Origin of the sequence: Pseudomonas sp. WS 5021 (genome assembly GCF_012985535.1) — a bacterium.
In the GTDB taxonomy this organism is placed as follows: domain Bacteria; phylum Pseudomonadota; class Gammaproteobacteria; order Pseudomonadales; family Pseudomonadaceae; genus Aquipseudomonas.
This window is the reverse complement of record NZ_JAAQWP010000004.1, coordinates 286073-342365: the sequence shown is the minus strand read 5'-3', so window position 1 is coordinate 342365 and position 56293 is coordinate 286073. Positions and strand designations below refer to the sequence as shown.

52 protein-coding genes, 1 tRNA gene and 1 pseudogene (2 of these 54 cut by a window edge) are annotated in these 56293 nt (G+C 61.1%); 29 read left to right on the top strand and 25 right to left on the bottom strand.

Translation table 11 applies throughout. The features are described from left to right. The 3 genes in view from HBO19_RS15035 to HBO19_RS15025 are tightly spaced (at most 4 nt apart) and all read right to left on the bottom strand, a layout consistent with a single transcriptional unit that may run on beyond the window. Nucleotides 1-535: the 5' end (the start) of an extracellular solute-binding protein gene (locus HBO19_RS15035; RefSeq protein ID WP_169953363.1), read on the bottom strand. The gene continues 551 nt to the left of window position 1, outside the view; 535 of the gene's 1086 nt are visible here — the first part of the coding sequence; it begins with the start codon at nucleotides 533-535; its stop codon lies beyond the left edge, outside the window. Nucleotide 536: 1 nt separating this feature from the next. Next, nucleotides 537-1445 (bottom strand): N-carbamoylputrescine amidase, encoded by a 909-nt coding sequence (gene aguB, locus HBO19_RS15030; protein ID WP_170057775.1) that lies wholly within the window; start codon nucleotides 1443-1445, stop codon nucleotides 537-539. 4 nt (nucleotides 1446-1449) lie between these two features. After that, nucleotides 1450-2502 (bottom strand): agmatine deiminase family protein, encoded by a 1053-nt coding sequence (locus tag HBO19_RS15025; protein ID WP_170057774.1) that lies wholly within the window; start codon nucleotides 2500-2502, stop codon nucleotides 1450-1452. Nucleotides 2503-2637: 135 nt separating this feature from the next. Here HBO19_RS15025 and HBO19_RS15020 point away from each other — a divergent pair, with 135 nt between their 5' ends. Then, on the top strand, nucleotides 2638-3507 hold the full coding sequence (locus HBO19_RS15020) for a LysR substrate-binding domain-containing protein (protein ID WP_169953357.1): 870 nt from the start codon (nucleotides 2638-2640) through the stop codon (nucleotides 3505-3507). Continuing rightward, nucleotides 3504-4025 (top strand): G/U mismatch-specific DNA glycosylase, encoded by a 522-nt coding sequence (gene mug, locus HBO19_RS15015; protein WP_170057773.1) that lies wholly within the window; start codon nucleotides 3504-3506, stop codon nucleotides 4023-4025. Before HBO19_RS15020 ends, mug begins: the two co-directional genes overlap by 4 nt. A 59-nt stretch (nucleotides 4026-4084) precedes the next feature. Here mug and HBO19_RS15010 read toward each other — a convergent pair. Next, nucleotides 4085-4160, bottom strand: a tRNA-Asn gene (locus tag HBO19_RS15010). A gap of 260 nt (nucleotides 4161-4420) precedes the next feature. Here HBO19_RS15010 and HBO19_RS15005 point away from each other — a divergent pair. Continuing rightward, a complete protein-coding gene (locus tag HBO19_RS15005; RefSeq protein ID WP_170057772.1) occupies nucleotides 4421-5041 on the top strand; it encodes a hypothetical protein in 621 nt (206 codons plus the stop codon). A gap of 18 nt (nucleotides 5042-5059) precedes the next feature. Here HBO19_RS15005 and HBO19_RS15000 read toward each other — a convergent pair whose 3' ends face one another. From HBO19_RS15000 to HBO19_RS14990, 3 genes are read right to left on the bottom strand one after another with little or no spacing between them, the layout of a single operon-like run. Then, a complete protein-coding gene (locus HBO19_RS15000; RefSeq protein ID WP_170057771.1) occupies nucleotides 5060-6292 on the bottom strand; it encodes a CaiB/BaiF CoA-transferase family protein in 1233 nt (410 codons plus the stop codon). A gap of 24 nt (nucleotides 6293-6316) precedes the next feature. Continuing rightward, complete coding sequence (locus HBO19_RS14995; RefSeq protein WP_170057770.1) at nucleotides 6317-7846, bottom strand: 3-hydroxyacyl-CoA dehydrogenase; 1530 nt, start codon at nucleotides 7844-7846, stop codon at nucleotides 6317-6319. A 2-nt stretch (nucleotides 7847-7848) separates the two neighbouring features. After that, on the bottom strand, nucleotides 7849-8634 hold the full coding sequence (locus tag HBO19_RS14990; protein ID WP_170057769.1) for an enoyl-CoA hydratase: 786 nt from the start codon (nucleotides 8632-8634) through the stop codon (nucleotides 7849-7851). 262 nt (nucleotides 8635-8896) lie between these two features. Between HBO19_RS14990 and HBO19_RS14985 the strand changes: the two genes are divergently transcribed. The 4 genes from HBO19_RS14985 to HBO19_RS14970 all read left to right on the top strand — a co-directional run bounded on the left by HBO19_RS14985 (nucleotide 8897) and on the right by HBO19_RS14970 (nucleotide 13256). Next, on the top strand, nucleotides 8897-9736 hold the full coding sequence (locus tag HBO19_RS14985) for an IclR family transcriptional regulator (protein WP_169953341.1): 840 nt from the start codon (nucleotides 8897-8899) through the stop codon (nucleotides 9734-9736). A 67-nt stretch (nucleotides 9737-9803) separates the two neighbouring features. Continuing rightward, a complete protein-coding gene (locus HBO19_RS14980) occupies nucleotides 9804-10958 on the top strand; it encodes an acyl-CoA dehydrogenase family protein (RefSeq protein WP_170057768.1) in 1155 nt (384 codons plus the stop codon). An 83-nt stretch (nucleotides 10959-11041) separates the two neighbouring features. Next, nucleotides 11042-12316 carry an MFS transporter gene (locus HBO19_RS14975; protein WP_170043403.1) on the top strand — a complete coding sequence of 425 codons (1275 nt, stop codon included), beginning with the start codon at nucleotides 11042-11044 and terminating at the stop codon, nucleotides 12314-12316. 187 nt (nucleotides 12317-12503) lie between these two features. Continuing rightward, complete coding sequence (locus HBO19_RS14970; protein WP_169953333.1) at nucleotides 12504-13256, top strand: alpha/beta fold hydrolase; 753 nt, start codon at nucleotides 12504-12506, stop codon at nucleotides 13254-13256. Nucleotides 13257-13326: 70 nt separating this feature from the next. Here the strand turns inward: HBO19_RS14970 and HBO19_RS14965 are convergent, their stop codons facing one another. Next, the gene (locus tag HBO19_RS14965) at nucleotides 13327-14838 is read right to left on the bottom strand and encodes a nucleobase:cation symporter-2 family protein (protein WP_169953331.1); all 1512 of its coding nucleotides are present in this window, start codon (nucleotides 14836-14838) and stop codon (nucleotides 13327-13329) included. A 172-nt stretch (nucleotides 14839-15010) separates the two neighbouring features. On the opposite strand from HBO19_RS14965, the gene HBO19_RS14960 reads away from it, so the two are divergent. Both HBO19_RS14960 and HBO19_RS14955 read left to right on the top strand, forming a co-directional pair. Further along, nucleotides 15011-15961: a LysR family transcriptional regulator gene (locus HBO19_RS14960; protein WP_076961310.1), complete on the top strand. Its 951-nt coding sequence runs from the start codon at nucleotides 15011-15013 to the stop codon at nucleotides 15959-15961. Between the two features lie 143 nt (nucleotides 15962-16104). Continuing rightward, entirely contained in the window at nucleotides 16105-16938 is an 834-nt protein-coding gene (locus HBO19_RS14955; protein ID WP_170043402.1) for a nucleoside-binding protein, read from the top strand. Here the strand turns inward: HBO19_RS14955 and punC are convergent. After that, nucleotides 16935-18119, bottom strand: a complete 1185-nt coding sequence (gene punC / locus HBO19_RS14950; protein WP_169953329.1) for a purine nucleoside transporter PunC — start codon at nucleotides 18117-18119, stop codon at nucleotides 16935-16937. The genes HBO19_RS14955 and punC overlap by 4 nt on opposite strands. Nucleotides 18120-18241: 122 nt before the next feature. Between punC and punR the strand changes: the two genes are divergently transcribed. Beyond that, nucleotides 18242-19159, top strand: a complete 918-nt coding sequence (punR, locus tag HBO19_RS14945) for a DNA-binding transcriptional activator PunR (protein ID WP_169953328.1) — start codon at nucleotides 18242-18244, stop codon at nucleotides 19157-19159. Here the strand turns inward: punR and HBO19_RS14940 are convergent. Continuing rightward, nucleotides 19151-20317, bottom strand: coding sequence for an aspartate aminotransferase family protein (locus HBO19_RS14940; RefSeq protein WP_170057767.1), 1167 nt, complete (start codon nucleotides 20315-20317; stop codon nucleotides 19151-19153). The genes punR and HBO19_RS14940 overlap by 9 nt on opposite strands. 98 nt (nucleotides 20318-20415) lie before the next feature. Here HBO19_RS14940 and HBO19_RS14935 point away from each other — a divergent pair, with 98 nt between their 5' ends. Next, nucleotides 20416-21321: a LysR family transcriptional regulator gene (locus HBO19_RS14935; RefSeq protein ID WP_170057872.1), complete on the top strand. Its 906-nt coding sequence runs from the start codon at nucleotides 20416-20418 to the stop codon at nucleotides 21319-21321. Here HBO19_RS14935 and HBO19_RS14930 read toward each other — a convergent pair. Together HBO19_RS14930 and fabV are read right to left on the bottom strand one after the other, a co-directional pair. Further along, nucleotides 21318-21941 carry an HAD family phosphatase gene (locus HBO19_RS14930; protein ID WP_169953326.1) on the bottom strand — a complete coding sequence of 208 codons (624 nt, stop codon included), beginning with the start codon at nucleotides 21939-21941 and terminating at the stop codon, nucleotides 21318-21320. The two genes, HBO19_RS14935 and HBO19_RS14930, sit on opposite strands and share 4 nt — an antisense overlap. A gap of 209 nt (nucleotides 21942-22150) precedes the next feature. Continuing rightward, nucleotides 22151-23344 (bottom strand): enoyl-ACP reductase FabV, encoded by a 1194-nt coding sequence (gene fabV / locus HBO19_RS14925; protein WP_169954153.1) that lies wholly within the window; start codon nucleotides 23342-23344, stop codon nucleotides 22151-22153. Nucleotides 23345-23672: 328 nt separating this feature from the next. Here fabV and ppnN point away from each other — a divergent pair, with 328 nt between their 5' ends. The 3 genes and pseudogenes from ppnN to HBO19_RS14915 all read left to right on the top strand — a co-directional run bounded on the left by ppnN (nucleotide 23673) and on the right by HBO19_RS14915 (nucleotide 25715). Beyond that, nucleotides 23673-25046 (top strand): nucleotide 5'-monophosphate nucleosidase PpnN, encoded by a 1374-nt coding sequence (ppnN, locus tag HBO19_RS14920; protein WP_169954154.1) that lies wholly within the window; start codon nucleotides 23673-23675, stop codon nucleotides 25044-25046. Nucleotides 25047-25157: 111 nt separating this feature from the next. Further along, nucleotides 25158-25256, top strand: a pseudogene (locus tag HBO19_RS28500) (AbrB family transcriptional regulator); the annotation flags it as partial. Between the two features lie 84 nt (nucleotides 25257-25340). Continuing rightward, entirely contained in the window at nucleotides 25341-25715 is a 375-nt protein-coding gene (locus HBO19_RS14915) for a hypothetical protein (RefSeq protein WP_170057766.1), read from the top strand. Nucleotides 25716-25830: 115 nt separating this feature from the next. Here HBO19_RS14915 and mqo read toward each other — a convergent pair whose 3' ends face one another. After that, nucleotides 25831-27477, bottom strand: a complete 1647-nt coding sequence (gene mqo / locus HBO19_RS14910) for a malate dehydrogenase (quinone) (protein ID WP_170057765.1) — start codon at nucleotides 27475-27477, stop codon at nucleotides 25831-25833. A 275-nt stretch (nucleotides 27478-27752) separates the two neighbouring features. Further along, entirely contained in the window at nucleotides 27753-28379 is a 627-nt protein-coding gene (locus tag HBO19_RS14905) for a TetR/AcrR family transcriptional regulator (protein ID WP_170057764.1), read from the bottom strand. A 108-nt stretch (nucleotides 28380-28487) separates the two neighbouring features. On the opposite strand from HBO19_RS14905, the gene HBO19_RS14900 reads away from it, so the two are divergent. The 5 genes from HBO19_RS14900 to tal all read left to right on the top strand — a co-directional run bounded on the left by HBO19_RS14900 (nucleotide 28488) and on the right by tal (nucleotide 33389). Beyond that, nucleotides 28488-29558: a sugar phosphate isomerase/epimerase family protein gene (locus HBO19_RS14900; protein WP_170057763.1), complete on the top strand. Its 1071-nt coding sequence runs from the start codon at nucleotides 28488-28490 to the stop codon at nucleotides 29556-29558. After that, a complete protein-coding gene (locus tag HBO19_RS14895) occupies nucleotides 29555-30445 on the top strand; it encodes an alpha/beta hydrolase (RefSeq protein ID WP_170057762.1) in 891 nt (296 codons plus the stop codon). The genes HBO19_RS14900 and HBO19_RS14895 overlap by 4 nt, the downstream gene beginning before the upstream one ends. A 142-nt stretch (nucleotides 30446-30587) precedes the next feature. Then, nucleotides 30588-31136 (top strand): cytochrome b, encoded by a 549-nt coding sequence (locus HBO19_RS14890; RefSeq protein ID WP_170057761.1) that lies wholly within the window; start codon nucleotides 30588-30590, stop codon nucleotides 31134-31136. A gap of 90 nt (nucleotides 31137-31226) precedes the next feature. Beyond that, nucleotides 31227-32219 carry a tRNA dihydrouridine(20/20a) synthase DusA gene (dusA, locus tag HBO19_RS14885; RefSeq protein ID WP_169954161.1) on the top strand — a complete coding sequence of 331 codons (993 nt, stop codon included), beginning with the start codon at nucleotides 31227-31229 and terminating at the stop codon, nucleotides 32217-32219. Between the two features lie 243 nt (nucleotides 32220-32462). Beyond that, nucleotides 32463-33389: a transaldolase gene (gene tal / locus HBO19_RS14880; protein ID WP_169954162.1), complete on the top strand. Its 927-nt coding sequence runs from the start codon at nucleotides 32463-32465 to the stop codon at nucleotides 33387-33389. 132 nt (nucleotides 33390-33521) lie between these two features. Here the strand turns inward: tal and rssC are convergent, their stop codons facing one another. Further along, nucleotides 33522-34004, bottom strand: coding sequence for an anti-sigma factor antagonist RssC (gene rssC, locus HBO19_RS14875; RefSeq protein ID WP_029293846.1), 483 nt, complete (start codon nucleotides 34002-34004; stop codon nucleotides 33522-33524). After that, the gene (rssB, locus tag HBO19_RS14870) at nucleotides 34004-35185 is read right to left on the bottom strand and encodes a two-component system response regulator RssB (protein ID WP_032863287.1); all 1182 of its coding nucleotides are present in this window, start codon (nucleotides 35183-35185) and stop codon (nucleotides 34004-34006) included. Before rssB ends, rssC begins: the two co-directional genes overlap by 1 nt. 277 nt (nucleotides 35186-35462) lie before the next feature. Here rssB and HBO19_RS14865 point away from each other — a divergent pair, with 277 nt between their 5' ends. Beyond that, complete coding sequence (locus HBO19_RS14865; RefSeq protein ID WP_170057760.1) at nucleotides 35463-35759, top strand: PilZ domain-containing protein; 297 nt, start codon at nucleotides 35463-35465, stop codon at nucleotides 35757-35759. A 59-nt stretch (nucleotides 35760-35818) separates the two neighbouring features. On the opposite strand, the gene HBO19_RS14860 is transcribed toward HBO19_RS14865, so the two are convergent. After that, nucleotides 35819-36505: a VacJ family lipoprotein gene (locus HBO19_RS14860; RefSeq protein ID WP_169954164.1), complete on the bottom strand. Its 687-nt coding sequence runs from the start codon at nucleotides 36503-36505 to the stop codon at nucleotides 35819-35821. A gap of 195 nt (nucleotides 36506-36700) precedes the next feature. On the opposite strand from HBO19_RS14860, the gene HBO19_RS14855 reads away from it, so the two are divergent. Together HBO19_RS14855 and HBO19_RS14850 are read left to right on the top strand one after the other, a co-directional pair. Further along, nucleotides 36701-37312 (top strand): HAD family phosphatase, encoded by a 612-nt coding sequence (locus tag HBO19_RS14855; RefSeq protein ID WP_170057759.1) that lies wholly within the window; start codon nucleotides 36701-36703, stop codon nucleotides 37310-37312. A gap of 110 nt (nucleotides 37313-37422) precedes the next feature. Beyond that, entirely contained in the window at nucleotides 37423-37689 is a 267-nt protein-coding gene (locus HBO19_RS14850) for a DUF4404 family protein (protein ID WP_076961288.1), read from the top strand. A gap of 139 nt (nucleotides 37690-37828) precedes the next feature. On the opposite strand, the gene queF is transcribed toward HBO19_RS14850, so the two are convergent. Together queF and HBO19_RS14840 are read right to left on the bottom strand one after the other, a co-directional pair. Further along, nucleotides 37829-38659: an NADPH-dependent 7-cyano-7-deazaguanine reductase QueF gene (gene queF / locus HBO19_RS14845; protein WP_169954166.1), complete on the bottom strand. Its 831-nt coding sequence runs from the start codon at nucleotides 38657-38659 to the stop codon at nucleotides 37829-37831. A gap of 66 nt (nucleotides 38660-38725) precedes the next feature. Continuing rightward, entirely contained in the window at nucleotides 38726-39250 is a 525-nt protein-coding gene (locus tag HBO19_RS14840; RefSeq protein ID WP_169954167.1) for a cupredoxin family protein, read from the bottom strand. 154 nt (nucleotides 39251-39404) lie between these two features. Between HBO19_RS14840 and HBO19_RS14835 the strand changes: the two genes are divergently transcribed. Continuing rightward, on the top strand, nucleotides 39405-40085 hold the full coding sequence (locus HBO19_RS14835; RefSeq protein ID WP_169954168.1) for a heavy metal response regulator transcription factor: 681 nt from the start codon (nucleotides 39405-39407) through the stop codon (nucleotides 40083-40085). Then, the gene (locus HBO19_RS14830) at nucleotides 40085-41446 is read left to right on the top strand and encodes a heavy metal sensor histidine kinase (RefSeq protein WP_170057758.1); all 1362 of its coding nucleotides are present in this window, start codon (nucleotides 40085-40087) and stop codon (nucleotides 41444-41446) included. The genes HBO19_RS14835 and HBO19_RS14830 overlap by 1 nt, the downstream gene beginning before the upstream one ends. Before the next feature lie 105 nt (nucleotides 41447-41551). On the opposite strand, the gene HBO19_RS14825 is transcribed toward HBO19_RS14830, so the two are convergent. The 3 genes from HBO19_RS14825 to HBO19_RS14815 are packed head-to-tail and all read right to left on the bottom strand — an operon-like array spanning nucleotide 41552 to nucleotide 44798. Next, nucleotides 41552-42796, bottom strand: coding sequence for a lipoprotein-releasing ABC transporter permease subunit (locus HBO19_RS14825; protein ID WP_170057757.1), 1245 nt, complete (start codon nucleotides 42794-42796; stop codon nucleotides 41552-41554). 60 nt (nucleotides 42797-42856) lie between these two features. Beyond that, a complete protein-coding gene (gene lolD, locus HBO19_RS14820) occupies nucleotides 42857-43540 on the bottom strand; it encodes a lipoprotein-releasing ABC transporter ATP-binding protein LolD (protein WP_169954171.1) in 684 nt (227 codons plus the stop codon). Between the two features lie 7 nt (nucleotides 43541-43547). Continuing rightward, nucleotides 43548-44798, bottom strand: coding sequence for a lipoprotein-releasing ABC transporter permease subunit (locus HBO19_RS14815; protein ID WP_169954172.1), 1251 nt, complete (start codon nucleotides 44796-44798; stop codon nucleotides 43548-43550). Between the two features lie 94 nt (nucleotides 44799-44892). Here HBO19_RS14815 and HBO19_RS14810 point away from each other — a divergent pair, with 94 nt between their 5' ends. Both HBO19_RS14810 and HBO19_RS14805 read left to right on the top strand, forming a co-directional pair. After that, nucleotides 44893-45477 carry a PilZ domain-containing protein gene (locus tag HBO19_RS14810; RefSeq protein WP_170057756.1) on the top strand — a complete coding sequence of 195 codons (585 nt, stop codon included), beginning with the start codon at nucleotides 44893-44895 and terminating at the stop codon, nucleotides 45475-45477. Between the two features lie 43 nt (nucleotides 45478-45520). Beyond that, on the top strand, nucleotides 45521-46243 hold the full coding sequence (locus HBO19_RS14805; protein ID WP_169954174.1) for a glycerophosphodiester phosphodiesterase: 723 nt from the start codon (nucleotides 45521-45523) through the stop codon (nucleotides 46241-46243). A gap of 42 nt (nucleotides 46244-46285) precedes the next feature. Here HBO19_RS14805 and sthA read toward each other — a convergent pair whose 3' ends face one another. Together sthA and HBO19_RS14795 are read right to left on the bottom strand one after the other, a co-directional pair. Then, on the bottom strand, nucleotides 46286-47680 hold the full coding sequence (sthA, locus tag HBO19_RS14800; protein WP_024074093.1) for a Si-specific NAD(P)(+) transhydrogenase: 1395 nt from the start codon (nucleotides 47678-47680) through the stop codon (nucleotides 46286-46288). A gap of 190 nt (nucleotides 47681-47870) precedes the next feature. Further along, entirely contained in the window at nucleotides 47871-48884 is a 1014-nt protein-coding gene (locus HBO19_RS14795; RefSeq protein WP_169954175.1) for an FAD:protein FMN transferase, read from the bottom strand. Nucleotides 48885-49147: 263 nt separating this feature from the next. On the opposite strand from HBO19_RS14795, the gene HBO19_RS14790 reads away from it, so the two are divergent. After that, nucleotides 49148-50446: an MFS transporter gene (locus HBO19_RS14790; protein ID WP_170057755.1), complete on the top strand. Its 1299-nt coding sequence runs from the start codon at nucleotides 49148-49150 to the stop codon at nucleotides 50444-50446. A 176-nt stretch (nucleotides 50447-50622) separates the two neighbouring features. On the opposite strand, the gene HBO19_RS14785 is transcribed toward HBO19_RS14790, so the two are convergent. After that, nucleotides 50623-52086, bottom strand: coding sequence for a glyceraldehyde-3-phosphate dehydrogenase (locus HBO19_RS14785; protein ID WP_076961276.1), 1464 nt, complete (start codon nucleotides 52084-52086; stop codon nucleotides 50623-50625). 338 nt (nucleotides 52087-52424) lie between these two features. Between HBO19_RS14785 and mfd the strand changes: the two genes are divergently transcribed. Continuing rightward, nucleotides 52425-55874 carry a transcription-repair coupling factor gene (gene mfd, locus HBO19_RS14780; protein ID WP_169954178.1) on the top strand — a complete coding sequence of 1150 codons (3450 nt, stop codon included), beginning with the start codon at nucleotides 52425-52427 and terminating at the stop codon, nucleotides 55872-55874. A 10-nt stretch (nucleotides 55875-55884) separates the two neighbouring features. Continuing rightward, nucleotides 55885-56293: the 5' portion of a CsiV family protein gene (locus HBO19_RS14775; RefSeq protein ID WP_170043341.1), read on the top strand. It continues 161 nt past the right edge of the window; only the first 409 of its 570 coding nucleotides appear in the window; the start codon lies at nucleotides 55885-55887; the stop codon falls past the right edge of the window.

Genomic DNA, 56293 nt, shown 5'->3' with positions numbered 1-56293 from the left:
CCAGTACTTCGTCGGGCGAGTCGATCAGCGAGATGCCGCAATCGGCAAATTGGCGCGCCAGTTCCGGCTTGAACAACAGGTCCAGGCTATTGACCGGCGCATTCGGCATGCGTTGTAGGATTTGCTCGGCGTTATAGGTCAGGCCAATCGTGCCCCAGGTGTAGGGCACTGTGGCCTGATTGGACGCGCGGTAATGACTGCGCAGTTGTTGCAGGCCTGGTTCGATATCCTCCAGCGCCGCAAGTTTCGCCGGATCCAGCGGTTGCAGGCTGCCGGCGCGCATCAAGCGCTCGCCCACCGTATCGCCGGGGAAGATCAGGTCATAGCCACTGCCACCGGCCATCAGCTTGGCCTCCAGGGTCTCGCTGCCATCCATCACGTCGTAGATCACCTGGATCCCGGTTTCGGCAGTAAAGCGAGCCAGGGTGTCTTCGGCAAAATAGTCGGCCCAGTTGTACAGGCGCAGGATCTTTTCGTCGGCCTGTACCGTCGGGATGACGATGCTCAGGGCCAGGGTGCAGTGGATCAGCTTCATGTCATACCCCTTGGGTCTGCCAGCGTGGGTGCAGATGGCGACCGTCCTGGGTCAGCAAGCCGCCATACATGTCCGGGCGGCGGTCGCGGTAGATGCCCCAGGTCAGGCGCTCTTCGGCCATGGCCGCCAGGTCCAGGCACTGGAGCAGCACGCCGCTGCTGGCGCGGTCGGCCTCGGCCAGCAGTGCGCCTTTGTGGTTGCAGATAAACGACGAGCCGTAGAACGCCATCTGCAAGGCCGGGTCGCTGGTCGCCACTTCCCGGCCGACACGATTGGCCGCCACCACCGGCAACAGATTGGCGGCGGCGTGCCCGCGCATGGTCATCTGCCAGTGATCACGGGAGTCCAGGCTGGCACAACCCGGCTCGGAGCCGATGGCGGTGGGAAACAGCAACACCTCGGCGCCCAGCAACGCCAGGCAACGCGCGGTCTCGGGGAACCACTGGTCCCAGCAGATACCCACGCCGAGGCGGCCGAACGCGGTGTCCCAGGCCTTGAAGCCGGTGTCGCCGGGGCTGAAGTATTCCTTCTCTTGATAGCCAATGGCGTTGGGGATATGGGTCTTGCGATACACCCCCAGCAGTTTCCCGTCAGCATCGGCCACGCTCAGAGAATTGAAGTAGGCGTTACCGGCCTTTTCGAACCAGCTCAACGGCAGCACCACGCCCAGCTCCCCGGCCAGCGCGGCGAAGCGCTTGAGCACCGCGCTATGGCGGTACTCCTCAGCCAAGGCCAGGTGTTTGTGTTGCTGTTCGATGCAGAAATACGGCGTGGCAAACAGTTCTTGCAGCAGGATGACCTGGGCGCCCTGGCTGGCCGCTTCACGCACCAGCCGTTCGGCTTGATCAAGGTTGTGCGGCAAATCCCAGGTGCAGGGCATCTGGGTGGTGGCGATGGTTAGCAAGGTCATGGCATCAGCCCTCCACCGGCCAGGCCGGCTGCTGCTGGGTGATGCAATGCACGCCGCCGCCGCCATGGGCCAGGTGGTTGATACGCACCGGTACCACCACGCGATCCGGGAATGCCTGGGCCAGTACCTCGGCGGCCACCTGGTCGGCCGCAATGCCATAGGCCGGCATGATGATCGCGCCGTTGGCGATGTAAAAGTTGGTGTAGGACGCGCAAAACACCTCGGCGTCGGCATCTACCGCCTCGCTGGCCTCAAAGAGCTCGATCAACTCGAACCGGCGGCCCTTGGCATCGGTCGCCAGCTCCAGGGCGCGGCGGTTTTCCCGTGCCACCTCGGCGTACACCGAACCCTGGTCGTGGGTGGCGTCCACCAGCAACACGCCGGGGCGGGCAAAGGCGCACACACCATCGACATGGCCGTCGGTCATATCCCCGGTGACGTAATCCGGATCGCCCGGCAGCCAGATGGTTTTTGTCACCCCCAGCCAGCGCGCAAAGAACGCCTCCATCTCGGCCTTGCCCATGCCCGGGTTGCGATTGGGGTTGAGCAACACCGACTCGGTGGTAATCAACGTGCCCTCACCGTCCACATGAATCGCCCCGCCTTCATTGCTCAACGGTGTGCCAAAGCATGGCAGGCCCAAGTGGTTGAGGGTGCGCCGGGCCAGGCTTTCGTCCAGGTCGTGGGCCGACTTGCCGCCCCACGCGTTAAAACGCCAGCTCACACCGGCCAGGCCCAATTGCGGGTGGCCAATAAAGCTGGGGCCGGAGTCGCGGCACCAACTGTCGTTGACCGCCAGCGCGATCAGTTCGATGTTGGGGCCGCACAGGGCTTTGGCCGTGTCGAGTGCACAAGGGTCAACCACCAGCTTCACCGGCTCGAACCGCGCGATGGCATTGGCGACCCGCGCAAAATCCGCCTGCACCTGGGCCAGGGTCACGCGCCATCCCGCCTCCCAGAGTGCCTGGTTATGGGGCCAGACCATCCAGGTCGCAGCGTGCCTGGCCCATTCCGCCGGCATCCTCCAGCCGCTGTGTGGCATCTCGTTCTGCAGCATGACAACCCCCTTCTGAGTTAAGCCTTTGTGTTCACCGAAAACGACGTACACGCTATGGGGATCCATGCTACGTTTGGCCAAACCGCCAAACAAACGATGGATTTTGCAGGTAAATGATTAGAGAAACTTATCAGCATGCTTAAACACTGGCCGCCCCTGGGGGCACTGCGCGGCTTCGAAGCGGCGGCGCGGTTGGGCAGTTTTCACAAGGCTGCCAACGAACTGCACCTGACCCAATCGGCCATCAGCCAACAGATCCGCAGTCTCGAAGCGTACCTGGAACAGCCGCTGTTCTTTCGCAACGGGCGCAGCGTCGCCCTGACCGATGCCGGCCATGATTTCCTCAGCACCACCCAGGCCCTGTTGCAACAGTTGTCAGTGGGCGTACGTCGGCTGGGGCAGTACCGCAAGGCCAATCAACTGGTACTCAACACCACGCCCGCCTTTGCCCGCCACTGGCTGTTGCCGCGCCTGGCCGACTTCCGCCGACACCACCCGGACGTGGATTTATGGCTGTTCAGCACCGACGAAGTACCCGACATGGCCACCCAGACCATCGACCTCGCCGTGCGCGACGACATCAGCGCCCAGGCCGAGTGCAGCTTCAAAGTGCTGCACACCGACCGCCTGTATCCCGCCGCGCACCCCAGCGTACTGGCCCTGCCCCACGAGCAACGCACCACCCTGCATGGCGAGCGGGAAATGGACTGGAGCCATTGGGCGGTGGAAGCCGGGATCGACGTGGGCCAGCAGGACCAGGGCCTGAACTTCTCCGACCCCGGCCTGCTGCTGGACGCAGCCTGCGGTGGCCTGGGCATCGCACTGGTCAGCCAGTTACTGAGCCAGCACGCGCGGGACAACGGCCTGCTGCAACCTTTGGTCGACGCGACCATTCGCGGCCCCAACTGGGCCTTGCTGACCCACCGCGACAGCGAAAACGACCCACTGGCGCGCAGCTTCAGCCAGTGGTTGCTGGACAACCTGGCGCAGGGTGCCCCGACATGAGTCAAGGACTGGAAGACATCCTGGCCGAGCGGCTGGCCGTGATTTTTTGCGGGATCAATCCGGGCCTGCTGGCAGCCGCCCAGGGCCATCATTTTGCCGGACGCAGCAACCGCTTCTGGCGCACCTTGCACCTGGCTGGGTTTACCCCACATCAAGTTCAGCCCGAGAATGATCGGACAATCTTGCAGTACCACTGCGGGCTGACGACCGTCGTGGAACGGCCAACGGCGCGGGCCGATCAACTGTCCCAGGATGAATTCAAGGCGGCGGCCGAGGGCTTTGAAAACAAAATCCGCCAGTATGCACCGCGCTATGTGGCGTTCCTGGGCAAGGCGGGTTATTGCGCGTTGTCGGGGCAACGCGAGGTGGCGTGGGGGCTGCAACCGCGGACGTTGGGGGATGCTGCGGTGTGGGTGCTGCCCAATCCCAGCGGGCGGAATCTGGCGTTTACGTTGGAGCAGTTGGTGGCAGCGTATGGGCGGCTCTGTTTGGCAGCATTCCCCGAGACGGGCAAGTAGCGTCAGGGACCAAATCGCGAGCAAAAAAAAGCCTGCATCGCTGCAGGCTTTTCTCTATCTGGCTCCACGACCTGGACTCGAACCAGGGACCCAATGATTAACAGTCATTTGCTCTACCAACTGAGCTATCGCGGAATGCGGCGTATCTTACTGATTGAAAAGGATAAGTCAAATATTTAATGCACTTTTACGTACGCGATTCCAGCGAGTCTGGCAAATTTGGGGAGATTCAACTTTCAGCAGCCTCACTCACAACCTACAAAAAAGCAGGAACCCTCCGACTGGATCATCAAAGCGCTTGAGCTGAATATTTCGCCGGTGTCGCCGAAACTCTTTACCATCCCAGCCAACATTAACCCACCAAGACCTACCCATTCGACAAGGAGTCGGACTACGTGAAAAAACTGCATGACCATCCCTTTTTCAAACCGCGCCCCCCCACCACTCCCCTGACGCCGGAAACACCCAAGCTATCTTTAGGCACGCTGCTCTCACTGGCAGCCGTGGTGATCTCGATTGCCGCCGCGTCGATTTCCTTCTGGCAACTGGACCTGATGCGTGAGCATAACCGACTGTCCGTACGGCCCTACCTGATGATCACACCGCATTTAACGGCGCAAAAAAGCGGCCTGTACCTGTCCAATGAAGGGATTGGGCCGGGCATCATCACTGCGTTCAGCATTCGCGTTGGCGATGAACACTTCGATGGGCTGGGGGACAGTCGCTGGCCCGCCGTGCTGGAGAAGGCGCGCTTGAATCCTGAATGTTTCGCCAAAGGCTGGCCCACCAAAGGCTCAGCCGTAAGGCCGGGAAATGACATCGTGATTCTGGAGCCGACTAAAAGCACCCAGTTCGGCCCCTTGTGCCTGCTGCAAATGAGCCTGTTCCTACAAAGGAATGACGTATTTGTGCAGATGGACTACGAGTCACTCTACAAGGAGCCCTTCACCTTTTCTGCGCCCTTGAAAATGAATGAAGCCATGGATATGGGCGCGTTGAGCAAAATATTTCAGTAGCAGCCCAACGCGCGCCCATCACGGCAACTGCTCAATAACCCCGTTACTCTTCAGTTGCCCCAACTGCTCACCAGACAACCCCAACCGCCCCGCCAACACCTCATCCGTATGCTGCCCCAGCATCGGCGCTGGTCGCACGTACTCCACTGGCGTGCCAGACATCTTGATCGGGCTGCCAACCATGGCGAAGTCGGGGTTTTGCGGATGGGGGATCTTCACCATCAAGCCACGGGCAATCACCTGCGGCTCTTCCAGGGATTGCGCGATGTTGTTGATCGCCCCCACCGGCACTTTCGAGGCATGGATGCAGCTGACCCACTCATCTGCCGTGCGGCCAAGGAAGTGCGCCGACAGCAGCTCGACGATTTCGGCCCGATGGGCGACACGGTCGGCATTGCGCCGAAAACGCGGGTCGTCCGGCAGGTGTGGCAGACCGATGCTGTGGCACAAGGCGATAAATTGGCTGTCGTTGCCACAGGCGATGATGAAGTCGCGGTCGGCGGCGCGAAACACCTGGTACGGCACGATATTGGCGTGGGCATTGCCAAAGCGCTGGGGCACTTTGCCGGAGGCCAGGTAGTTCATGCTCTGGTTGGCCAGGGTTGCCACTTGCACATCCAGCAGGGCCATATCGATGTGCTGGCCGACGCCGGTGCGTTCGCGGCTGAGCAGCGCGGCCTGGATCGCCACGGTGGAATACAGCCCGGTCATCAGGTCAGAAAATGCCACGCCGACTTTTTGCGGGCCGCCGCCCGGCAAGTCGTCGCGCTCACCGGTAATACTCATCAGGCCGCCAATGCCCTGGATGATGAAGTCGTAGCCGGGCTCTTGCGCACGCGGGCCGGTCTGGCCGAAGCCGGTGATGGAGCAATACACCAGGCGCGGGTTGATCTGGGCCAGTGTCGCGTAGTCCAGGCCGTAGCGCGCCAGGGAGCCGGCCTTGTAGTTTTCGATCAGCACATCGGAGCTGGCCGCCAGCGCCCGTACCAGTTCCTGGCCTTCGGTACTGGCCAGGTCGATGGCCACCGACAGCTTGCCGCGGTTGGTGGACTGGTAATACGACGCCTGCCCGGACGACTCGCCGGTGTCGGTCTTCATCCATGGTGGCCCCCAGCCCCGAGTGTCATCGCCGCTCTGCGGGCGCTCGATCTTGATCACTTCCGCGCCGAGGTCCGCCAACACCTGGCCACACCATGGGCCGGCCAACACCCGGCTCAAATCCAGTACACGCAAACCTGTTAATGCACCCATTGTTTTTATTCCTGAAAGTCTGTGTCAGCCGATTGCCGGCTCTGGATGGCGCAAGGAAATCCCCAGCAACGCACGGCGTCTCAGCCAGGGGCTGGGGCGGTAGCGTGGGTCGTGGGTGATCTCGCACAGGCGCTGCAAAATCGTCAAAATCCTGCGGGGCCCGAGGGCGTCGCCCCAAGCCAGCGGGCCATGGGGGTAACCGAGGCCCAGGTGTACCGCCTGATCGATATCCTCGACGCTGGCGATGCGCTGCTGCGCAATGTCGCAGGCCAGGTTGACCACCATCGCCAAGGTACGCTGGGCCACAAAGCCAACACTGTCGCCAATCACCGTCACCCCCACGCCATCCCTGGCGAGCAAGGCGTGGGCAGCGTCACGCATCGGCGCGGCAGTCAGCGGGTTTTGCATCAGGGTGCGATGGCGCGACAGGTCGGGCAGAAGGTCAATGCACAAGGTGCGCGCCGGATCGGTGTGGAACCACTCGCAGGTGGCGGTCGCATCGCGGCCGTAAGGTGCCAGCAGGCACAACGCAGCGGGCGACGGCTGCGCGCCCGTCTCCAATTGCGCGCCAAGGTTGATCAGCAAGGTGCTGAGGCGTTCGTGGTCTTCGGGGTTTTCCGTGGCGATCCACACCGGTGGCAGCGTGGTAACAGTTGGCACCGGCTGCGGCTGTGGGCCGTCGATCCTCTGGCCATTTTCGTAGCGGTAGAAACCCTGGCCGGTCTTGCGTCCCAGGCGCCCACCCACCAGCATCTGCCGGGTCAGGGCCGAGGGTTTGTAGCGCGGCTCCTGATAGAACTGGTTGTAGATTGATTCCATGACCGGGTGGGAAACGTCCAGGCCGGTGAGGTCCAGCAGCTCCAGCGGCCCCATGCGAAAACCCGCACCGTCGCGCAGGATGCGGTCGATATCGCCCCCCTCGGCAATGCCTTCATCCAGCATCTTCAAGGCTTCGGTGCCGTAGGCACGGCCGGCGTGGTTGACGATAAAACCGGGAGTGTCCTTGGCCCGCACGCCACGATGGCCGGTGCGCGCGACAAATCCCAGCAAGGCCTCGCCGACGGCTGGCGCGGTGGCCAGGCCGTCGATGACTTCCACCACGCGCATCAGCGGCACCGGGTTGAAAAAGTGCAGGCCGGCGACTCGCCCAGGATGCTGGCAACCCGCGGCAATCGCCGTGACCGACAGCGATGAGGTGTTGCTGGCGAGGATGCACCCCGGCGTCACGATGGACTCCAACTGGTGCAGCAGGCCACGCTTGGCATCGAGGTTTTCGACAATGGCCTCAACCACCAGGTCGCAATCGTGCAGGGCGTCAAGGCTGGTGGCCACGTGCAGGTTGTGCAACGCGCTGTCCATGGCCGCCTGGGTGAGCTTGCCCTTGCCGACCAGCTTGGCGAAGGTCGCGTCGAGGCTGTCGCGAGCCGCCTGCGCCGCGCCATCGCGGGCGTCGAACAAGCGCACGCGCACGCCGGCCTGGGCGGCAATCTGCGCGATGCCGGCGCCCATGACGCCAGTGCCCACCAGGCCCATGATGTTGATCGAATCGGCCATGGTTATTCCCCGAGGTAGTTGGGTGTGCGTTTCTCGAAGAACGCCGCGGCGCCCTCCTTCTGATCCGCAGAATCGAACAGCAATTGGAACGCCTTGCGCTCCAGTACCAGGGCGCTTTCCAGCGGCAGGTCGGCGCCCGCAAGCATCACTTCCTTGATCTGCTCCACCGCCAGCGGCGGCAGCGCGGCGATCTGCGCCGCCAGCTCCAGGGCTCGTGGCAAGGTCTGGTCGTCGGCCACCACCTCACTGAGCATGCCCATGGCCAGGGCTTCGGGGGCCTTGACCATGCAGCCAGTCAGGGCAATACGCATGGCCTGGAATTTTCCCACCGCACGCACCAGGCGTTGTGTGCCGCCGGCACCCGGCATCAGGCCGAGCTTGACCTCAGGTTGGGCAAAACGCGCCGATTCGCCGGCCACGATCATGTCGCAATGCATCGCCAACTCGCAGCCACCGCCCAGGGCAAAGCCGTTGACCGCAGCGATCACCGGTTTCGGGCAACGGCTGATCGCTTCCCACAGGTACTCGGTGTGTCGGCGATACATCTCGATAGGACTGGCGCTGGCGAACTCCTTGATGTCGGCGCCCGCCACAAAAAACTGCTCGCCACCGGTCAGCACAATGACGCGCACATCCCGGCGCCGGGCCAAGGCACGAAAGTGCCCGGCCAGTTCCTCACGCACCTGGGCGTTAAGGGCATTTTTGACGTCGGGGCGATGGATGCGCACCACGGCAACGCCATTGTCCTGGACGTCGAGGTGGACCACGGGTTGATCAGGATTAGCCACATGTACTCCTGCTGCAATGTTCTTGTTAGTGCGGTCAACGTTAGTTTCGCTATGCGAAATAACATTCCGTATTTAGCCATTATCATAGGTATCGACCCGGCGGGTGTAAATGCAAAAACCGCAACGCCCAATGAAATCTCGATTAACTCATTGTTTATTGAAGGTTAATTAGGAACGCACGGAGAAAACCAATCAGTTGCTTAGTTTCGCACTGCGGAATACAATTTTGTTTTGTTGATTTTATAAAAAAAGAGGGACTACCATGCGCCGCACACCAGAGGCACCTGCAGGCAGCAACGGGTTCGAACATCTGCGGGTGGATCCGATGAATAGCGAGGAGGAGGAAGACAAGGACCGCCAGTTCATCACGGCCCTGGCCCGTGGCCTGGAACTGCTGCGCTGCTTTACCCCCAGCGAAAGCGTGTTGGGTAACCAGGAACTGGCGCGCAAGACCGGCCTGCCCAAGCCGACGATTACCCGCATGACGCACACCCTGACCCGCTTGGGTTACCTCAAGCACCTGCCGCAGTCGGGCCGGTACCAGTTGGATGTGGGGGTGATGGCGTTTGGTTACGCGATGCTTTCCAACCTGTCGGTGCGGGCCGTGGCCCACCCGCTGATGGAAACCATGGCCAAGTACGCCCAGGCCGCCGTCGCAATGGCCACCCGGGACCGCCTGGACATGGTGTACCTGGACGTGGTCCAGGGCGAAGCGAACATGACCATGCGCCGCCAGGTCGGTACGCGCCTGCCGCTGCACTTGAGTTCGGCGGGCCGAGCTTGCCTGGCGGCGATGCCGGAAAACGAGCGTGAGTTCATGCTCGACCATATCCGCCAGCGCCATCTGGAGGATTGGCCGACGATTCGCAAAGGGCTGGAGCGCGCGTTCAGGGACTACACCGACTTCGGCTATTGCATGTCGATCGGGGAATGGCACCGCGATGTCAACGCCATCGCCGTGCCCATGCTGCACGCACAACATGGGCTGTTGACGTTCAACTGTGGCGGGCCGAGTTTCCACCTTTCCCGGGAAAAACTCGAAGACGACATCGGGCCGCGTCTCAAGCACATGGTCAACAACATCGAGGCCGCCGCCCGCTAGACAGATCGGTGCACGGCCTCGGCAGATCAAACAACAGGCCCGCCGAACGGGCCGCCGAGGAATGCACATGATCCGAGACCCGCAAACGCTGCATCTGCTGCTGGACTCCATTCGCCAGTTCGTCAATGAAGCGCTGATCCCACGGGAAAACGAAATCGCCGAGACCGATGAGATCCCGGCGGACATCGTCCAGCAATTCCAGGACATGGGCCTGTTCGGCCTGACCCTGCCCGAAGCCTATGGTGGCCTGGGCGTGACCATGGAAGAAGAAGTCTGCATCGCCTTCGAGCTGGGGCGCACCTCGCCGGCATTCCGTTCCTACTTCGGCACCAATAATGGCATTGGCTCCATCGGCATTCTGCTGGACGGCACCGAGGCGCAGAAACAGCACTACCTGCCCAAGCTGGCCAGTGGCGAGTTGCTCAGTTCGTTCTGCCTGACCGAACCGGACGCAGGCTCCGACGCCGCCTCGCTGAAGACCACCGCCGTGCGCGATGGCGAGCATTACCTGATCAATGGCACCAAGCGCTTTATCACCAATGCGCCCCATGCCGGGATTTTCACGGTGATGGCCCGCACCAACCCGGATATCAAGGGCTCGGGCGGGATCAGCGCGTTTATCGTCGAGCGCAATACGCCGGGGGTGTCCCTGGGCAAGCGCGACCACAAGATGGGCCAGAAAGGCGCCCATACCAGCGACGTGATTTTCGACAATGTGCGGGTCCCCGTCGGGCAACTGATCGGCGGCGTCGAAGGCGTAGGGTTCAAGACCGCGATGAAGGTGCTCGACAAGGGCCGCCTGCATATCGCAGCGGTCAGCGTCGGCGCCGCCGAGCGCATGCTCGACGATGCCCTGCACTACGCCATCGACCGCAAGCAATTCGGCCAGCCGATTGCCGAGTTCCAGTTGATCCAGGCGATGCTCGCCGACAGCAAGGCTGAAATCTATGCGGCCCGCTGCATGGTGCTGGACGCGGCGCGCAAGCGTGACGACGGCCTGAACATCGGCACCGAAGCCTCCTGCGCGAAGATGTTCGCCACCGAAATGTGCGGCCGGGTGGCAGACCGCTGTGTGCAGATCCATGGTGGCGCAGGTTATGTGAGCGAGTATGCGATCGAACGGTTCTATCGCGATGTACGGCTGTTCCGGCTGTATGAGGGTACGACCCAGATCCAGCAGTTGGTGATTGCACGCAACATGATTCGCGAGGCCCAGCACTAACCCCGCCTCTACGGTGGGAGCCGGCAAGCCGGCTCCTACAAGCCCCCATAAACCGTGCCCTACAACTACAACAAGGTATCGCTATGGAAGTCGCCGCATCGGCGGGTGCGTTGTCGCCCGCAAAAAACAACCTGTGGATCATTGTTTTCATTTTCTGCTTCCTCGGCCTCTTGATCGATGGCGCAGATTTGATGCTGCTGTCCTACAGTCTCAGCAGCCTGAAAGCCGAGTTCGGCCTGACCAGTGTCGAGGCCGGCAGCCTGGGCAGTTTCACCCTGGCCGGGATGGCGGTCGGCGGAATTTACGGCGGCTGGGCCTGTGACCGCTTTGGCCGGGTCAAGACCGTGGTGTGGAGCATCGTGCTGTTCTCGGTGGGCACCGCGATCCTTGGCCTGACCCACAGCTACTGGCAGTTTGCGGCCACCCGTTTCTTCGCCTCCCTCGGCCTGGGCGCGCTGTATGTCGCCTGCAACACCCTGATGGCCGAATACGTGCCGACCCGCTACCGCACCACCGTGCTTGGCACCTTGCAGGCCGGCTGGTCGGTGGGCTATATCGTCGCGACCTTGTTGGCCGGCTGGATCCTGCCGGACCACGGCTGGCGCTGGCTGTTCTACGTGGCGATCATCCCGGTGATCCTCGCCGTGCTGATGCAACGCCTGGTGCCGGAGCCCCAGGCCTGGCTCAACGCCCAGGCCGAACGCGCGCGGGAAAAAGCCGAAGGCACCCAGCGCGTCTCGGCGAAAAAGCCCGATGGCATGTTCAAGCTGATTTTCAGTGATCCCAAGGCCAGCCGCATGTTCCTGCTCTGGGCGCTGACCGCAGGCTTCCTGCAGTTTGGCTACTACGGGGTCAACAACTGGATGCCGTCCTACCTCGAAGGCGAGTTGGGGATGAACTTCAAGTCGATGACCAGCTACATGGTCGGCACCTACGCGGCAATGATTTTCGGCAAGATCCTCGCCGGCCTCGCGGCCGATCGCCTGGGGCGGCGCGTGGTGTTTGCCTTCGGCGCATTGGGGACGGCGGTGTTCCTGCCGGTGATCGTGCTGTACCAGAGCCCGGAGAATATCCTTTGGCTGCTGATTGTCTTCGGCTTCCTGTATGGCATTCCCTACGGCGTGAACGCGACCTACATGACCGAGAGTTTCGAGGCGAAATTCCGCGGCTCAGCCGTGGGCGGCGCCTACAACATCGGGAGGATCGGCGCGGCGGTCGCGCCGGCAGCCATTGGCTTCCTGGCGTCCCACGGCTCGATTGGCGTGGGCTTTTTGGTGATGGGCGCGGCGTACTTCATCTGCGGGGTGATCCCGGCGCTGTTCATCCGCGACAAGCAGTTTGACCCGCAAAAACAATAACCCCGCTGTCGGTGCCGGCTTGCCGGCGATAGCGGCGCGTCAGGCCAATACGCTATCGCCGGCAAGCCGGTTTCTCCAATGGGCACTCGCACCAATCCCCCTGGAAAACCTAGCCGTTTTGCCAGTTACTTAAACGTTTTGTTCAAACTATCGTGTACCCCACCAATTTTTGATGGCAGGGCCGGAAATGGAATTCATCGAACAGATCCGCCAGGGCTACGCCGCCTTTCGCGGCTACCAGACCTGGTACCGCGTGACCGGCAATCTCGACAGCGGCAAGACCCCACTGGTCGTCCTCCACGGCGGCCCCGGTGGCACCCATGACTACCTGGACGCCTTCAAGGACGTGGCCGCCAGTGGGCATGCGGTGATTCACTACGACCAACTGGGCAATGGCCACTCCACCCACCTGCCCCACCAGCCCGCCGGTTTCTGGACGGTTGAGCTGTTTCTCGAAGAGCTGGACAACCTGCTCGACCATCTGCGCATCAGCGACCATTACGCAATCCTTGGGCATGCCTGGGGCGGCAGGCTCGGCAGTGAACACGCGCTTCGCCAACCCCGGGGCTTGCGCGCCTTGATCGCCGCCAACCTGGCGGCCGGCTTCGATGACCAACCCTTGTGCCGGATCAACCCGTGGCCCGAAGAAGTGGCACGTACCTTCGCCCAGATGGCGGCCGATCCTACGGTTTACAACGCCCTGCACGGCCCGATCAGCATTGGCCGGCTGACGCAGATCCAAGTGCCAACCCTGATAATTTCCGGGCGGCATGACCAGGCCACACCGCTGGAATTCAAGGCGTTCCTCGATGAAATCGCCGATGTACGCGCAGCGCTGTTTGAAGACTCCAGCCATATGCCCCATGTGGAGGAGCGCCAGCCGTGCATGGGCACGGTGGTGAAGTTTTTGGATGAGGTGTGCTCACCAACGGTCTTCTAAACACCACCAATCAAATGTAGGAGCGATCCGACAAGCCCGCTCCCACATTCAGTTTTTTGCGGTGTTTTGGCTACACCTCGCTGGTTTCAGCCCGCCCCGCCACCGTCGCTTTCTGCAGTGATGCATCCACCAGCGGGATCTCCTTGCCCTCGGCATCAAACAATTTGCCCTTGCTGAAATAATCCCCGTCGCGCAGCGCCGCCACATCCTGGAAGCACAGGCTGCGCTCGGTGCCGGCGACGAACACCGACTGCTGGTCCGAGTTGCCGGCAGTGAAGTGGTTGAACGCCAGGTTCAGCAGGATCGCCATGATCGCCGAGGAACTGATCCCCGAGTGGAAGATGGTCGCGAACCAGCTGGGGAACTGATCGTAGAAGCTCGGCGCGGCGATGGGGATCATGCCGAAACCGATGGAGGTGGCGACGATGATCAGGTTCATGTTGTTACGGTAATCAACCTTGGACAGCGTGCGTATCCCACTGGCCGCCACGGTGCCAAACAACACGATCCCGGCGCCGCCCAGCACCGAGGTCGGTACTGCGGCAATCACCCGGCCCATGAAGGGCAGCAGGCCAAGGATCACCAGGAACAGGCCGCCCGTGGCCACCACATAACGACTCTTGACCCCGGTCACCGCCACCAGGCCGACGTTCTGGGCGAAGGCGCTTTGGGTGAACGAACCGAAGATCGGCGCGAACATGCTCGACAGCATGTCGGCACGCAGGCCGTTGCCCAGGCGCTTGGAGTCAACCTTGGTGTCGATGATCTCGCCCACCGCCAGAATGTCCGCCGAGGTTTCCACCAGGGTCACCATGACCACGATGCACATGGACAGGATCGCCGCCACATGGAAGGTCGGCATGCCGAAATGGAACGGCGTAGGGAAGCCGATCATCGGGCCCTGGGTCACGGTAGAGAAGTCCGCCATGCCCAAAAACACCGCGATCAATGTGCCAAACACCATCGCCAGCAGGATCGACAGGCGCGAGATGGTGGCGCTGCCCACTTTGCTCAGCAACAGCACCAGCACCAGGGTGATGGCCGCCAGGCCGATGTTCGGCATGCTGCCAAAATCAGCGGCACGGCTGTTACCGCCCATGGCCCAGCGGGCGGCGACCGGCATCAGCGTCAGGCCGATGGTGGTAATCACGATCCCGGTCACCAGCGGCGGGAAGAACTTGGTAATTCGCGAGAATATCGGGGTAATCAGCAGCCCGATCAGCGACGCGGCCATCACCGCCCCCAGGATCGCCGGCACACCGCCTGCGCCATCGCTGCCGACAATCGCCACCATGGTCGCCACACCGGCAAACGACACCCCTTGCACCAAAGGCAACTGACAGCCAAAAAACGGCAGGCCCAGGGTTTGCAACAGCGTGGCCAGGCCACCGGCAAACAACGACGCGGCGATCAACAGGCCAATATCGGCGGGGGATAGCCCGGCCGCCTGGCCGACAATCAACGGCACGGCCACGATACCGCCGTACATGGTCAGTACATGCTGCAGGCCGTAAGCCATGTTGGCAGCGACGCCAAGATTCTCATCTTCTGGCCGTTGCGGTGACGCCTTCGGGATAGTCATGGTGAGGGGATCTCTGTTTTTGTTGTGCGCTCACTGTATGCAATAGAAAGATTGGATGTCCATAGAATTGTATACAATCATTTCCACAAGATACCCGGCATCGACGTTACAAAAATCCATTCAGCCGCCCTGCCCCAAGGCTTGAAGCCGTGCCCACAAGGATCTGAAAAAAATGCTCAACCGCACGCTGCGCATCCACTCTGCGGCCATTTGCTACTTCGATATGGTCCGCCGCTGCCATTCGATCCGCGAAGCTGCGCGCCGGCTGAACGTGGCGTCGTCGGCGGTGAACCGGCAGATTCTCAAACTTGAAGACGAAGTCGGCGCGGCCTTGTTCGAGCGCTTGCCCGGTGGGTTGCGCCTGACCGCTGCGGGGGAAATCCTGACCCGCCATGTCACCCTGGTGTTGCAGGATGTGGAACGGGTGCGCGGCGAACTCGAAGGCCTGAACCAGGTGCAGACCGGGCATGTGGAAATCGCCACGGTGGAAGGCGCGACAGTGGAGTTGCTGCCAGCCGTGCTCAAGCGCATGCGCCAGCGCTACCCGGCGGTGACCATCGGGGTGACCGTGCAGGGTTCACAATCGATTCCGGCGGCGGTGATCAACGGCCAGGCAGACCTGGGGCTGGCCTTTGCCCTGCCACGCAGTGCGGAAACCACACAGTTGTGTGTCGGGCATTTCCGCCTGGGTGCGTTGGTGGCACCGGGGCATCCACTGGCCTCACACGCCAGCGTCAGCTACACCCTGTGCGCTGAACACGGGGTGATCCAGGCCAACAGCGAGCTGTCGATCCATCACCTGATTGCCCCGCTGCACAAACGTTCGCCGGCTGCGCACAAGCCGTTGCTGCAAAGCAATTCCATGGAACTGGCGCGGCAGTTGGCGCGCCAGCAATTGGGGGTGGCGTTCCAGACGCGGATCGGGATCGAGGCCGATTTGGCCAGGGGTGAGTTGCTGCACATCCCCTTGAGCGACCAGGGCGGGATGTTCAGCGACCTGGGGCTGTATGCGCGCAAAGGTCGGGATTTGCCTACGGCAGTGGAGTCGATGGCCCACCTGATCAGCGAAGAAATCGCTTTGCGCGAACGCGAAGAATCACCCTGTACACCGCGTATTTCCTGACCTTCAGGCCAGCTTCAGTGCTGCCGATTCGGCAGCAGCCCAGTCGATATTCTGTTCTTTGAGCAGCACGGCGGTTGTGTCGATACTGCGCCCGGCGGCCCCTGCACGGCTGCCATGAGCCAAACGCCAAAGGAACTAAAACAATGAAAAAGGCACTGCACGGCGCAACCGTATTACTCACGCTCCTCGGCGGCGGGGAGGCTGTCGCGGTGGAATGGATGAACAACAGCGTAGGATTTCGCTACGGGCAACAGTTCACCAATCCGAACAACCCTGACGATTTCAGCAAGCGCATCTACAGCTTCACCCACGCCAGCGGCTACCAGTACGGCAGCAACTTCCTACATCTCGATGTATTCCTGTCCGACAGCCGCGATCCGCGCAAGGGCACCGATCACGGTGGCAGCGAGGTGTATGCGGTCTACCGGCACCAGTTGTATGCATCACGGGTATTCGACATGCCGCAGGGCACCGGGCTGATCAAGGATTACGCGCTGACCCTGGGGTTCGACGCCAACCGCAACAACAACCTGGCGTCGGCGAAAAAACGCGCCCTGGTGATCGGGCCGACCCTGAAGTTCAATACGGTCGGGGTGCTGGACCTGAGCCTGATGTACTACAAGGAAAACAACCATTCCGGCATCCCAGGCGCGAAAGATCCGAACCACACCTTCGACGACACCTACATGCTCAACCTGACCTGGATGCGCCCGTTCGAGCTCGGCAACCATGGCGCGAAGTTCCAGGGGTTCATCAACCATGTCGGCGACAAGGGCCACGACTACAACAGTCGCGACACCGCCGCAGAAACGCTGATGCGCACGGCACTGATGGTCGCCGTCCGGCCGGGCAAAAGCGTAAAGCCCAACCTGTACCTGGGCGTGGGCTACGAATACTGGCATAACAAGTTTGGCGTGGACGGCGGCCGTGGCAGCCGCACCTCAACGCCAACCCTGAATATGGAAGTGACGTTTTAAGCTGCCGCCAACTGCGACTCGTCCGACTTGGGCCGCGCCAGCCAGTAACCCAACACCGCCAGCGGCGCGGTCGCCAGCATCACGATCACCGTGACCAGCAATGGCTGCTCCAGCAGCGACGACACCAGCAGGCTGGCGACAAAGCACAAGCCCAGTTGCAGGGTGTTTTGCAGTGCCGCAGCCTTGCCGGAGTTTTCCGAAAACGGCATCAGCGCATTCGCCACTACAATCGGGTAGCTGGCGCCGTTGACCAGGGCCATCAAGCAGAACGGAATCAGCAAGGTGGTCAGCGTCGGCACCGTCAAGGTCGCTACCAAATACAGCGCCACCATGCTCACGCAATACGCCACCAGTAACCAGGGCAACAAGAGTTTGCCCTGGAACCGTTGCAAGGCGCTGCGGCAACTGTAGCCACCCACCAGAAACGCCAGGGTCGGCAGCACATAGCTCAGGCCGATGTCATTAGGGCTGTAACCCATGCCACCGAGAATAAACGGCGAGGCCGTGAGCCAGGCGAAGAAGCTGGCGGAGCACGCGGCGAAGATCAGCACATTGCCGATGAACACCCGCGACTTGAACAGTTGCCCGTAGCCCAACCTGGGTTTTTCGCCGTCGGCGGCCAGGCGTTTGGGCATGGATTTGAGAAACAGGGTCGGTAATAGCAGCAACAGCGAAATACCCAGCAACACGGCGAAGATCGCCTGCCAGCCCCAGTGATTCAATACCACCGCGCCCAAGAGCGGCGCCAGCGCCGGTGACAGGGACATCAGCGGCATGATGCTGGCAAACACCCGGTGCGCCTTGTCAGCCGGGTACCGGTCAATCACCAGCGCCTGCCAACTGACTGCGGCGCTGCACACCCCAATCGACTGTACAAAACGCAAGGCCAGCAGTTGCGGCGCGGTCTCGACCCAGAACATCCCCAGGCAGCCGAGCACGAACAGGCTCAGGCCGGCCAACAGGATCGGCTTGCGTCCCAGGCGATCAGACAGCGGGCCCCAGAGCAGTTGCCCCACGGCAAAACCGGCGAGGAAGATGCTCAAACTGGCCCCCACCGCACCGGGGGAAATCTGCAAGTGTTCGCCCATGGCGCCGAACGCGGGCAAGTACATATCCATGGCCAGATAGCCGAGCATGCTCAGCCCCGCCAGGTACCAGGTGAAACCAAAAGAGTTTTTCATTGAAGCCTTGTTAGTCCTGCCATCAAACAATTTGCTGACTGGCGCCTATTATGAGGCTGACAGTTGCGCTGTGAAGCGATAATAATTGGACACTCTTATCAATATTTTTGAAGGCAATGCCCATGTGGTCCGAATACTCCCTGGACGTGGTGGATGCCGTGGCCCGTCACGGCAGCTTTAGCGCCGCCGCCCAGGAACTGCACCGCGTACCCTCGGCCATCAGCTACACCGTACGGCAAATCGAGGAGTGGTTGGCGGTGCCGTTGTTTATCCGTCGCCACCGGGATGTGGAACTGACCCCCGCCGGCCGCCTGTTTATCGACGAGGCCCGTGGCGTGATGAAAACCATGCTGGGCACCCGCCGACTGTGCCAGCAAGTGGCCAATGGCTGGAGCGGCCAGCTGAAAGTGGCGGTGGATTCCATCGTCAAACAGCAACGCTGCCGGCAACTGGTGCTGGATTTCTATCGCCAGTTCCCGGAAGTGGAACTGCTGCTGGAGTACGAGGTGTACAACGGTGTGTGGGATGCCCTGGCAGACGAGCGCACCGATATTGTGATCGGCGCCACCAGCGCGGTGCCGGTGGCCAGCCACTTCACGTTTCGCGACATGGGCTTGTTGAACTGGCTGTGCGTGGTCAGCGCCCGGCATCCGCTGGCACAGGTCGAGGGTTTGCTCAGCGACGATCAATTGCGGCCCTTTGCGTCGCTGTGCATGACCGACACCTCACGCAACCTGCCCAAGCGCGACACCTGGACCCTGGATAACCAGCGACGCCTGGTGGTCCCCAACTGGGCCTCGGCCATGGATTGCCTGCAGGACGGGCTGTGCGTGGGCATGGTCCCGGCGCACCTGGTGCAGCCATTGATCGACAGCGGCGAACTGGCCGCCCTGGAACTGTCCCGGCCCTTCCCGGCCAGCCCGTCCTGCGTGGCCTGGGCCCAGGACAAACTGTCACCGGCCATGGCCTGGCTCCTGGACTACCTGGGGGATAGCCAGACCATGAACCAGGAGTGGCTCAACGGGCCCGTTTCACAGTAACCGAGCGATGCCCCGCACAATCATCTCCACTTCCTTGCTATCCAGGGTCAGGGGCGGCAGCAGGCGAATAACCTTGCCCCGCGTGACATTGAGTAACAATCCCTGTTCGCGTGCGGCCCGTTCGGCCAGGTCGCGCTGCGGCGTGGCCAGTTCAATGCCGATCATCAGTCCGCGCCCACGGATCGCCAGCACCTGCGGATGTTCGCTCAATTCCACCCGCAGCCGCGCCAGGAGGCGCTCGCCCTGACGCGCGGCGTTCTCCAGCAGGCCTTGTTCCTCGATGATATCCAGCACCGTACAGCCCACGCGACACGCCAGCGGATTACCGCCAAAGGTGCTGCCATGGCTGCCGGGGGTGAAGAGTTTGGCCACCGAGGCACGGGCCAGGCAGGCGCCAATCGGAATACCGTTGCCCAGGCCTTTGGCCAGGGTCATGACGTCCGGGACAATGCCCTCCTGCTGGAAAGCAAACCAGGTGCCGGTCCGGCCAATGCCAGTCTGGATCTCATCGAGCATCAATAACCAACCGTGCTGGCTGCAGTGGGCGCGCAAGGCCTGCAGATAACCCGGCGGGGCCAGTTGCACGCCACTTTCGCCCTGGATCGGTTCCAGCAATACAGCCACTATCCTGGGCCCGAACTCACGGGTCACCGCGTCCAGTGCCGCCAGGTCGCCAAAGCCGACCTTGATGAAATCTCCCGGCAAACGCTGGAACCCCAGGCGCACCGATGGCCCGTCGCTGGCGGCCATGGTGCCCAGGGTGCGGCCGTGGAAGGCGTTCTCCATGACCACCACCAGCGGCTGCTCGATGCCTTTTTTCCAGCCATACAGGCGCGCCAGTTTCAGCGCGGTTTCATTGGCTTCGGCGCCGGAGTTGTTGAAGAACGCCTGGTCCAGGCCGGATAGCCGGGCCAAGCGTTGGGCCAGGCGCTGCTGCCAGTCGATGCCGTACAAGTTGGAGGTATGCAACAGCAAGCCGGCCTGCTCGCTGATTGCCACCGCCAGTCGCGGATGGGAGTGACCGACATTGGTCACGGCGACACCGGCCACGGCATCCAGGTACTCACGACCCTGCTGGTCCCACAGGCGGGTGCCCAGGCCACGGGTGAAGCTCAGGGGCAAGGGTTGATAGGTGTTCATCAGGCAAGCGGCGGTCATGGCATCGGGCTCCATCGTAGTCAGGGCCTCAGTATCGTTAGCCACTCAAGCTGGATAAACTGCGCAGATCTGCAATGACTTTAAACCAAGGCTTGATAATGGACCTGTTCCAGGCAATGACCGTCTACGTCAAAGTGGTGGAGACCGGCAGCATGACCGCAGCGGCCCAGGCGTGCGGCCTGTCGACCACCATGGTCGGCAACCACCTACGCGCCCTGGAGCAACGCCTCGGCGTCAGCCTGCTCAAGCGCACTACCCGCAAGCAAAGCCTGACCGAGTTCGGCGGCCTTTATTACCAGCGCTGCCTGGAGGTGCTGGGGTTGGTGGCCAACTCCGAGCAGTTGGCTGAACAGATCCACAGCGAGGTGCCACAAGGGCTGCTGCGCATCACCGCGCCGCCCGCGTTCGGTGCCGAGCGCCTGGCACCGGCGCTCAGCGAGTTCTCCCGGCGCTACCCGCAGATCCAGCTGTACGTGGTGCTGAGCAATCAAGCGATGGACCTGATCGACAGCGGCTTCGACGTCGCAATACGCCTGGGAGAGCTGCAGCCTTCCAGCCTGATCGCCCGGCCCTTGCAGGACTACACCATGACCCTGTGCGCGTCGCCGGATTACCTGGCCCGCCGGGGTACGCCGCAGCAGCCCATGGATTTGCAGGAGCATGACTGCCTGGCATTCGCCTACCCATCGACCGATGACTGGCGCAACGCCGACAAACTCTGGCGCCTGCGGGGGGCAGCAGGTGAAGTCGAAGTCGCCGTATCCGGGCCCATGACCATCAACAGTTCCCAGGCCCTGCACCGCGCGGCCGTCGAAGGCATGGGCATCGTGATGCTGCCCGACGCGCTGGTTGGCGCCGACCTGCAGGCCGGCCGGCTGGTGGCGCTACTGCCAGGCTATCAGTCACCCTCGCGCTCGATGCACCTCTTATATGCACAGGATCGCTATCGCCTGCCCAAGCTGCGGGCCTTCGTCGACTTTGCGATCGAACAATGGGCGCGCTAGAAACTCACTCCCAGGGCCTGTAGCTCACGACGGGTCTGCGCGGGTGATACGTGATGAATACCGTGCCAGCCCAGGGCGCTGGCGGCATGGGCGTTTTCGGCCACATCGTCGATAAACACCAGCTCCTCGGGCTGGATATCCGGCAGATGGGCGCACACCTGGTCGAGGCTGGCATGGTAGATCGCCGGGTCAGGCTTGATTAGCTTCACCTCGCCGGACACCACGATATTGCGAAAGTGTTTCAGGAAGGGATAGTTGGCGCGGGCGTAGGGGAAGGTTTCTGCGGACCAGTTGGTCAGGCCGAACAGCGGCACTTTGGCCTCATGCAAGTCTTCGAGAATCGCCACGCCGTCGGCGAGCGAGCCGCGCAGCATTTCATGCCAGCGGTCGTAGTAGGCCCGGATCAGCGCCTCATGTTGCGGGTGTTTGGCAATCAGGCTGTGGGTGCCTTCAGCCAGGGTGCGTCCAGCGTCCTGTTCGGTATTCCAGGCCTGGGTGCAGATGTTCTCGAGGAACCATTGGCGCTCCTCGTCACCGGTAATCAGTTTGCGGTACAGATGCTGCGGGCTCCAATCGAACAGGACACCGCCAAAGTCAAAAACTACTGCACGAATCGTCATGAAGATCCTCCGTTAGCCGAGTGTGATAACGGACGCAGTCTGGCACACCGAGGTCAAGAAGGGGCAAGCAAGGAAAGGTAGGACGGTTCCTAAATGTGAGCTTTTGTAGGAGCCGGCTTGCCGGCGAAAAACCCGAGAACGCCACGGGGCGCCAAGCACCTCGCGTAATCGTTGACGATTTTCGCCGGCAAGCCGGCTCCTACAAGGGGTTAAGCCTGGACCAGACCTTCGATCTTCACGGTCGGATTGACGTCAGCGTCGTAATCCACGCCATCAATCTCGAAACCGAACAGGCGCAGGAACTCTGCCTTGTAGCCGGCAAAATCGCTGATCTCGTTGACGTTGTCATCGGTCACCTGGTTCCACAGCGCCGCCACGGCGTCCTGGACTTTCGGTTCCAGCTCAGCCAGGTCAGCACGCAGGCGGCCATCGGCATCAAGCTTCGGCTCGCTGCCGTACAGGCTGTCCTTGAACAGGCCGTAGACCTGCTCGATGCAACCTTCGTGGGTGCCCTGCTCTTTCATCACCTTGAACAGCAGCGACAGGTACAGCGGCATGATCGGGATCGCCGAACTGGCCTGGGTAACCACGGCCTTGAGCACCGAGACACGGGCATCGCCCTTGAGTGCGGCGAGGTTGTCGCGCAGGGTCAGGACTTTCTTGTCGAGGTCTTTCTTGGCCTCGCCGATGGAGCCATTCCAATAGATATCCTGGGTGAGCTTTTCGCCCAGGTAGGTGAACGCGGTGGTCTTGGCGCCTTCGGCCAGCACGTCGGCGTCACGCAGGGCGTCGATCCACAGCTGCCAGTCTTCGCCGCCCATCACTTTGACGGTGCCGTCGATTTCTTCCTGGGTCGCCGGCTCCAGCGTGGTGTCGACCACAACGCCCTTGTCGGTGTTGATCCCACGCAGGGTCACGGCCTTGCCGATCGGCTTGAGGGTGGAGTTGTGCACCACGCCCTGCGGGTCGGTACGGCGTGGCGCGGCCAGGCTGTAGACCACCAGGTCGATCTTGCCCAGGTCTTTCTTGATGGTTTCGATGGTCAGGCGCTTGATCTCGTCAGAGAACGCATCGCCATTGATGCTCTTGGCGTACAGGCCTTTTTGTGCGGCAAACTTGTGGAAAGCGGCGCTGTTGTACCAGCCGGCAGAGCTGAGCTTGCCTTCTTCGCCTTCTTTTTCAAAAAACACACCAAGGGTGTCGGCGCCACAACCAAAAGCGGCACTGATACGCGCAGCCAGGCCGTAACCGGTGGATGCACCGAGCACCAGGACTTTCTTCGGGCCGCCTTCGATGGCACCGTGCTGGGTCACGTAGTCGATCTGCTCTTTGACGTTCGCTTCGCAGCCAACTGGGTGGGCGGTCACACAGATAAAGCCACGAACCCGCGGTTTGATGATCATAAAATTTCTGCCTCTTCCAAGGTGCCGATGGCCAATGGTGGCCATTACGGCGTCAATCGTACTGGTCTATGACGTCCGAAAAACCGAAGCGTCACGATAGTCGCAATTCTTCTGTTCGCAAAATCCAATCCACACTGGCCAAAGGCACTATATTTTTCCGACAAGGGCGTGAATTCAGCAAATTCTGCGGCATGATGAGGCAGAGCGGAGTTTGCGTCCTGCCTGTAGGGCAGGGAAAATGCCCGTCCTGTGCGACCGTATTCGGCGCTCGTCATCCTCATGCCACTGGCTGTTCAGCGCCCGGTGGCTGCGCTTTCAGGGAATAAGAATGCCTCAACGTCAAGTCATCAATGCCTCCGTCAGCCCCAAGGGCAGTCTCGAAACGCTGTCGCAACGTGAAGTCCAGCAACTGAGCGAAGCCGGTTCCGGCAGCATCTATACGCTGTTTCGCCAGTGCGCCCTGGCAATTCTCAACACCGGCGCCCATATCGACAATGCCAAGACCATCCTCGACGCCTACAAGGACTTTGAGGTGCGCATCCATCAACAGGATCGCGGCGTGCGCCTGGAACTGTTGAACGCGCCCGCCGACGCGTTCGTGGATGGCGAAATGATCGCCAGCACCCGGGAAATGCTGTTCAGCGCCCTGCGCGACATTGTCTACACCGAAAACGAGCTCGATAGCCAACGCATCGACCTGAGCACCTCCCAGGGCATCACCGACTACGTGTTCCACCTGTTGCGCAACGCGCGCACCCTGCGCCCGGGTGTCGAGCCGAAGATCGTGGTGTGCTGGGGCGGGCACTCGATCAATACCGAAGAATACAAATACACCAAGAAAGTCGGGCACGAACTAGGCCTGCGCAGCCTCGATGTGTGCACCGGTTGCGGCCCGGGCGTGATGAAAGGCCCGATGAAGGGCGCGACTATTTCCCACGCCAAGCAACGCATCACCGGCGGGCGCTACCTGGGCCTCACTGAGCCTGGCATCATCGCCGCCGAAGCGCCGAACCCGATCGTCAACGAACTGGTGATCCTGCCGGATATCGAAAAACGCCTGGAGGCCTTTGTGCGTGTCGGCCACGGCATCATTATCTTCCCGGGAGGCGCCGGTACGGCCGAAGAATTCCTGTACCTGCTGGGCATCCTCATGCACCCGGACAACCGTGACGTGCCCTTCCCGGTCATCCTCACCGGGCCAAAACAGGCAGCGCCGTACCTGCAACAGTTGCATGCGTTTGTCGGCGCGACCCTGGGTGAGGCGGCCCAGGCCCACTACCAGATCATCATTGATGACCCCGCCGAAGTCGCCCGGCAGATGACCGCGGGCCTCAAGTCCGTCAAACAGTTCCGCCGCGAGCGCAACGATGCCTTCCACTTCAACTGGCTGCTGAAGATCGACGAAGGCTTCCAGCGCCCGTTCGACCCGACCCACGCCAACATGGCCAGCCTGCAACTGAGCCATGCCCTGCCGCCCCATGAACTGGCGGCCAACCTGCGTCGGGCGTTCTCGGGGATTGTGGCGGGTAACGTCAAGGACAAGGGCATCCGCCTGATCGAACAGAACGGCCCGTACGAGATCCACGGCGACCCGAGCATCATGAAGCCGCTGGATGAGCTGTTGAAGGCGTTTGTGGAGCAACACCGGATGAAACTGCCCGGTGGCGCGGCGTATGTGCCGTGCTATCGCGTGGTGCAGTAAGGCACATCGCCAGATCATAGGTTGGATTGCTTTAGGGCTGTCGGATGGGTGTCGAGGGTATGAAGGCGGACTAGGGTTTTACCTATTCAGACCAGCGACACCTACCATAGCGTCCAGGACCTCAAGGGCCTGATTCGCAAACCCGCCACGGCCGTCAGCATTGAACAGGTGAGCCAGGCAGTCGCCGCGCAGGGAGCAAAAGCGCGATGATTGGCCAGGATACCTTGGCGTTGCTGCAACGGACCTGCTTTGGTAAAACCTGTGCTCCACCGCCCTTATTAGAGACTGCCCAACGTGCGCACGCTTCTGCTCGCTGCCCTGCTCCTGACCCCCACCCTCGCCCTGGCAGAAACCATCGCCTGGCCGGACCTTCCAGAGACCTGTTTCGTCAGCGGCCGTTCTGCCACCAACGACGATGTCGACAATGGCTGTGCGGCGTTTCTGATCAATGTGAAAGGCAAGGCGGCAGGCACGCCCATCAAGCTGGATATCCCCCAATACGCCATGCACGTCGAAGCGGGTACAGGCAAGGAAACGCCGGTGATCATCATCCAGGCGGAAGAGAACGGTGAGATCAAGGCGGTTGGGTACAAGGAGCTAGGTACCGAACAATTGGGGGCGGCACTGCTCAAGGAAGTGCGGCTGCTGGGAACGAAAAAGCCGGGCTAAAGCCAGCCCAGTTGCGCTCCAATAAAGCTCCACAATCAAAAAACCCGCTGACCGTTACCGGTTCAGCGGGTTTTTAACTGGCGACTCAATCCTGTTTCAGGACCTCGTCAACCGCTTACAGCGCGATGTCAGCCGCCGGCTTGCTCGGCTCGGCCGCAGGCTTGGCAGCCTCGGTCGCCTGTGGGGCAGCCATTTGCGGAATGGCTGGCGGAGGCGTCAGTTGCAGAACCTTGGAAGTGTAGGCCCATTCTTGCGCAACCCGCTCAGGGCTGCCGTTCAGCTTGGTGCCATAGCTCGGCACGATCTGCTTCAGCTTTTCCTGCCAGGCCGGAGTAGCGACCTTGTCCTTGAACACTTTTTCCAGCACGGTCAGCATGATCGGCGCTGCAGTGGACGCACCTGGCGATGCACCCAACAGGCCGGCGATGGTGTTGTCGGCGGAGCTGACCACTTCGGTACCGAGTTTCAGGACGCCGCCCTGCTCTTCGTCACGCTTGATGATCTGCACACGCTGACCGGCTTGCCACAGGCGCCAGTCTTCTTTCTTGGCGTTCGGGAAGTACTCTTGCAGCGCCTTGAAGCGGTCGTCATCGGACTGCATCAGTTGGCCAGCGAGGTACTCGACCAGTGGGTATTCACGAATACCGACTTTGGTCATTGGCCAGATGTTGTGGGTGGTGGTGCTGGTCAGCAGGTCCAGGTACGAGCCTTCTTTGAGGAACTTGGTGGAGAAGGTCGCGAATGGGCCAAACAGGATCACGCGCTTGCCATCCAGCACGCGGGTGTCCAGGTGCGGTACCGACATCGGTGGCGCGCCAACCGAAGCTTTACCGTAGGCCTTGGCCAGGTGCTGCTCGGCAATCGTTGGGTTCTCGGTCACCAGGAACGAGCCACCCACCGGGAAGCCTGCGTATTCCTTGGCTTCAGGAATGCCCGACTTCTGCAGCAAGTGTAGGGCACCGCCGCCCGCGCCGATGAATACGAACTTGGCGTCGGTCTCGGTCTTGCTGCCGTCTTTCAGGTTTTTGTAGCTGACACGCCACGAACCGTCGGCGTTCTTGGTGATGTCCTGCACTTCGCTCGACAGTTTCAGGTCGAACTTGGGTGTGGTCTGCAGGTGAGCGACGAACTGGCGGGTGATCTCGCCGAAGTTCACGTCAGTACCGATTGGTGTCCAGGTCGCGGCGATTTTCTGGTTCGGGTCACGCCCTTCCATCATCAGCGGAACCCACTTTTTGATCTGTACCGGATCTTCGGAATATTCCATGCCAGCAAACAGCGGGCTCGCCTGCAGCGCTTCGTAACGCTTTTTCAGGAACTTGATGTTGTCATCGCCCCACACAAAGCTCATGTGCGGAGTGGAGTTGATGAACGAACGCGGGTTCTTCAGAACGCCTTGCTGAACCTGCCACGACCAGAACTGGCGGGAGATCTGGAACGCTTCGTTGATCTCGACCGCTTTCGGGATCTCAACGGTGCCGTCCTTGTTTTCCGGGGTGTAGTTCAGCTCAGCCAGGGCCGAGTGACCGGTACCGGCGTTGTTCCAACCATTGGAGCTTTCTTCGGCGACGCCATCCAGGCGCTCGACCATCTCCATCGACCAATCCGGCTGCAGCTCATTGAGCCATACACCCAGGGTCGCACTCATGATGCCGCCGCCGATCAGCAGCACATCGACTTTCTTTGCCTCTTCCGCCTGGACGGAAGTAATCCCCATCGACAAAGCCAGACCCAGCAGGGCAGTGTTCACTTTTTTAAACATCGTAGCACCTATGATAAAACGCCTTCCGCCCTACCGCCCTCGACCTTCCGGCAACCGTGGTGCGCCAAACATCAGGCCACGTCTGGCGGGTTCCCGTACTCGCAAGTACTGCAGGGTGGGCACACAAGGCCGACGTATCGACCTCACTTTTATGTCCCTTCTGCGCTGACTTCTTATCATTATTGGCTTCAGCTACCTCGGCGACAGCTACCCTGCCGGTACGCATTCGGGAGTGCGTACCAGAGAGAGAATAGACCAAGATGGCGCGCAGAATATCATGCTCCGGCGGGATCGGGCGTCTGTTCTGGACTTGACGGTCGTGTTGGCAACAGGCTCAGCGCCACCTCGACAGACTGGCGAAGACGCTCAGGTGTAACGCCATCCCTCGCCTGGATGGAAATACCGTGCAAAAAGGTCGCATAAAAGTCCCCCAGTGCCTGCACGTCGGCACCCGCGCCAAGCTCGCCGCTTTCCTGCCCGCGCTGCAACCTGTCGATAATCGACTGGGTACGTTGCAGGCGGTGCTCGCGCAGCCATTGCTGAACCTCGGCGCCGTCCGGGCTGGTACTGCTTGCGGCACTCACCACCAGGCAGCCGCCGGGCCGACCCGATTGCGTGTAAGTGCTGATGGCATCCTCCAGCATGCCCCTGATCGCGCTTTTCAGGTCTGCCTGCGCCAGCGCATAGTCGGCAAAACCACCCTCGCCGCTTTCATATAACGCCACCGCCTCACGGAACAGCGCCTGCTTGCTGCCAAAAGCGGCGTAAATCCTCGCCGAGGCAATGCCCAGTGCCTCAACCAGCGCCGACATGCTGGTGCCCTCGTACCCTTGTTCCCAGAACAACAACATGGCGCGCTGCAATGCCGCTTCCCTATCAAATTCGCGCGGACGTCCGGCCATTAATTGCTTACCTGTGGGTGTGATTTCATCACTTTAACCCATATCGAGTTGACGGTAATGAATGGACGGGCCTATTCTTTGTCAATCGACAAACAATAGGAACACATGATGCGTACGCTTAAAGGACCCAGTTTGCACCTGGCACAATTCAGTGCCGCCGAGCCGCCTTTCAACAACCTGGAGAACATCGCTCAGTGGGCCAAGGCGCAAGGCTTCAAGGCGCTGCAGATTCCGGCCTGGGACAGCCGACTCTTCAATATCGAACTGGCCGCGCAAAGCCAGGCGTACTGCGATGACATCAAGGGCATGCTCGGCGACCACGGCCTGCAGATCAGTGAATTGACCAGCCATATTTTTGGCCAACTGGTGGCGGTGCATCCTGCCTACGACGCGTTGTGGGACGCATCCATTCCAGCGCCGCTGCGGGGCAAACCCCAGGCCCGTACCGAATGGGCGATCGAACGCATGAAATGGACCATCACGGCCTCGCAACGGCTTGGCCTTGAAGACCTGGGCACGTTTTCCGGCTCCCTCGCCTGGCCCTATCTGTTCCCCTTCCCGCAACGCCCGGAAGGTCTTATCGATGCCGCATTCGATGAGCTGGCCCGACGCTGGCGACCGCTGCTGGACCTTGCCGACGAGCAAGGCGTCAACCTCTGCTACGAAATCCACCCCAGCGAGGACCTCCACGACGGCACCAGTTTCGAGCGTTTCTACGAACGGGTTGACCAGCATCCGCGCTGTCGGATCCTGTTCGACCCCAGCCACTTCGTGCTGCAACAACTGGACTACTTGAGCTACCTCGACATTTACAAGTCGTTCATCCGCATGTTTCATGTCAAGGACGCCGAGTTCAACGCCACCGGCCGCCAAGGTATCTACGGTGGCTACAGCGACTGGGCCAACCGTGCCGGGCGTTTTCGCTCACTGGGTGATGGCCAGGTGGATTTCAAAGGCATTTTCTCCAAACTCGCCCAATACGACTATCCGGGCTGGGCCACGCTGGAATGGGAGTGCTGCTTGAAAAACCAGGAGGACGGAGCCTGCGAAGGCGTCGAGTTCATCAATCGACATATCATTAAAGTCACCGACCGGGCCTTTGACGACTTCGCCGGTGCGCCGGTCGATCAGCGGCAGATCCAGGCCATGCTCGGCCTTCAGCACGAGGCACGACCATGAACGCTCGCACCGCCCTACCCATCGATACCAGTGACGATTTCACACACCACTACGTGCGAATCGACGGCAAGAAAATCCACTGCGTCATGGCCGGCGCCGGGCAACCGGTGTTGCTGGTCCCGGGCTGGCCACAAACCTGGTACGCCTTCCGGCATATCATGCAAGCCCTGGCAATTCAGGGCTTCCAGGCCATTGCCGTCGACCCGCCAGGCCTGGGCAACTCAGACCGTCCTGCACTGGGCTTCGACACCGGCAATATTGCCGACGTGCTCCATCGGACGATGCTGGAGCTCGGCATCCCGCGCTATCACCTGGTCGGGCACGATGTCGGCATGTGGATCGGCTATGCGCTGGCAAGTGACCAGCCACACGCCGTGCGCACACTGACCGTAACCGAAGCCGTCATACCCGGCCTGGCCCCGCCGCCGCCGATTTTTGTGGCGCCGGAACAAAACATCTTCCTGTGGCACTTCCTCTTCAACCAGATCCAGGACCTGCCCGAAGCCCTCATCACCGGACGGGAGGAAACGTACCTCAACTTCATGTTCGACCGCTGGTCATTTCACCGCGACTCCGTTGCGTCCGACGTCTACATTCGCGCCTATTCGACACCCGGTGGCTTGCGCGCAGGGTTCGACTATTACCGCGCGATTCCCGAAACCATCCGGCAAAACACCGAGCGCGCTACCCGCATGCTGGAAATGCCGGTACTGGCCATCGGCGCCGAACATGCCACTAACGACGCCCCCCTGGTGACGCTCCAGGGGCACGCAACCGACCTGCGCGGGGCGATCATCGCCGATTGCGGGCATTTTGTGATGGAGGAGGCACCGCAGGCATTCGTGGAACATCTGCTTGGTTTTCTGCAGGCGCATCCTGAAAGCTAAAGGCTCAGGCCAGAGGAGTGACGGAACAACCTCGGGCGTGCTGGAATCAGGAAAGTCGATGGGAATCATCAAGTTTTTATGGTTTTCAGCCCTGCCCAATTGTCGATAATCGCGCCTACTCAAAAGGGAAGCGCGTATCCAGATGACACAGGCAAAAAGCTATACAGCCACGGCAAAGTGGCTGCACTGGAGCATGGCGCTCATCTGGATTGCCGCCTGGCTGGTGGGAATCGTGGCCGTTCACTGGCGCGATGAATTAAACCCGCAGCATCAACTCACTTTTTTACACAAGGCGATGGCTAGCACCCTGCTGTTGCTTATCGTCCTACGTATCGCCTGGCGCCTGACCCATGCAGCGCCGGCGATGCCCGACACCATGACACCGATGGTCAAGCGTGCTGCGCTCATTGGCCACCTGTTGCTGTATATCGTGGCGCTAGTCGGACTGCCGATATCCGGCTGGTACTGGAGTTCGGTGGCGGACAAACCCATCCTGGTTGCCGGCTTATTCCTGCTACCGCCGCTGGTGGAGGCGGATAAGAGTCTCTATGACCTGGCAAAGGCAATTCATACCTACAGCGCGTGGTTATGCGGTGCTCTTGTGGGAGGGCATGTGATGGTGGCGCTGAAGCATCACTTTGTTGATAAGGACAAGGTACTGGCGGGGATGCTGCCGGGGCGCGTCGACTGATGTGGAAACGCCCCGGATACCTGGCCTCAACGAGGCCACTCCGTTCCTGATAAACTGATCGCCCTTCGCCTTCCCCGTCCAGATACTTCAATGCCTCTACAAATTGCATCAATGCCACTTTCCCGCCGGTTTTCGGTTGCACCGATGATGGATTGGACCGACCGCCATTGCCGCTTTTTCCTACGTCTCCTCTCCAAGCACGCCCTGCTCTACACCGAAATGGTCACCACCGGCGCCATCCTCCGCGGTGACCACGAACGTTTCCTGCGCCACAACGAGGCCGAGCACCCACTGGCGTTGCAACTGGGCGGCAGTGTTCCAGCCGATTTGGCTGCCTGTGCCCGCATGGCCGAGGATGCAGGCTACGACGAAGTGAATCTGAACGTCGGCTGCCCCAGCGACCGGGTGCAGAACAATATGATCGGCGCGTGCCTGATGGGGCACCCCGCTCTGGTGGCGGACTGTGTAAAGGCGATGCGTGATGCGGTGTCGATTCCGGTGACGGTCAAGCACCGTATCGGGATTAATGGCCGGGATAGTTATGCCCAGTTGTGTGATTTCGTCGGGCAGGTGAAAGACGCGGGTTGCACCAGTTTTACAGTGCATGCGCGGATTGCGATTCTGGAGGGGTTGTCGCCCAAGGAGAATCGGGACATTCCGCCGTTGCGTTATGACGTAGCGGCGCAATTGAAGCGGGATTTTGCCGAGTTGGAGATTATTCTCAATGGCGGGATCAAGACGCTGGAGCAATGCGAAGAGCATTTGCAGGTGTTTGATGGGGTAATGCTGGGGCGTGAGGCTTATCACAATCCGTATTTACTGGCAGAAGTGGATCAGCGGCTGTTTGACAGTACGGCGCCGGTGATCAGTCGGGCCGAGGCGTTGGCGAAGTTGCGGCCTTATATCGCCGAACACCTGGCCACTGGTGGGGCGATGCATCACATTACGCGGCATGTGTTGGGGTTGGGCACCGGTTTTTCGGGGGCTCGCAGGTTTCGGCAGTTGTTGTCGGTGGATATTCATAAGGCCAGCGATCCGTTGGCTTTGTTGGATCAGGCTGGGGCGTTGCTGGAGGGCCACTGACGGAGCCGGTCAGTCGGCTTATTGGACGACTGGGTCCAGCGCTATCGCGGGCCAGCCCCACATTTTGATCGCGGTGCAGGCGGAACCTGATGGCGATTCTGCCCTCCTATCTAGCAGCACGGCCGGTCATTCAAACGGCTGTTTTCAGGTTGTTGCCCTCGCAAACGATCGAACGCATTTGCGCCCTTGAGCGGCTAGCAACCCTCGGGTAATGTCATCAGACCCATAGGACAGAGCACGCCCATGACTTCCAAGCTGGAACAACTCAAGCAATTCACCACTGTAGTTGCCGACACCGGCGATTTTGAAGCTATCGCTCGCGTCAAGCCACAGGATGCCACCACCAACCCTTCCCTTTTGCTCAAGGCTGCGTCAATTCCAGGCTACGCCAAGTTGCTGGATGCCTGCGTGCAGGATTGCAACGGTGATGTGGGCCTGGCCAGTGACCGCTTTGCGGTGGCTGTGGGCCAGGAGATCCTGAAAGTGGTGCCAGGACGCATTTCCACCGAGGTGGATGCGCGCCTGTCGTTCGACACTGACGCGGTACTCAAGCGTGCGCATCGTCTGATCGACTTGTACGAAAAGGCAGGTATTGGCCGCGACCGCGTGCTGATTAAGATCGCGTCCACCTGGGAAGGCATTCGTGCCGCCGAGCAACTGGAAAAGGAAGGCATCCAGACCAACCTGACCCTGTTGTTCTCCTTCGCCCAGGCCGTGGCCTGCGCGGAAGCCGGGGTGTTCCTGATTTCACCGTTTGTCGGTCGTATCTACGACTGGTACAAAAAGGCCAACGGCAACGACTACATCGGCGCCGATGATCCAGGCGTGCAGTCGGTCACCCGCATCTACAACTACTACAAGGCCAATGGCTACAAGACTGTGGTGATGGGCGCGAGCTTCCGCAACCTGAGCCAGATCGAGGAGTTGGCCGGTTGCGACCGCCTGACCATCAGCCCGGACTTGCTGGAGAAGCTGGCGGCCGACAATGGCAAGCTCGAGCGCAAGTTGGCGCCAGGCCACGCCGGCGAACCTCGCGTGCATATGACCGAGGCGCAGTTCCGTTGGGAGTCCAACGAGGATGCGATGGCCACTGAGAAGCTGGCTGAGGGGATTCGTCAGTTTGCCCGGGATCAGGAGAAGCTGGAGGCGTTGTTGAGCGCCAAGCTGTAAAAAGCGAGCGCGGCAAAAAGGGCGGCATCTTTGGGATGCCGCCCTTTTTTGTACCCGCTCAATATGAGTGGTTGGGCTGGCGCTATCGCAGGCAAGCCAGCTCCTGCATTTTGACCTTGCTCAACAGTGAGATCAGTGACGCTCTAGGGCGTTGACCAGGTCGTGAAACGCCTCGCGGTTGGATTCGTTCAGGCCCATCAGGATCTTGTGCGCTTCCAGCACCTTGAGCCGCACCACTTCCTCGGACTGGTCCTGGGAAGGCAAGTCGGTCAGGCATTCCGGACAGGGGATCGGGCGATCGACGATGTTGAACACCTGGTCGAAACCCATCGACTGCAACAGCCGGGTGATGTCTTCGTGTGTGGTGACGACGGTCGGCAGCAGTCCAACCTTCTGCCGCGACAGAATGGACAACTTGGCCAACAGCCCAAGGGTGGTGCTATCGATGCTGCGGGTTTCGGTCAGATCGATCACGATCGCCGAGAAATTCAAGGCTGTGAAAATCCGCTCAATCGTTGCATCCAGCGCCGAACACAAGGTCAGGCGCACTTCACCGACAAACTTCAGGACGAAGGTCCCGTCTTGCTCGGCGAATTGGATTCTTCCGGTACTCATCAAAGATTCCTGCTCAACACCAATAGGGCGATATCATCCGGCATCTCCCCTAGCGTGGCCAATCCAAAAACCTGCCGCAGGCCATCCAGGCTGCCGCCCGCCGACCTTACCCGTTGGGGCAAGGCGGCTTCTTTCTCTTTGAGTGTAGGCTCTGGAAGAAGGTCCAGGATGCCATCGGACATCAGCGTCAGGCTGAAGGCCGGTGGCAGTTCCAGGATGTGATCTTCATAGGTGGCTTCGTTGAACAAACCCACCGGCAGACCACGCCCTTCCAGATAACGCACACTGTCTGGAGTGTATAAAACCGGCAATGGCAGGTGACCGCCAATGCTGTAGGTCAAAAGACCCGTTTCTTCATCAATCACGCCGCCCACCATCGTCACGTGCTTGCCCAGCTTGCAGCTGATCAGGCCCCGGTTGATGTGGCCCAGCACTTGCGAGGGAGTGAACTCCGGCAAAGTGCCGTTGCGCTTGGATTCGAACAACAGCCGTGTGGTCATGAACTTCAACAACACAGTCACGAATGCAGAAGATGCGCCGTGCCCGGAGACATCGGCCAGGTAGAACGCAACACGGCGCTCATCCACGCGGAAGTAGTCGACAAAATCCCCCGACAGGTACAGCGACGGGATGATCTGGTGGGCGAACTGGAACTCGTCGATGCTCCACGGGCTGACCGGCAGCATGTTCATCTGCACCTGGCGACCGGCGTTCTGGTCTTCCTGGAGCAGGTTGAGGCTGGCCTCGAGTTCACGGTTGGCGGTTTCGAGCTTTTCGCGGTAGCGCTGGTTTTCCAGCAGCAGGCGGGCACGGTCCAGTGCACGGCGCACCGAGTGTTCCAGGACGGCCAGGTCTTCCAGGGGCTTGATCAGGTAATCGGCGGCGCCCAGGCGCAAGGCTTCCACGGCGTCGTTCATCACTCCGGCACCCGACACGACAATGACCGGCGTCTGCGGGGCAAGCTCGGTCACCTGGCGGATCAGCTCAAGGCCGCCCATCTGGGGCATGCGCAGGTCGCAGATCACCAGGTCGGGCTGGTCGCGCTCGAACACCTGGAGACCCTGAAGACCATTGCCGGCCTGCAGGACGCTGAAGCCACTGTCTTCCAAATAGGCCGCGAGGCTCGCGCGCACTACTTCGTCGTCATCGATTATCAGCAGCGTGGCACTGGTTTTTTGCATGTGGGCAAACGGCGCCAGAATTAGGTTGGCGTAGGCAGTCAGGCAATGGCCCGGCTCGCACTACTGGATTCGCTTTCTAGCCTCTCTGTCCTACAAAACATGAGCTGTTGGCCCACGCACAAAGGTAAAGCAGAGGTGCCCTTCTAAGGCGCAGACGGTACTCCCATCCGCCAGGGGTTTCAAGCTCATGCCGATGGTCGCTGGGCGTCTTTACATCGCAAATCACCGGGAGTTATAAGAACAGGCAAAACCACAACGCAATGGAAGGATGAAAGCTATGAGCGCAAATGAACGTGACTACGCAGAAAAGCGCGATTTCATCCGCATGCGGGTGGAGGCGGACGTGTCGCTGATCCATGCCGGGCAAGAGATTGCCGGGGTCTGCCTGGACCTCTCCAGCTCTGGCATGCAGGTCCAGGCGCAGCATCCGTTCAACGTTGGCGACCAACTGAAGGTGCGTATCGACTCAGAACACGCCGCGCTCAAGGGCCTTGAGGCGGACACCGAGGTGGTCTGGGCCAGGAAAGAAGGCAACGACCAACACCTGGGCCTGAAAATCCTCACGATGTACTGAAATCAATGCACACAAAAAAGGCGGCCTCAAGGGCCGCCTTTTTCATTCAAGGTTTCACCTTAAAAGTCATCCACTACATTGCCGTCCTTGACCTTGAACTCGCGGTTCTGCAGGTAGGCATTGCGAATAAAGGTGTATTTGTCGCCGTTGATCAGCTTTTCAGCCGACAGCAGGCTGGCGCGGGTATCGATGATATCCAGGCCCATGGCGCTGTTGCGCGTAGGAATGTCGTTCATGTAGCGGTACGGTTCGGTGTAGCTGTCGACATACTTGGACGGTGCATCACGCAGGGTGCTCGGGCCCAGCAGCGGCAGCATCACGTACGGACCGCTGCCCACGCCCCAGTAACCGAGGGTCTGGCCAAAGTCTTCATCGCTGCGCTGCAGCCCCATTTTGGTGCCGACATCAACCAAGCCCAGCACGCCAAACGTGGTGTTGACCAGCAAGCGCGCGGTATCGACACCGGCCTGATGCGGCTTGAGTTGCAGCACGTTGTTGGCCAGGTTGCCCACATCGCCGATATTGCGGAAGAAGTTGTGGATACCGTCTTCGACAAATTGCGGGGTGATGAACTGGTAGCCCTGGGCCAATGGCTTCAGTGCATAGGTATCAACGGTGTCGTTGAACGTGAAGATCGGGCGGTTGATGCTCTCCCACGGATCTTCTTCTGCAGCCTGGGCGGCGAAAGGCACCAGCAGGACGCTGGCACATACCGATAGTTGAGCAAGACACTGGCTCCAGCGCATAGCTTGAACTCCTTGGATGATCTGTCATGGGCGCTATGCCCTGAATAAGGCGGCAGTATATGACGGAAGTGTAGGATTAGGCAGCTTGACGGAATTGTCATTCAGAAAATGTACAAATTCCCTACAATCTCATCAGGTGTCATCTGCCTGTCACGGACCTCCGATAGCGTCACAGCTATTTTCAGGGACGTCGAAATGCCCCACCCCCAGATCGTTGCAGACAACGCCCCTTCCCTGACCGCCGTGTTGTTTGGGCTCAGTGGTTGCCTGGTGGACTTCGGTTCCACGGCCCACGCCAACACCGTCCCCGCAGCCGAAACCCTGGCCACCCCTGGTGCCCTGAATATCCTGCAATGGCTCAACACCCAAGGCACCCCCTGCGCCTGGCTGGATGAGTTGCCTTGCGCCGTCACCACCCCGCTGGCCGCAGCCCTGCCCGGCTGGGTGCATGGCTGCCGCCCTGCGACCGCCCCCTGGCCTGCGCCCCATGCCTGCTGGCAAGCGTTGATGGAGTTGAACATCGCACACCTGGATGGCTGCGTGCTGGTCAGTGGCGAGCCGCGGCTGCTGCAATCAGGGCTCAACGCTGGGCTCTGGACGATTGGCCTGGCGTCCTGCGGCTCCCTCTGCGGGCTCTCCCCTGGCCAATGGCAAGCGCTGGACGAACAGGCACGCGAACACAAGCGCGCCAAGGCCACCGTCGCGCTGTACGGGCTTGGCGTGCACTCGGTGATTGATCACCTGGGTGAACTGGGCACCTGCCTGGCGGACATCGGCCTGCGCCGGCTCAAAGGCGAGAAGCCCTGATCAAGATCATGCACAGTCGCCGCCAGTGGATTAATCTACAGGTCGTCCCGTAGACCTTTCTCGGCGTGCCGTGGTCTATGCCAGTGCCTATTGATAAAAGGAAGAACGCCATGCCTGCCCGCGAAAAACTGCAAGAACAGGTTTCCATCCTGCGCGAGCAATTGAACCAGGACCCGCCTCTGTCGCTGGAAAAACGCGAAGCGCTGGAAGCGTTGATTGCCAAGTTTGAAGTGCAACTGGAACTAGAACCTGCCACTCAGAACCCCAGCCTTGCCGACGGTGTCAACCTGGCTGTAGAACGCTTCGAGCTGGAGCATCCGGGCATAGCCGGGACATTGCGCAATATTGTGGTGACCCTGGGCAATATCGGGATCTAATCCGCATCCAGGCCAAACCCAGAACCAAAAAATGTGGGAGCGGGCTTGCTCGCGATAACGGAGTGCCAGTCACCGAAGATATTGACTGAAACATCGCTATCGCGAGCAAGCCCGCTCCCACATTTGTGTGGTGTAAAGCTTACTGGCGAGCCAGGCGCAGGTTCTGGAACTGCACAGCCTCGGTACTGCGATAGGGGTTGATATCCAACCCACCGCGACGCACATACCGCGCATACACCGTCAACTTCTGCGGCTTGAGCAACCGCTGCAGGTCGAGAAAGATCCGCTCCACGCACTGCTCATGAAAGTCCGAGTGCTGGCGGAAGCTCACCAGGTATGCCAACAGGCTCGCATGGTCCAGCGCCGCGCCACGGTATTCCACCGCCACGCTGCCCCAGTCCGGCTGGCTGGTCACCGGGCAGTTGGACTTGAGCAGGTGGCTGTGCACGCTCTCCTCCACCACACGGGAATCATCGCAACGCAGCAATTCCGGACGCGGATGCTCGTAGTTGCTGACACTGATATCCAGGTCATCGATGCACACCCCCGGCAGGCGCACCACGCCTTCGTCTTCCACCTCGGCCAGGCTGCGGATGCGCACACCCACGGGTTTGCCGGCCGCCGCGCTCAAGTCGGCACGCAAGGTCGCCTCAAGGTTGGACACATCGGCAAACGGCGTCTGGTTCAACGAGTTGAGGTAGAGCTTGAAGGACTTTGACTCGATGATGTTCGGCGAGTCAGCCGGGATGCTGAACTCACCGATAGCCACCACCGGCTTGCCAGACGGCAGCAGCCAGGACAGTTCAAAACAGTTCCAGAAATCCACGCCCTTGTAAGGCAGCGTCTGGGCGGTGAGGCCCAGCTCGGCCCATTTGGCGGCGCGAGGGATAGGGAACAGCAATGAAGGGGTGTAAGTGGAGATGTATTCACTGGACTTGCCCAGCGGCGAATGTTCGGCTGCGGGATGCATGGCGGAAACCTGGCTAAATAAACCCCGCCAGTCTACCAGCCTTTGCTCCCGGCCTTAACCCGCGCGTCAGGGGGCAACAGTCAGCTTGCCGACCATCCCCGCCTGGTAATGCCCGGGGAGGTTGCAAGCGAACTCCAGGGCCCCAGCCTTGCTGAAGGTCCAGGTCAATTGCGCGGTCTTGCCTGGCTCCACCAGCACGCTGTTGGGATCGTCATGCTTCATGCCCCCCATATCACCATGGCCCATCGCCGCGTGATCCATCTGGCCCATGCCGGTGGCGGTCAACATGCCACTGGCTTGCATCTTGAGCATTTCTTTCTGGTGATCGGCATGCATGCTTGCGTCACCCAGGTTGAACTCATGCAGCAGCTGCCCCTTGTTGACCAGCACAAAGCGCACCGTCTCACCGGCCTTTACATCAAGTGAGGTGGGTGCAAAGGAAATATCCTGCAGCACCACTTCCACCGTACGAGTGGCCTTGGTCGCCGGCGCCGCCTCGCCAAAGGCAAACGTGTGAGCGCCATCGGCCAGCGCCGGGACGCTCAACATCATCAAGCAACCTGCCAGCCACCCAGATTTACGCAAAAACATGTTTATCCTCCAAAGGTATAAGACCAGCCTGTGGGACACTCTAATAATGCACCGCTGCCAGTTACCTGACTGCTAGATTACAACTTTGTCAGGTTGCGCCAGCCCACCGGCGCGCACGGTATAAAGCCCGCTGCTACCCCGTCATGAGTTGCCTATGAAACTGCTGATCGTCGAAGACCAACCCAAAACCGGCCAATACCTGCGCCAGGGCCTGGCCGAAGCCGGGTTCAATACCGAACTGGTGGCCGACGGCACCACCGGCCAGCACTTGGCGCTGACGGGTGACTACGACTTGCTGATTCTCGATGTGATGCTGCCGGGCCGCAGCGGCTGGCAGATCCTGCAGGCGGTGCGCAGTGCCGGCCTGGAAATCCCGGTGCTGTTCCTGACGGCACGGGATGCGGTGGAAGATCGGGTCCACGGCCTGGAGTTGGGCGCTGACGACTACCTGGTCAAGCCATTCGCGTTCTCCGAACTGCTGGCCCGGGTGCGCAGCCTGTTGCGCCGCGGCAGCAGCACACCCCAGGAAACCAACCTGCACCTGGCCGACCTGCGCCTGGACCTGATCCGGCGCCGCGTGGAGCGCAGCGGCCAGCGTATCGACCTCACCGCCAAGGAGTTCGCCCTGCTGGAAATGCTCCTGCGCCGCCAGGGCGAAGTGTTGCCCAAGTCGCTGATCGCCTCCCAGGTCTGGGACATGAATTTCGACAGCGACACCAATATCATCGAAGTGGCCATCCGCCGCCTGCGCTTGAAGATCGATGACGGCTTCCCCAACAAGCTGATCCACACCGTGCGCGGCATGGGCTATGTGCTGGAAGAGCGATTCAGTTGATGAAACGCCTCTCCCTGGCCAGCCGCCTGGCCCTGCTGTTTGCCGGCTGCACCGCCGTGGTCTCGCTGCTGGCAGGCGTATTGTTCAGCCAGGCCAGCGAAAAGCACTTCATCGAACTCGACCAGCAATTGCTCGACAGCAAGCTGCTGGCCCTGCGCAGTGCCCTGCAAGGCGCCGACACCCCGGCGCTGTTCGCCCAACGCGTGGCCGCACTGACAGACGAACTGAGCCATCAACCGGACCTGGCCGTGCGCGTCAACGCCGCCGACGGCCAGCGCTGGTTTGACAGCGCGCCGCGCATCCCCGTCGACCTGCCCACCGCGCCCGGCCTGCACAGCCTGCAAAGCGCCGGCACCAGCTACCGGGTGTACAACGCTGCGTTGAACCCCGCCCAGCCCGGTTCTGCGCAGTTGGTCCTGATGCTCGACATCACCCATCACCAGCACTTCCTGCAACGCATGCAACACCTGATCTGGCTGACAGTCGGCCTGTCCGCCCTGGCGACCGCGCTCCTTGGCGCCTGGGCCGCGCGCAGCGGGCTGCGGCCCCTGCGGCGAATGACCGAAGTGGCCAGCAATATCCGCGCTCACTCCCTGACCCAGCGCCTGCCCCAGGAACAGATGCCCGCCGAACTGGCGGAACTGGCCCAGGCCTTCAATGCGATGTTTGGCCGCCTCGATGATGCGTTCCAGCGGCTATCGGCGTTCTCTGCCGATATCGCCCACGAACTGCGCACACCGTTATCCAACCTGCTGACCCAGACCCAGGTGATCCTCACCCAACCCCGGCCGCTGGAAGACTACCGCGAAGCGCTGCACAGCAATCTGGAAGAGCTGCAATGGATGGCCCAACTGGTCAACGACATGCTGTACCTGGCCAAGGCCGACCACGGTTTGCTCAACCCCAAACGCGAACCCCTGGCCCTGGCCGACGAGGTGGATGCCTTGCTGGAGTTCTTCGCGCCGTTGGCCGAGGACGCCCAGGTCAACCTGCTGCGCGACGGCAGCGCCAGTGCCGCCGGTGACCGCAGCATGCTGCGCCGGGCGTTTTCCAATCTGTTGGACAACGCCGTGCGCTTTACCCCGCCGGGTGGCGAAGTACGAGTGAGGATCAGCGAAAACGCCCAGGGCGTGACACTGAGTGTGGAAAACACCGGGACCGGGATTCCCCAAGGGCTGCTGCCCAAGCTGTTTGACCGGTTCTACCGCGCAGATCCGGCTCGGCATGAAGGCAGCAGTGAGCATGCGGGGCTGGGGTTGGCGATTACCCAGTCGATTGTGCGGGCGCATGGGGGGAGGATTTTCTGTGAATCACAACCGGGGTGGACGCGGCTTGTGATTGAGTTGCCACAGGGGGTTTGAGGCAAGCTGGGCGGGCCTCATCGCGGGCAAGCCCGCTCCCACATGTTGATTTGCGAACACCGTCAAATGTGGGAGCTGGCTTGCCTGCGATAGCGATCTCAAGACCTACGAATATCTCAGGGCATGCGCCGGCTCGATCTTCGCCGCCCGATACGCCGGGTAGATCGTCGCCAAAAAGCTCAACACAAACCCCGCGCTGCAAATCAGCAGCACATCGCCACCTTGCAGCTCCGATGGCAGGTTGCTGACGAAATACACGTCCGAACTGAAGATATGCTGCCCGGTCACACGCTCCATCCAGCCCACCAGCTCACTGACGTTGAGCGCGGCTATCACCCCCAGCACGCCGCCAATCAGAGTGCCGACGATACCGATCACCGTGCCCTGGACCATGAAGATCGCCATGATCTGCCGTGGCGTGGCACCGATAGTGCGCAGGATCGCGATGTCCGCGCCCTTGTCGTTCACCACCATGATCAGCGTGGCGATGATATTGAAGGCCGCGACGGCGACGATCATCAGCAGCAACAGGCCGATCATGGTCTTTTCCATCTTCATCGCGCTGAACAGGCTGCCCTGGGTATGGGTCCAGTCATCAGCCTTGTAGGCCGCACCCAGCCCACTGGCGATGTCTGCCGAAACCTTGGGCGCCGCATACAGGTCCTTGACCGCCAGGCGCACGCTTTGCACCTGGTTGGGCTGCCAACGCAGCATCTGCGCGGCATCGGCGACGTGGATCAGGGCCATCGAGCCGTCCAGCTCGGCACCGACCTTGAACACACCGACCACATTCAAACGCTGCATACGCGGGGTAATGCCGCCGGGAGCCGTGCTGATTTCCGGGACGATCAATGTCAGCTTGTCACCCACATTCAGGCGGAAACGGCGTGCGGTGATTTCCCCGATCACCACGCCGAACTCACCCGGTTGCAGGTCTGCCAGGTTCCCCCGGACGATATGCTGGGTGACGATGGAGACCTTGCCTTCCTGCGCCGGGTCGATCCCGCTGATCTGGATCGGCTGCATCGAACCCTTGTAGGACAGCATGCCCTCCATCTCGGTGAACGGCACGGCGGCGGTCACTTCGGGGTTTTTCAGGGCGGCGGCGGCCACGGGCTGCCAGTCGCTGATCGGGTTTACGCCGACGATGGTGGCGTGCGGCACCATGCCCAGAATGCGTGAACTCATTTCCCGCTGGAAACCGTTCATCACCGACAACACCACGATCATCGCCAGCACGCCCAGGGCGAGGCCGATCATCGAGGTCATCGAGATAAACGAGACAAAACGGTTGCGGCGCTTGGCGCGGGTATAGCGCGCGCCGATAAAAATCGATAACGGTCTGAACATTCGCTTGCACCGCCTGAAAAAAAAGAAAACCCAGGCACAGGCGCCCGGGCTTGAAACAGGTCAGATGGCGACCAGATGACCTTCCTGCAGGTGCAACACGCGGTCCATCTGCCGGGCCATGCTCATGTCATGGGTCACCACCAAGAACGCGGTGCGCATCTGGGTACTCAGCTCCAGCATCAAGTCCTTGATGCCCTGGGCGGTGTGGGAGTCGAGGTTGCCGGTCGGCTCGTCGAGCATCACCAGGCCTGGGTTGTTCACCAGGGCGCGGGCAATCGCCACACGCTGGCGCTCGCCACCGGACAACTCTGAAGGCTTGTGCTCCAGGCGATGGCCAAGGCCGACGCGCTCCAGTAACGCCGTGGCACGCTGGCGCGCCTGCGGGATCGCGGTCTTGCCGATCAAGAGCGGCATGCACACGTTTTCCAGGGCGGTGAACTCTGGCAGCAAATGGTGGAACTGGTACACAAAGCCCAGGGAGCGGTTGCGCAACTGGCCACGGGCCTTCTCGTTCAACGCCGAGAGCTCTTCACCGGCCAGCCACACGCTGCCGTGGGACGGCGTATCAAGGCCGCCCAACAGATTGAGCAAGGTACTTTTGCCGGAGCCGGAACTGCCGACGATCGCCACGCGCTCGCCGGGATGCAGTTCCAGTTGCAGGTTGGACAGCACCACTACCGATTCCGGGCCTTCCTCGTAGGATTTGCCCAGGTTGCGGCAGCTCAGGATTGCTTTTTCACTCATGCCCGATTCACTCATAGCGTAAAGCCTGCGCCGGCTGGGTACGTGCCGCGCGCCAGGCTGGATATAGGGTGGCAAGGAAACTCAGGACCAACGCGGCGCCGCCGACCATCAGCACATCCTGGCTCTGCACCTGGGATGGCAAATAGTCGATGAAGTAGACGTCGGCGTTGAGAAACTTGTGGCCGATCAGGGTTTCGACGCCGGCGATGGCGGCGCTGACGTTCAGCGCGGCAAAAATCCCCACCGCCGTACCGATCAAGGTGCCGACCACGCCAATCACCGTGCCCTGGACCATGAAAATCGCCATGATCTGCCCCGGCGTGGCGCCAAGGGTACGCAGGATGGCGATATCGCCCTTCTTGTCGTTCACCACCATCACCAGGGTGGAGATGATGTTGAACGCGGCCACGGCGACAATCAGCAGCAACAACAGGCCGATCATGGCTTTTTCCATGCGGATCGCCTGGTACAGGTTGCCGTGGGTACGGGTCCAGTCGCGGGCGTAGTACTGGCTTTCACCCAGGTGCTGGGCGATTTCCCAGGCGCCGCGCGGCGCTTCGAACAAGTCGTTGAATTTCAGGCGCAGGCCCTGCACCTGGTCCGGCTTCCAGCGATGCAGGCGGGCCAGGTCGGTGAGGTTGGTCAGGCCGAGGAAGCCATCGATCTCGCCGGCGCCGACATGAAAGATGCCGACCACGGTAAAGCGCTTCATGCGCGGGAACATCCCGGCCGGGGTCACCGTGACCTCGGGGGCGACAAACGTCAGCTTGTCGCCGATAGCCACGCCCAGCTTGGCTGCCGCCCGGTCGCCAATCACGATGCCGAAGCTGCCAGGCGTAAGGGCATCGAGTTGGCCCTGCTGCATGAACTGGTCAATGATCGAGACCTTGCGCTCCTGCGCCGGGTCGATGGCATTGAGCAGGACTTTCTGCACCTTGCCGTCGTTGGTCAGCAGGCCCTGCATCTGGGTAAATGGCGCGACGGCCAGCACCTTGGGGTTCTGCTTGACCTTGTCGGCCAGGCCTTGCCAGTCACCCAGGGGCTCGCCGGACTCGATGGTCGCGTGGGGCACCATGCCCAGCACGCGGGTGCGCATCTCATGATCGAAGCCATTCATCACCGATAGCACCACGATCATCACGACAACGCCCAGGGCGAGTCCGATCATGGAGGTCAGGGAAATGAACGACACAAAATGATTGCGACGCTTTGCACGGGTATAACGCGTGCCGATAAATACGAAGAGAGGTCTGAACATGTCGGGGCTTGTTCGGAGGAAAAGAAGACGTCCCGGTGGCGGGGTCTGGTAAGCAGCTTTACACTCAGACCATTACCGTTACCTGGGGTTCGCCATGACGACATTAGATGAAGAAGATCGCCGCGAATACTACCGTATCGACGACATGATCGCACTCCAAATCAAAAGCCTGTCGGCCCCGCAAGCGGCGAGCAAGGAAGTGTTGCTGGATGATTCCCCGCTGTTCAACCTGCTCAGTGAACTGCACCTGAGCGAATTCGAGTCCCAGCACCTGCTGCGCCAGCTCGGCGAGCGCGACCGCACCCTCGCCGCCTTCCTCAAGGTGCAGAACAAACGCATGGACCTGCTCAGCCAAGTCATGGCGCAAAGCCTGCTGGGCGAGATCGGTGCGCCGCAGCCGGTGATCATTTCCGAAGGCGGTATCGACTTCCAGCACCCCACGGTGCTCCCGCCGGGCAGCCACCTGGCAGTCAAGCTGGTACTGATGCCCCAGGCGCTGGGCCTGTTGTTACGGGCCAAGGTCACCCACTGCGATCCAAAGGGCGATGGTTTTGACGTGGGCACCGAATTCGAATCCATGACCGACGCCCAGCGCCAGTTGCTGGCGCGCTATATATTGCAAAAACAGGCCCAGGAACGGCGCCTGGCCCGGGAACAAAGCGACGGCCAAGACACCTGATTTGATATTTATCCAGCCATACACCTGGCGAAAAGGAGCAACTGTGACCCTGATTTATGGCCACCGCGGCGCTAAAGGCGAAGCACCGGAAAACACCCTGACCAGCTTCCAGCAATGCCTCAAGCACGGCGTGCGCCGTTGCGAGCTGGACTTGCACCTGTCCATGGACGGCGAGCTGATGGTAATCCACGACCCAACCCTCAAGCGTACCGCCGACCGGCGCGGCAAGGTGGTGGAATATGCCGCCGCCGACCTGGTGAAGATGGACGCGCGCAACGGCGGCCCGGGCTGGGTCAGCCCCTGCCCGATCCCGCGCCTGGAAGAGCTGTTCGAGAAGTGCGACTTCGATCACTGGCAACTGGAAGTCAAGAGCGCCTCGCGCACCCGCGCCGCGACCACTGTGCTGGCGATCCGCGAAATGGCCCAGCGCTTTGGCTTGCTGGACAAGGTCACCGTGACCTCAAGCTCGCGGGAAGTGTTGAAGGCTGCCCTGGAGTTGACGCCGGACCTGTCCCGTGGACTGGTGGCCGAATACGCCTGGCTCGACCCGCTGAAGGTCGCGCAGAACTATGGCTGTGAGATTTTGGCGTTGAACTGGACGTTGTGTACCCCTGAACGCCTGGCCAAGGCCCAGCGCCAGGGGTTGCACGTGTCCGTGTGGACGGTCAACGAACCCGCGCTGATGCGCAGGCTCGCCGACTTCGGCGTAGATAGCCTGATTACAGACTTTCCCGGTTTGGCCACTGCCACTCTCGGGAATTACTGAAATCGGTCTCCCCGGCCGGCTCAGGCCACCGGCCGGAGCCGCTCAAAAAAGCCGGTTGAGGCCGTCGTAGGCCGCTACCCGATAGGCTTCGGCCATGGTCGGGTAGTTGAACGTGGTGTTGACGAAATACTTCAGGGTATTTTGCTCGCCCGGCTGGTTCATGATCGCCTGGCCGATGTGCACGATCTCCGAGGCCTGGTAGCCGAAGCAATGCACGCCGAGCACTTCCAACGTCTCGCGGTGGAACAGGATCTTCAGCATGCCTTGAGGCTCGCCGGCGATCTGCGCACGCGCCATGCTCTTGAAAAATGCCTTGCCCACTTCATAAGGCACCTTGGCCTTGGTCAGTTCGTGCTCGTTCTTGCCGATGGAGCTGATCTCGGGAATGGTGTAGATCCCGGTCGGCACGTCGTTGACGTAACGCCAGCTGCCGTTGTCGACAATGCTGCCAGCGGCAGAACGGCCCTGGTCGTGGGCGGCACTGGCCAGGCTCGGCCAGCCGATCACATCGCCGGCACCATAGATATTGGTGACGCAGGTGCGGTAGTTCTCATCCACCTCGATCTGGCCACGGCTGTTGACCTTGACCCCGATGTTTTCCATGCCCAGCTTGTCGGTGTTGCCGGTACGGCCGTTGCACCAGAGCAAGGCGTCGGCCTTGATCTTCTTGCCGGACTTGAGGTGCAGGATCACCCCGTTGTCCAGGCCTTCAACGCGATCGTATTCCTCGTTGTGGCGCACGGTGATGTTGTTGTTGCTGAAGTGGTAGCTCAACGCCTGGGAAATTTCCGAGTCGAGGAAACTCAGCAACTGGTCACGGTTGTCCACCAACTCCACCAGTACACCCAGGCCACTGAAGATCGAGGCGTATTCACAGCCGATCACGCCGGCGCCGTAGATGATCAGTTTGCGTGGGGTGTGGCCCAGGCTGAGGATGGTGTCGCTATCGTAGATACGCGGGTGGTGGAAATCGATATCGGCCGGGCGATACGGGCGCGAGCCAGTGGCGATGATGATGTGCTTGGCCACCAGTTTTTCGACCACGCCATTGGCGCAGACCACTTCGACGGTTTGCTCGTCGGCGAAGCTGCCGGTGCCGAAGAACAGGTCGACACGGTTACGGGCGTAGTAGCCGGTACGCGAGGCGACTTGCTTGGAAATGACTTTCTCGGCGCTTTTCAGCACATCCGGGAACGAGAACCAGCGCGGCTCACCAATGGCCCGGAACATCGGGTTGGTGTTGAACTGCATGATCTGGCGCACCGAGTGACGCAAGGCCTTGGACGGGATGGTGCCCAGGTGGGTGCAGTTACCGCCGACCTGACGACGGCTATCGACCATCGCCACCTTGCGTCCTGCTTTGGCGGCATTCATCGCCGCACCTTCTCCAGCTGGGCCAGAACCCAGTACCACCACGTCGTAGTTGTAGACAGCCATGCGTACTCCTCAGAACAGGCCAGGGCGCACGGTTGGGCGCCTGGCTAAATCATGCCGCGGCCAGCGGTCATGAAGGATCAAATAGGCTCAGGTGTGTGAGCCGGGGCACAGTCTATATAAGGCTCAACGCCGCGCACATTAACCCTTGGTCGCGTCGTAGGCCAGTTTTGCCTTTACTACACAGTATTGATTACGGCTTGACCGCCGTCAGTTGTTCGAACGCTTTGTTGCTGCGTGTGACGAAAGCATCCCCCTCTCGCATCACAAAAAACGCCGCGATCTGGTGTTTTTCTGCATAGTCCCAGCCTTCTTCAGGCCCCAGCACCAGCAGCAACGTCGACAAGCCATCGGCCATCAACGCCGAAGCCTCCAGCACCGTGACCGACGCCAGGTGATGGGTGATCGGCGCACCGGTTCGCGCATCGAGGGTGTGGGAATAGCGGCGACCATCCTGCTGGAAATAATTGCGATAGTCACCTGAAGTAGACACGCCAAAGCCGTCCACTGCGATAACGCGCTCTGCGACCTGCTGGTCATCGCGGGGCTCCTCCAGAGCCACACGCCAGGGCGTACCGTCAGGTTTGCGCCCGGCGGCCTTGAGCTCGCCGGTCACTTCGACCAGGTACCGCTCAATGCCCAACTGATCAAGCCGCTCGGCAATCCGGTCCACCGTGTAGCCGGCGGCGATGCTGTTGAAGTCCACCTGTACCGCCGCATCCTTGCACAACTGGCCAGCGTCGATACGCAGGTGTTGATGGCCGACCCGCTGGCGCGCCAGGGCCAGCGCGATGGGCTCCGGGACTTTTACCTGGCGCGCCTGGGGGCCAAAACCCCACAGGTTCAGCAGCGGCTCGACCGTCAGGTCAAAAGCGCCGCCACTGGCCTGGGACAGTTGCTCGCCCGTGCGCACCAACCGCAGGATCGATTCGGGCATCGCCTGACAGCGGTTGGCCGGCAGGTCGTTGAAACGCTCGATATCGGAATCGCTGCGATAGGTCGACATCTGCCGGTCGACCTCGGCAAGGATGCGCTCGACTTGCGGCTGTACAGCACTGGCCGCCGGCGTACCGGGGGTGCGGACGTACTTGATCGAATAAGTGCTGCCCATGGTCGGGCCGCCAAAAGCCTCCAGGGGCTCACCTTTACCGCAGCCCGCCAGGATCGCCAGTGCAGCGCCCACCACTACGTATCGCAAACCGCCCATAAGCCACACAACCTTCTCGCTGCTGAAAACCAAAATGATGCCGCACTCAAGCATATTTCCCGGGCGAGCCATTATGCGGCATGTCGTCGCCTGCTCAGGACCACTTGCGGCAAATAGCCAGCGTGCTAACGGTTTTTGTTGCTCGGCAACACGGATACACATATGGTTACAAAACTCTTTGGCGCCACCGCGCGCCCAGATTCTGCAGCACGGACGAACAACAACCAGGGATTTCCAACAAGATAGCCAGTTGAGTAAATGACATGTCCAGCACCACGGGCAAAGGCAAGGCGATCTTTCGCGTTGTCAGCGGTAACTTCCTCGAAATGTTCGACTTCATGGTCTACGGCTTCTACGCCACGGCCATCGCCAAGACCTTCTTCCCTGCCGACAGCGCCTTTGCCTCCCTGATGTTGTCCCTGGCGACCTTCGGTGCCGGGTTCCTGATGCGCCCGCTGGGGGCGATTTTTCTCGGTGCCTACATCGACCGCCATGGCCGTAAAAAAGGCCTGGTGATCACCCTGGCCATGATGGCCGCCGGTACGGTGTTGATCGCCTGCGTGCCCGGCTACGCCACGCTCGGGGTGGCCGCGCCGCTGATCGTGCTGCTTGGCCGGTTGCTGCAAGGCTTCTCCGCGGGTGTCGAGCTGGGCGGGGTTTCGGTGTACCTGGCAGAAATCGCCACGCAGGGGCGCAAGGGCTTCTTCGTCAGTTGGCAGTCCGCCAGCCAGCAAGCCGCCGTGGTCTTCGCCGGCCTGCTGGGCGTAGGCCTGAACCACTGGCTAAGCCCCGAGGAAATGGGCGAATGGGGCTGGCGCGTGCCGTTCCTGATCGGCTGCCTGATCGTGCCGGTGATCTTCGTGATTCGCCGCTCCCTGGAAGAAACGCCTGAGTTCCAGGCGCGCAAACACCGCCCTACCCTGCAGGAAATTATCCGTTCCATTGGTCAGAACTTTGGCATCGTCGTGGCAGGCATGGCGCTGGTGGTGATGACCACCGTGTCGTTCTACCTGATCACTGCCTACACACCGACCTTTGGCAAAGCCGAGTTGCACCTCTCGGACCTGGATGCGCTATTGGTCACCGTGTGCGTGGGCATTTCCAACTTTATCTGGTTGCCGGTGATGGGCGCCGTGTCCGACAAGATCGGCCGCAAACCCTTACTGCTCGGTGCGACGATTCTGGCGATCCTCACGGCATACCCTGCGTTGTCGTGGCTGGTGGTCAATCCGAGTTTCAGCCACCTGCTGATCGTGCTGTTGTGGCTGTCGTTCCTGTATGGCTCGTATAACGGAGCCATGGTCGTTGCACTGACCGAAATCATGCCGGTGGAAGTCCGCACCACAGGTTTTTCCCTGGCCTACAGCCTGGCGACCGCAACCTTTGGCGGCTTTACCCCGGCCGCCTGCACTTACCTGATCCATGTGCTGGATAACAAGGCAGCGCCGGGGATCTGGCTCAGTGGGGCGGCGGTGCTGGGGTTGATTGCGACCCTAGTGCTGTTCAAGGGGAATCGGCATGAACTGCGCACTGCACAGGCTTCGGTAGTCGGTGGGGCCTGATAGATCGCTATCGCGGCGATGCGGCGGCCCGACAAGCCCGCCCCCACATTTGAATGTATTCGCAAATCAAACTGTGGGAGCGGGCTTGCCCGCGATGAGGCCTTCAAATCCAACACAATCCCCCAGACACAAAAAAGCCCCGAACCAGTCGGGGCTTTTTCATCTACCGCTAATGCTTAGCGCGGAAACGCCGGCGGGTTGACCCCTGCCATGTCTTCCATCACACGCACCACCTGGCAGCTGTAACCGAATTCGTTGTCGTACCAGACGTACAGTACAACGCGGTTATCCTGGGTGATGGTCGCTTCAGCATCGACCACACCGGCGTGGCGCGAGCCAACGAAGTCGGTGGACACCACTTCCTGGGAATTGACGAAGTCGATTTGCTTATGCAGATCGGAGTGCAGCGCCATGTAGCGCAGGTACTCGTTCATCTCTTCACGGGTGGCGGCTTTCTCAAGGTTGAGGTTGAGAATGGCCATCGACACGTTCGGCGTAGGTACACGGATCGCGTTACCGGTCAGCTTGCCGGCCAGCTCAGGCAGGGCCTTGGCAGCAGCGGTGGCAGCACCGGTCTCGGTGATCACCATGTTCAGCGCGGCGCTACGGCCACGGCGATCGCCCTTGTGGAAGTTGTCGATCAGGTTCTGGTCGTTGGTGTACGAGTGAACGGTTTCGACGTGACCGTTGATGATGCCGAACTTGTCATTCACAGCCTTGAGCACCGGCACGATGGCGTTGGTGGTGCAGGAAGCGGCAGACACGATCTTGTCGTCAGCGGTGATTTCGTTGTGGTTGATGCCGTGAACGATGTTCTTCAGCTTGCCCTTGCCAGGCGCGGTCAGCACAACGCGGTCGATACCTGGGCACGCCAAGTGCTGGCCCAGGCCGTCGGCATCACGCCAGACGCCGGTGTTGTCCACCAGCAAGGCGTTCTGGATGCCGTACTGGGTGTAATCCACCTCGGTCGGGTTCTTCGCGTAGATCACCTGGATCAGGTTACCGTTGGCGGTGATGGTGTTGTTTTCTTCGTCGATGGTGATGGTGCCATTGAACGAACCGTGTACCGAGTCGCGGCGCAAGAGGCTGGCGCGCTTGGTCAGGTCATTCTCGGCGCCTTTGCGCACGACAATGGCCCGCAGGCGCAGGCCGTCGCCACCGCCGGTTTTTTCGATCAGGATGCGTGCCAGCAGGCGGCCGATACGACCGAAGCCGTACAGCACCACGTCGGTGCCTTTGCGGGACGCGGCATTTTGCTGGCCAACCACGTCGGCCAGCTCTTCACGCACGAACTGCTCGGCGCTGCGGCCATTGCCTTGAGCGCGGAATTTGAACGCCAACTTGCCCAGGTCTACCGAGGCCGCGCCGAGCTTGAGCTCGCTCATGGCTTTAAGCAGAGGGAATGTTTCGTGGACGGAGAGTTCGCTATCGTCGGCAGAACGATGGCGAGCAAAGCGATGAGCCTTGAGAATCGCGATGACTGATTGGTTGATCAGGCTGCGGCCATAGATCGAGCTCACCACATTGTTATTGCGGTACAGCTGACCGATAAGCGGGATCATCGCTTCTGCGAGTGCTTCACGGTCGATCCATTCACCAAGACACTGGTCGGGCTTCTGAGTCACGGGAACCTTCCACATGTAGGGGCTGAAAAAAGGGGCTACATTATGCCGCCCGACCGCCCCCTGAGCAATGCGCGTCACGCAACAAAAACCCTTGCAAATAATTTTCACCGCGCTACAGGCCAGTAAATACGCGGCTTCCAGCGAACCCCTCGGAGAGAGCCACAGGCGACTTGTCCGTAACCCTCCGAAACATATGTGCATTTCGGCACTACATATTGAGTCAAAACCGCGCATTGTTTGTCTTAGCCACTACATTTCCTACAAACCGTAATAGGCACAGTCAGCAACTGACAGGCGGCACTCCAGGCCGTTACAATTACCGACTTTGTCGCAACGCTGGAGCTCAACCTTCCGTGCCCGTCCTGCGTCTACCGCTACTCCCTGCCCAGGCAGGTAAACAGCATTGGGGCAATCTGCCCGGTGCCGCCCTGAGCCTGGCCATTGCCGAGGCTGCCAGTGCAGCCAAGCGCTTTACCCTGCTCCTGACCGCCGACAGCCAAAGTGCCGAGCGGCTGGAGCAGGAGCTGAGCTTCTTCGCCCCCGATTTGCCGGTGCTGCACTTCCCGGACTGGGAAACCCTGCCCTACGACTTGTTCTCGCCGCACCAGGACATCATCTCCCAGCGCATCGCCAGCCTGTACCGCTTGCCGGAACTGGCCCACGGTGTACTGGTGGTGCCGATCACCACGGCGCTGCACCGCCTGGCGCCGACCAAGTTCCTGCTGGGCAGCAGCCTGGTGCTGGATATCGGCCAGAAGCTCGACGTGGAGCAAATGCGCACGCGCCTGGAAGCCAGTGGCTACCGCTGCGTCGATACGGTGTACGAACATGGTGAGTTCGCCGTGCGCGGGGCACTGATCGACTTGTTCCCGATGGGCAGCAAACTGCCCTACCGCATCGACCTGTTCGATGACGAAATCGAGACCCTGCGCACCTTCGACCCGGAAAACCAGCGTTCCATCGACAAAGTACAGTCGATCAAACTGCTGCCGGCCAGGGAGTTCCCCCTGCAAAAAGACGCGGTCACGCGCTTCAAGGCGCGCTTTCGCGAACGCTTTGACGTGGACTTCCGTCGTTGCCCGATCTTCCAGGACTTGAGCAGCGGGATTACGCCCGCCGGTATCGAGTACTACCTGCCGCTGTTCTTCGACGAAACCTCGACCCTGTTCGATTATCTGCCCCAGGACACCCAGGTGTTTTCGCTGCCGGGTATCGAGCAGGCGGCGGAAAACTTCTGGAACGACGTGCGCAACCGTTATGAAGAACGCCGCGTCGACCCCTCCCGGCCCTTATTGCCGCCTGCCGAGCTGTTCCTGCCGGTAGAGGACTGCTTCGCCCGCCTGAAAAACTGGCCGCGCGTGGTCGCCAGCCAGCAGGATGTGGAAGCCGGCGTCGGTCGCGAGCGCTTCCCGGCCCAGGCCCTGCCCAACCTGGCCATCGAGGCCAAGGCCAGCCAGCCGCTGCAAGCGTTGTCCGACTTTCTCGGTGACTTCCCCGGCCGTGTGCTGTTTACCGCCGAATCCGCCGGGCGCCGCGAAGTGCTGCTGGAGTTGCTGGAACGCCTGAAGCTGCGACCAAAAACCGTCGACAGCTGGCCAGACTTTGTCGCCGGCAAGGATCGCCTGGCGATCACCATTGCGCCGCTGAACGAAGGCCTGCAACTGGATGATCCGGCCCTGGCGCTGATTGCCGAGAGCCCGCTGTTCGGCCAACGCGTGATGCAGCGCCGGCGCCGGGAAAAACGCGCCGACGCCAACAACGACGCGGTGATCAAGAACCTCACCGAACTGCGCGAAGGCGCGCCGGTGGTGCACATCGACCACGGCGTGGGGCGCTACCTGGGCCTGCAGACCCTGGAGATCGACAACCAGGCCGCCGAATTCCTCACCATGGAATACGCCGAGGGCGCCAAGCTCTACGTGCCGGTGGCCAACCTGCACCTGATCGCGCGCTACACCGGCAGCGACGACGCCCTGGCGCCGTTGCACCGCCTGGGCTCCGAGACCTGGCAGAAGGCCAAGCGCAAGGCCGCCGAGCAAGTGCGCGACGTGGCCGCCGAACTGCTGGACATCTATGCCCGCCGTGCGGCCCGCGAAGGTTATGCATTCGCCGACCCGAAGGCCGACTACGCCACGTTCAGCGCAGGCTTCGCCTTCGAAGAAACCCCGGACCAGCAAACCACCATCGATGCGGTGCGCGCCGATATGCTTGCGCCCAAGCCCATGGACCGCCTGGTCTGCGGTGACGTGGGCTTTGGCAAGACCGAGGTGGCGATGCGCGCCGCGTTCATCGCGGTGCATGGCGGCCGCCAGGTGGCAATCCTGGTGCCGACCACCCTGCTCGCCCAGCAGCACTACAACAGCTTTCGCGACCGCTTCGCCGATTGGCCGGTGACCGTGGAGGTGATGAGCCGCTTCAAGTCGGCCAAGGAAGTCAACGCCGCCGTCGCCGACCTGGCCGAAGGCAAGATCGATATCGTGATCGGCACGCACAAGCTGCTGTCGGACGATGTGAAGATCAAGAACCTGGGCCTGGTGATCATCGACGAAGAGCACCGCTTTGGCGTGCGCCAGAAGGAGCAGCTCAAGGCCCTGCGCAGCGAGGTCGATATCCTGACCCTGACCGCCACACCGATCCCGCGCACGTTGAACATGGCGGTGTCGGGCATGCGCGACCTGTCGATCATCGCCACGCCGCCGGCGCGACGCCTGTCGGTGCGCACCTTCGTCATGGAGCAGAACAACAGCACGATCAAGGAAGCCCTGCTGCGCGAGTTGCTGCGCGGCGGCCAGGTCTACTACCTGCACAACGATGTGAAAACCATCGAGAAATGCGCCGCCGACCTCGCCGAACTGGTGCCGGAAGCACGGATCGGCATCGGCCACGGGCAGATGCGCGAGCGCGAACTCGAACAGGTGATGAGCGACTTCTACCACAAGCGCTTCAACGTGCTGATCGCCTCGACCATCATCGAGACCGGCATCGACGTGCCGAGCGCCAACACCATCATCATCGAGCGCGCCGACAAGTTCGGCCTGGCGCAGCTGCACCAGTTGCGTGGCCGGGTCGGCCGCAGTCACCACCAGGCCTATGCCTACCTGCTGACGCCACCGCGCCAGCAAATCACTGGCGACGCCGAAAAGCGCCTGGAGGCCATCGCCAACACCCAGGACCTGGGCGCAGGCTTTGTGCTGGCCACCAACGACCTGGAAATCCGTGGCGCCGGCGAACTGCTGGGCGACGGCCAGAGCGGGCAGATCCAGGCCGTGGGCTTTACCCTCTATATGGAGATGCTCGAGCGGGCGGTAAAGGCCATCCGCAAAGGCGAGCAACCGAACCTCGATCAACCCCTGGGCGGCGGCCCGGAAATCAACCTGCGCCTGCCGGCGTTGATTCCCGAGGACTACCTGCCGGATGTGCATGCACGGCTGATCCTGTACAAGCGCATCGCCTCGGCCACCGACGAAGAAGGCCTCAAGGACCTGCAAGTGGAGATGATCGACCGCTTCGGCCTGTTGCCGGAACCGACCAAGAACCTGGTGCGCCTGACCCTGCTCAAACTGCAGGCCGAGCAACTGGGAATCAAGAAGGTCGACGCCGGGCCGCAGGGCGGGCGTATCGAGTTCGAAGCGCAGACGCCGGTAGACCCACTGGTCCTGATCAAGTTGATCCAGGGCCAGCCCAACCGCTACAAATTCGAAGGCGCCACGCTGTTCAAGTTCATGGTGCCGATGGAACGTGCAGAAGAGCGCTTTAATACATTGGAGGCGCTGTTTGAGCGCCTCATCCCGAAATCTGCTTGAAGGACGCCCCATGCGCCTGCTTCGTATCCTGAGCCTGTTGTTGGTGGTAGTTGCACCTTCGGCGTTTGCCGACAGCCTCTACCAGGTGGAAATGATCCTGATCCGCCAGAATGCGGAGCCGGTGATCAACAGCCGGCCAGCCCCGGAAGACTGGGCCGCCGGGGCGCCACGCCAAGGGATCGAGAAAATCAGCCCGCCGCGCCTGAACAACATCGTCGAGAAACTAAAGGCCAATGGCGACTACACCGTACTGCTGCACAAGGCCTGGGAACAGAACCTGGGCGAGCAGCCGGTGAAGGTGAAAATCACCGACGGCCAGGAACAGTTCGGCCAGTACCCCATCCAGGGCACCCTGGACCTGCAACTGGGGCGCTTTACCCGTATTGACGCAAGCCTGTGGCTCAACCAGTTCGACAACA

Excerpts from the sequence above, each read along its gene's own strand:
- HBO19_RS14865 (WP_170057760.1), top strand. The coding sequence starts at position 35,463 with ATGAGCGCAAATGAACGTGACTACGCAGAAAAGCGCGATTTCATCCGC.
- HBO19_RS14930 (WP_169953326.1), bottom strand. The coding sequence starts at position 21,941 with ATGACGATTCGTGCAGTAGTTTTTGACTTTGGCGGTGTCCTGTTCGAT.
- HBO19_RS14890 (WP_170057761.1), top strand. The coding sequence starts at position 30,588 with ATGACACAGGCAAAAAGCTATACAGCCACGGCAAAGTGGCTGCACTGG.
- HBO19_RS14970 (WP_169953333.1), top strand. The coding sequence starts at position 12,504 with ATGGAATTCATCGAACAGATCCGCCAGGGCTACGCCGCCTTTCGCGGC.
- punC (WP_169953329.1), bottom strand. The coding sequence starts at position 18,119 with ATGAAAAACTCTTTTGGTTTCACCTGGTACCTGGCGGGGCTGAGCATG.
- HBO19_RS14785 (WP_076961276.1), bottom strand. The coding sequence starts at position 52,086 with ATGTGGAAGGTTCCCGTGACTCAGAAGCCCGACCAGTGTCTTGGTGAA.
- HBO19_RS14815 (WP_169954172.1), bottom strand. The coding sequence starts at position 44,798 with ATGTTCAGACCTCTCTTCGTATTTATCGGCACGCGTTATACCCGTGCA.
- HBO19_RS14860 (WP_169954164.1), bottom strand. The coding sequence starts at position 36,505 with ATGCGCTGGAGCCAGTGTCTTGCTCAACTATCGGTATGTGCCAGCGTC.
- dusA (WP_169954161.1), top strand. The coding sequence starts at position 31,227 with ATGCCTCTACAAATTGCATCAATGCCACTTTCCCGCCGGTTTTCGGTT.
- HBO19_RS14790 (WP_170057755.1), top strand. The coding sequence starts at position 49,148 with ATGTCCAGCACCACGGGCAAAGGCAAGGCGATCTTTCGCGTTGTCAGC.
- HBO19_RS14825 (WP_170057757.1), bottom strand. The coding sequence starts at position 42,796 with ATGTTCAGACCGTTATCGATTTTTATCGGCGCGCGCTATACCCGCGCC.
- HBO19_RS15025 (WP_170057774.1), bottom strand. The coding sequence starts at position 2,502 with ATGCTGCAGAACGAGATGCCACACAGCGGCTGGAGGATGCCGGCGGAA.
- HBO19_RS14840 (WP_169954167.1), bottom strand. The coding sequence starts at position 39,250 with ATGTTTTTGCGTAAATCTGGGTGGCTGGCAGGTTGCTTGATGATGTTG.
- HBO19_RS14985 (WP_169953341.1), top strand. The coding sequence starts at position 8,897 with ATGCGCCGCACACCAGAGGCACCTGCAGGCAGCAACGGGTTCGAACAT.
- rssC (WP_029293846.1), bottom strand. The coding sequence starts at position 34,004 with ATGAGTACCGGAAGAATCCAATTCGCCGAGCAAGACGGGACCTTCGTC.
- HBO19_RS14810 (WP_170057756.1), top strand. The coding sequence starts at position 44,893 with ATGACGACATTAGATGAAGAAGATCGCCGCGAATACTACCGTATCGAC.
- HBO19_RS14905 (WP_170057764.1), bottom strand. The coding sequence starts at position 28,379 with ATGGCCGGACGTCCGCGCGAATTTGATAGGGAAGCGGCATTGCAGCGC.
- HBO19_RS14955 (WP_170043402.1), top strand. The coding sequence starts at position 16,105 with ATGAAAAAGGCACTGCACGGCGCAACCGTATTACTCACGCTCCTCGGC.
- HBO19_RS14935 (WP_170057872.1), top strand. The coding sequence starts at position 20,416 with ATGGACCTGTTCCAGGCAATGACCGTCTACGTCAAAGTGGTGGAGACC.
- HBO19_RS14900 (WP_170057763.1), top strand. The coding sequence starts at position 28,488 with ATGCGTACGCTTAAAGGACCCAGTTTGCACCTGGCACAATTCAGTGCC.
- aguB (WP_170057775.1), bottom strand. The coding sequence starts at position 1,445 with ATGACCTTGCTAACCATCGCCACCACCCAGATGCCCTGCACCTGGGAT.
- lolD (WP_169954171.1), bottom strand. The coding sequence starts at position 43,540 with ATGAGTGAAAAAGCAATCCTGAGCTGCCGCAACCTGGGCAAATCCTAC.
- HBO19_RS14975 (WP_170043403.1), top strand. The coding sequence starts at position 11,042 with ATGGAAGTCGCCGCATCGGCGGGTGCGTTGTCGCCCGCAAAAAACAAC.
- ppnN (WP_169954154.1), top strand. The coding sequence starts at position 23,673 with ATGCCTCAACGTCAAGTCATCAATGCCTCCGTCAGCCCCAAGGGCAGT.
- queF (WP_169954166.1), bottom strand. The coding sequence starts at position 38,659 with ATGCATCCCGCAGCCGAACATTCGCCGCTGGGCAAGTCCAGTGAATAC.
- punR (WP_169953328.1), top strand. The coding sequence starts at position 18,242 with ATGTGGTCCGAATACTCCCTGGACGTGGTGGATGCCGTGGCCCGTCAC.
- HBO19_RS14835 (WP_169954168.1), top strand. The coding sequence starts at position 39,405 with ATGAAACTGCTGATCGTCGAAGACCAACCCAAAACCGGCCAATACCTG.
- rssB (WP_032863287.1), bottom strand. The coding sequence starts at position 35,185 with ATGCAAAAAACCAGTGCCACGCTGCTGATAATCGATGACGACGAAGTA.
- sthA (WP_024074093.1), bottom strand. The coding sequence starts at position 47,680 with ATGGCTGTCTACAACTACGACGTGGTGGTACTGGGTTCTGGCCCAGCT.
- tal (WP_169954162.1), top strand. The coding sequence starts at position 32,463 with ATGACTTCCAAGCTGGAACAACTCAAGCAATTCACCACTGTAGTTGCC.
- HBO19_RS14855 (WP_170057759.1), top strand. The coding sequence starts at position 36,701 with ATGCCCCACCCCCAGATCGTTGCAGACAACGCCCCTTCCCTGACCGCC.
- HBO19_RS15000 (WP_170057771.1), bottom strand. The coding sequence starts at position 6,292 with ATGGGTGCATTAACAGGTTTGCGTGTACTGGATTTGAGCCGGGTGTTG.
- HBO19_RS14960 (WP_076961310.1), top strand. The coding sequence starts at position 15,011 with ATGCTCAACCGCACGCTGCGCATCCACTCTGCGGCCATTTGCTACTTC.
- HBO19_RS14980 (WP_170057768.1), top strand. The coding sequence starts at position 9,804 with ATGATCCGAGACCCGCAAACGCTGCATCTGCTGCTGGACTCCATTCGC.
- HBO19_RS14850 (WP_076961288.1), top strand. The coding sequence starts at position 37,423 with ATGCCTGCCCGCGAAAAACTGCAAGAACAGGTTTCCATCCTGCGCGAG.
- HBO19_RS14995 (WP_170057770.1), bottom strand. The coding sequence starts at position 7,846 with ATGGCCGATTCGATCAACATCATGGGCCTGGTGGGCACTGGCGTCATG.
- HBO19_RS14830 (WP_170057758.1), top strand. The coding sequence starts at position 40,085 with ATGAAACGCCTCTCCCTGGCCAGCCGCCTGGCCCTGCTGTTTGCCGGC.
- mug (WP_170057773.1), top strand. The coding sequence starts at position 3,504 with ATGAGTCAAGGACTGGAAGACATCCTGGCCGAGCGGCTGGCCGTGATT.
- HBO19_RS14795 (WP_169954175.1), bottom strand. The coding sequence starts at position 48,884 with ATGGGCGGTTTGCGATACGTAGTGGTGGGCGCTGCACTGGCGATCCTG.
- HBO19_RS14895 (WP_170057762.1), top strand. The coding sequence starts at position 29,555 with ATGAACGCTCGCACCGCCCTACCCATCGATACCAGTGACGATTTCACA.
- mqo (WP_170057765.1), bottom strand. The coding sequence starts at position 27,477 with ATGTTTAAAAAAGTGAACACTGCCCTGCTGGGTCTGGCTTTGTCGATG.
- fabV (WP_169954153.1), bottom strand. The coding sequence starts at position 23,344 with ATGATCATCAAACCGCGGGTTCGTGGCTTTATCTGTGTGACCGCCCAC.
- HBO19_RS14940 (WP_170057767.1), bottom strand. The coding sequence starts at position 20,317 with ATGACCGCCGCTTGCCTGATGAACACCTATCAACCCTTGCCCCTGAGC.
- HBO19_RS15020 (WP_169953357.1), top strand. The coding sequence starts at position 2,638 with ATGCTTAAACACTGGCCGCCCCTGGGGGCACTGCGCGGCTTCGAAGCG.
- HBO19_RS14965 (WP_169953331.1), bottom strand. The coding sequence starts at position 14,838 with ATGACTATCCCGAAGGCGTCACCGCAACGGCCAGAAGATGAGAATCTT.